This window comes from Mesorhizobium sp. M0615, assembly GCF_040320805.1.
Lineage (GTDB): Bacteria > Pseudomonadota > Alphaproteobacteria > Rhizobiales > Rhizobiaceae > Mesorhizobium.
The window spans coordinates 307,844-362,024 of record NZ_JAMYQI010000008.1 but is presented as its reverse complement, the minus strand read 5'-3'; the positions used below and the strand labels follow the sequence as shown (position 1 = coordinate 362,024).

The 54,181-nt window shown below is 64.0% G+C and carries 62 protein-coding genes (2 of these 62 cut by a window edge); 29 read left to right on the top strand and 33 right to left on the bottom strand.

All coding sequences use genetic code 11. The features are described from left to right. The 3 genes from NKI46_RS16920 to NKI46_RS16910 all read right to left on the bottom strand — a co-directional run. Positions 1-1,100, bottom strand: partial view of a tripartite tricarboxylate transporter permease gene (locus tag NKI46_RS16920; RefSeq protein ID WP_023686551.1) — the 5' portion only. The gene continues 424 nt to the left of window position 1, outside the view; only the first 1,100 of its 1,524 coding nucleotides appear in the window; its start codon is at positions 1,098-1,100; its stop codon lies beyond the left edge, outside the window. 4 nt (positions 1,101-1,104) lie between these two features. Continuing rightward, entirely contained in the window at positions 1,105-1,641 is a 537-nt protein-coding gene (locus NKI46_RS16915) for a tripartite tricarboxylate transporter TctB family protein (RefSeq protein WP_023683087.1), read from the bottom strand. Positions 1,642-1,766: 125 nt separating this feature from the next. Beyond that, positions 1,767-2,744, bottom strand: a complete 978-nt coding sequence (locus tag NKI46_RS16910) for a Bug family tripartite tricarboxylate transporter substrate binding protein (RefSeq protein ID WP_023726470.1) — start codon at positions 2,742-2,744, stop codon at positions 1,767-1,769. Positions 2,745-2,950: 206 nt separating this feature from the next. Between NKI46_RS16910 and NKI46_RS16905 the strand changes: the two genes are divergently transcribed. Beyond that, complete coding sequence (locus tag NKI46_RS16905; protein ID WP_023686553.1) at positions 2,951-3,724, top strand: IclR family transcriptional regulator; 774 nt, start codon at positions 2,951-2,953, stop codon at positions 3,722-3,724. Here the strand turns inward: NKI46_RS16905 and NKI46_RS16900 are convergent. The 3 genes from NKI46_RS16900 to NKI46_RS16890 form a co-directional block, all read right to left on the bottom strand. Further along, positions 3,711-4,811: an OmpA family protein gene (locus NKI46_RS16900; RefSeq protein ID WP_352747042.1), complete on the bottom strand. Its 1,101-nt coding sequence runs from the start codon at positions 4,809-4,811 to the stop codon at positions 3,711-3,713. The genes NKI46_RS16905 and NKI46_RS16900 overlap by 14 nt on opposite strands. A 120-nt stretch (positions 4,812-4,931) precedes the next feature. Then, a complete protein-coding gene (locus NKI46_RS16895; protein WP_023726468.1) occupies positions 4,932-5,471 on the bottom strand; it encodes a GNAT family N-acetyltransferase in 540 nt (179 codons plus the stop codon). Between the two features lie 142 nt (positions 5,472-5,613). Next, on the bottom strand, positions 5,614-5,844 hold the full coding sequence (locus tag NKI46_RS16890) for a YdeI/OmpD-associated family protein (RefSeq protein ID WP_023669726.1): 231 nt from the start codon (positions 5,842-5,844) through the stop codon (positions 5,614-5,616). 141 nt (positions 5,845-5,985) lie between these two features. Here NKI46_RS16890 and NKI46_RS16885 point away from each other — a divergent pair, with 141 nt between their 5' ends. From NKI46_RS16885 to NKI46_RS16870, 4 genes are all read left to right on the top strand, one after another. Further along, positions 5,986-6,441, top strand: coding sequence for a DUF2214 family protein (locus NKI46_RS16885; RefSeq protein ID WP_352747039.1), 456 nt, complete (start codon positions 5,986-5,988; stop codon positions 6,439-6,441). A 178-nt stretch (positions 6,442-6,619) separates the two neighbouring features. Beyond that, a complete protein-coding gene (locus NKI46_RS16880) occupies positions 6,620-7,597 on the top strand; it encodes a tripartite tricarboxylate transporter substrate-binding protein (protein WP_023683081.1) in 978 nt (325 codons plus the stop codon). A gap of 98 nt (positions 7,598-7,695) precedes the next feature. Next, positions 7,696-8,169, top strand: a complete 474-nt coding sequence (locus tag NKI46_RS16875) for a tripartite tricarboxylate transporter TctB family protein (RefSeq protein WP_023683080.1) — start codon at positions 7,696-7,698, stop codon at positions 8,167-8,169. 9 nt (positions 8,170-8,178) lie between these two features. Continuing rightward, entirely contained in the window at positions 8,179-9,687 is a 1,509-nt protein-coding gene (locus NKI46_RS16870; RefSeq protein WP_023683079.1) for a tripartite tricarboxylate transporter permease, read from the top strand. On the opposite strand, the gene nth is transcribed toward NKI46_RS16870, so the two are convergent. Continuing rightward, positions 9,647-10,480, bottom strand: coding sequence for an endonuclease III (gene nth / locus NKI46_RS16865; RefSeq protein ID WP_023683078.1), 834 nt, complete (start codon positions 10,478-10,480; stop codon positions 9,647-9,649). The two genes, NKI46_RS16870 and nth, sit on opposite strands and share 41 nt — an antisense overlap. A gap of 22 nt (positions 10,481-10,502) precedes the next feature. On the opposite strand from nth, the gene NKI46_RS16860 reads away from it, so the two are divergent. Continuing rightward, positions 10,503-10,997 carry a DUF2244 domain-containing protein gene (locus NKI46_RS16860; RefSeq protein ID WP_023669732.1) on the top strand — a complete coding sequence of 165 codons (495 nt, stop codon included), beginning with the start codon at positions 10,503-10,505 and terminating at the stop codon, positions 10,995-10,997. Positions 10,998-11,007: 10 nt separating this feature from the next. Here the strand turns inward: NKI46_RS16860 and NKI46_RS16855 are convergent, their stop codons facing one another. Continuing rightward, positions 11,008-11,823: a class I SAM-dependent methyltransferase gene (locus tag NKI46_RS16855; protein ID WP_023737543.1), complete on the bottom strand. Its 816-nt coding sequence runs from the start codon at positions 11,821-11,823 to the stop codon at positions 11,008-11,010. Between the two features lie 115 nt (positions 11,824-11,938). Between NKI46_RS16855 and NKI46_RS16850 the strand changes: the two genes are divergently transcribed. The 5 genes from NKI46_RS16850 (at position 11,939) to NKI46_RS16830 (ending at position 16,483) form a co-directional block, all read left to right on the top strand. Then, positions 11,939-12,844, top strand: a complete 906-nt coding sequence (locus NKI46_RS16850) for a methylated-DNA--[protein]-cysteine S-methyltransferase (protein ID WP_031244703.1) — start codon at positions 11,939-11,941, stop codon at positions 12,842-12,844. Positions 12,845-12,985: 141 nt separating this feature from the next. Further along, positions 12,986-13,894, top strand: a complete 909-nt coding sequence (locus tag NKI46_RS16845) for a ribokinase (RefSeq protein ID WP_023714115.1) — start codon at positions 12,986-12,988, stop codon at positions 13,892-13,894. Then, the gene (locus NKI46_RS16840) at positions 13,891-15,351 is read left to right on the top strand and encodes an amidase (RefSeq protein WP_352747036.1); all 1,461 of its coding nucleotides are present in this window, start codon (positions 13,891-13,893) and stop codon (positions 15,349-15,351) included. Before NKI46_RS16845 ends, NKI46_RS16840 begins: the two co-directional genes overlap by 4 nt. A 96-nt stretch (positions 15,352-15,447) precedes the next feature. Then, a complete protein-coding gene (locus tag NKI46_RS16835) occupies positions 15,448-16,062 on the top strand; it encodes a LysE family translocator (RefSeq protein ID WP_023728526.1) in 615 nt (204 codons plus the stop codon). A 148-nt stretch (positions 16,063-16,210) separates the two neighbouring features. After that, complete coding sequence (locus tag NKI46_RS16830; protein WP_245261353.1) at positions 16,211-16,483, top strand: hypothetical protein; 273 nt, start codon at positions 16,211-16,213, stop codon at positions 16,481-16,483. A 209-nt stretch (positions 16,484-16,692) separates the two neighbouring features. Here the strand turns inward: NKI46_RS16830 and NKI46_RS16825 are convergent, their stop codons facing one another. Then, a complete protein-coding gene (locus NKI46_RS16825) occupies positions 16,693-17,634 on the bottom strand; it encodes a nucleoside hydrolase (protein WP_023698210.1) in 942 nt (313 codons plus the stop codon). 144 nt (positions 17,635-17,778) lie between these two features. On the opposite strand from NKI46_RS16825, the gene NKI46_RS16820 reads away from it, so the two are divergent. Together NKI46_RS16820 and NKI46_RS16815 are read left to right on the top strand one after the other, a co-directional pair. Beyond that, positions 17,779-18,204, top strand: coding sequence for an Hsp20 family protein (locus NKI46_RS16820; RefSeq protein WP_023669741.1), 426 nt, complete (start codon positions 17,779-17,781; stop codon positions 18,202-18,204). A gap of 64 nt (positions 18,205-18,268) precedes the next feature. Then, a complete protein-coding gene (locus tag NKI46_RS16815; RefSeq protein WP_023683072.1) occupies positions 18,269-18,526 on the top strand; it encodes a BQ00720 family protein in 258 nt (85 codons plus the stop codon). 71 nt (positions 18,527-18,597) lie between these two features. Here NKI46_RS16815 and ptsN read toward each other — a convergent pair whose 3' ends face one another. From ptsN to lptC, 6 genes are all read right to left on the bottom strand, one after another. Then, positions 18,598-19,062 carry a PTS IIA-like nitrogen regulatory protein PtsN gene (gene ptsN, locus NKI46_RS16810; RefSeq protein WP_023669743.1) on the bottom strand — a complete coding sequence of 155 codons (465 nt, stop codon included), beginning with the start codon at positions 19,060-19,062 and terminating at the stop codon, positions 18,598-18,600. A 108-nt stretch (positions 19,063-19,170) separates the two neighbouring features. Next, positions 19,171-19,755: a ribosome hibernation-promoting factor, HPF/YfiA family gene (hpf, locus tag NKI46_RS16805; protein WP_023751408.1), complete on the bottom strand. Its 585-nt coding sequence runs from the start codon at positions 19,753-19,755 to the stop codon at positions 19,171-19,173. Between the two features lie 397 nt (positions 19,756-20,152). After that, positions 20,153-21,679, bottom strand: a complete 1,527-nt coding sequence (gene rpoN / locus NKI46_RS16800; protein ID WP_023683070.1) for an RNA polymerase factor sigma-54 — start codon at positions 21,677-21,679, stop codon at positions 20,153-20,155. Between the two features lie 214 nt (positions 21,680-21,893). Beyond that, positions 21,894-22,712, bottom strand: a complete 819-nt coding sequence (gene lptB / locus NKI46_RS16795) for an LPS export ABC transporter ATP-binding protein (RefSeq protein WP_023669746.1) — start codon at positions 22,710-22,712, stop codon at positions 21,894-21,896. After that, entirely contained in the window at positions 22,709-23,293 is a 585-nt protein-coding gene (locus NKI46_RS16790; RefSeq protein ID WP_023683069.1) for an LptA/OstA family protein, read from the bottom strand. Before NKI46_RS16790 ends, lptB begins: the two co-directional genes overlap by 4 nt. Then, positions 23,280-23,993, bottom strand: a complete 714-nt coding sequence (gene lptC, locus NKI46_RS16785; protein WP_023669748.1) for an LPS export ABC transporter periplasmic protein LptC — start codon at positions 23,991-23,993, stop codon at positions 23,280-23,282. The genes NKI46_RS16790 and lptC overlap by 14 nt, the downstream gene beginning before the upstream one ends. 295 nt (positions 23,994-24,288) lie before the next feature. Between lptC and sppA the strand changes: the two genes are divergently transcribed. The 4 genes from sppA (at position 24,289) to lhpI (ending at position 27,004) form a co-directional block, all read left to right on the top strand. Then, positions 24,289-25,245 (top strand): signal peptide peptidase SppA, encoded by a 957-nt coding sequence (gene sppA, locus NKI46_RS16780; RefSeq protein ID WP_023686570.1) that lies wholly within the window; start codon positions 24,289-24,291, stop codon positions 25,243-25,245. Between the two features lie 80 nt (positions 25,246-25,325). Beyond that, on the top strand, positions 25,326-25,610 hold the full coding sequence (locus NKI46_RS16775; RefSeq protein ID WP_006200394.1) for an integration host factor subunit beta: 285 nt from the start codon (positions 25,326-25,328) through the stop codon (positions 25,608-25,610). A 53-nt stretch (positions 25,611-25,663) separates the two neighbouring features. Next, entirely contained in the window at positions 25,664-26,008 is a 345-nt protein-coding gene (locus tag NKI46_RS16770; protein ID WP_023669750.1) for a lipopolysaccharide assembly protein LapA domain-containing protein, read from the top strand. 30 nt (positions 26,009-26,038) lie between these two features. Then, positions 26,039-27,004 (top strand): bifunctional Delta(1)-pyrroline-2-carboxylate/Delta(1)-piperideine-2-carboxylate reductase, encoded by a 966-nt coding sequence (lhpI, locus tag NKI46_RS16765; protein ID WP_023683067.1) that lies wholly within the window; start codon positions 26,039-26,041, stop codon positions 27,002-27,004. Here lhpI and NKI46_RS16760 read toward each other — a convergent pair. After that, entirely contained in the window at positions 26,994-27,416 is a 423-nt protein-coding gene (locus NKI46_RS16760) for a VOC family protein (protein ID WP_023714120.1), read from the bottom strand. The two genes, lhpI and NKI46_RS16760, sit on opposite strands and share 11 nt — an antisense overlap. 1 nt (position 27,417) lies before the next feature. After that, positions 27,418-28,161: a helix-turn-helix transcriptional regulator gene (locus tag NKI46_RS16755; protein WP_023737537.1), complete on the bottom strand. Its 744-nt coding sequence runs from the start codon at positions 28,159-28,161 to the stop codon at positions 27,418-27,420. Positions 28,162-28,288: 127 nt separating this feature from the next. Here NKI46_RS16755 and NKI46_RS16750 point away from each other — a divergent pair, with 127 nt between their 5' ends. From NKI46_RS16750 to olsB, 6 genes are all read left to right on the top strand, one after another. Beyond that, positions 28,289-29,371, top strand: a complete 1,083-nt coding sequence (locus tag NKI46_RS16750; protein ID WP_352747033.1) for an RsmD family RNA methyltransferase — start codon at positions 28,289-28,291, stop codon at positions 29,369-29,371. Between the two features lie 34 nt (positions 29,372-29,405). Next, on the top strand, positions 29,406-30,263 hold the full coding sequence (locus NKI46_RS16745; protein ID WP_023683061.1) for a TrmH family RNA methyltransferase: 858 nt from the start codon (positions 29,406-29,408) through the stop codon (positions 30,261-30,263). Next, positions 30,260-30,748 carry a signal peptidase II gene (lspA, locus tag NKI46_RS16740; RefSeq protein WP_023669760.1) on the top strand — a complete coding sequence of 163 codons (489 nt, stop codon included), beginning with the start codon at positions 30,260-30,262 and terminating at the stop codon, positions 30,746-30,748. The genes NKI46_RS16745 and lspA overlap by 4 nt, the downstream gene beginning before the upstream one ends. Before the next feature lie 105 nt (positions 30,749-30,853). Continuing rightward, positions 30,854-31,843 (top strand): acrylyl-CoA reductase (NADPH), encoded by a 990-nt coding sequence (gene acuI / locus NKI46_RS16735; RefSeq protein ID WP_023737536.1) that lies wholly within the window; start codon positions 30,854-30,856, stop codon positions 31,841-31,843. Between the two features lie 142 nt (positions 31,844-31,985). Then, the gene (locus tag NKI46_RS16730) at positions 31,986-34,274 is read left to right on the top strand and encodes a response regulator (protein WP_352747029.1); all 2,289 of its coding nucleotides are present in this window, start codon (positions 31,986-31,988) and stop codon (positions 34,272-34,274) included. Positions 34,275-34,547: 273 nt separating this feature from the next. After that, on the top strand, positions 34,548-35,423 hold the full coding sequence (olsB, locus tag NKI46_RS16725) for a l-ornithine N(alpha)-acyltransferase (protein WP_023683057.1): 876 nt from the start codon (positions 34,548-34,550) through the stop codon (positions 35,421-35,423). An 86-nt stretch (positions 35,424-35,509) separates the two neighbouring features. Here the strand turns inward: olsB and NKI46_RS16720 are convergent, their stop codons facing one another. Then, positions 35,510-36,142, bottom strand: a complete 633-nt coding sequence (locus NKI46_RS16720) for a trimeric intracellular cation channel family protein (protein WP_023683056.1) — start codon at positions 36,140-36,142, stop codon at positions 35,510-35,512. A 110-nt stretch (positions 36,143-36,252) separates the two neighbouring features. After that, positions 36,253-36,882, bottom strand: coding sequence for a nucleotide exchange factor GrpE (gene grpE / locus NKI46_RS16715; protein WP_023691975.1), 630 nt, complete (start codon positions 36,880-36,882; stop codon positions 36,253-36,255). A 259-nt stretch (positions 36,883-37,141) separates the two neighbouring features. Here grpE and NKI46_RS16710 point away from each other — a divergent pair, with 259 nt between their 5' ends. Further along, positions 37,142-37,342 carry a hypothetical protein gene (locus NKI46_RS16710; RefSeq protein ID WP_023669766.1) on the top strand — a complete coding sequence of 67 codons (201 nt, stop codon included), beginning with the start codon at positions 37,142-37,144 and terminating at the stop codon, positions 37,340-37,342. An 84-nt stretch (positions 37,343-37,426) separates the two neighbouring features. After that, positions 37,427-38,449, top strand: a complete 1,023-nt coding sequence (locus tag NKI46_RS16705; protein WP_352747022.1) for a fatty acid desaturase — start codon at positions 37,427-37,429, stop codon at positions 38,447-38,449. A 150-nt stretch (positions 38,450-38,599) separates the two neighbouring features. Here NKI46_RS16705 and NKI46_RS16700 read toward each other — a convergent pair whose 3' ends face one another. The 6 genes from NKI46_RS16700 to cysG all read right to left on the bottom strand — a co-directional run bounded on the left by NKI46_RS16700 (position 38,600) and on the right by cysG (position 43,600). Beyond that, a complete protein-coding gene (locus NKI46_RS16700; RefSeq protein ID WP_352747071.1) occupies positions 38,600-38,722 on the bottom strand; it encodes a hypothetical protein in 123 nt (40 codons plus the stop codon). A 42-nt stretch (positions 38,723-38,764) separates the two neighbouring features. Next, positions 38,765-39,298, bottom strand: coding sequence for a DUF934 domain-containing protein (locus tag NKI46_RS16695; protein WP_352747019.1), 534 nt, complete (start codon positions 39,296-39,298; stop codon positions 38,765-38,767). A 115-nt stretch (positions 39,299-39,413) separates the two neighbouring features. Further along, a complete protein-coding gene (locus NKI46_RS16690) occupies positions 39,414-40,178 on the bottom strand; it encodes a phosphoadenylyl-sulfate reductase (RefSeq protein ID WP_023698193.1) in 765 nt (254 codons plus the stop codon). Next, the gene (locus NKI46_RS16685; RefSeq protein ID WP_023747039.1) at positions 40,153-41,823 is read right to left on the bottom strand and encodes a nitrite/sulfite reductase; all 1,671 of its coding nucleotides are present in this window, start codon (positions 41,821-41,823) and stop codon (positions 40,153-40,155) included. The genes NKI46_RS16690 and NKI46_RS16685 overlap by 26 nt, the downstream gene beginning before the upstream one ends. Positions 41,824-41,858: 35 nt before the next feature. Continuing rightward, positions 41,859-42,152: a DUF2849 domain-containing protein gene (locus NKI46_RS16680; RefSeq protein WP_023691980.1), complete on the bottom strand. Its 294-nt coding sequence runs from the start codon at positions 42,150-42,152 to the stop codon at positions 41,859-41,861. Next, the gene (cysG, locus tag NKI46_RS16675; protein ID WP_352460461.1) at positions 42,149-43,600 is read right to left on the bottom strand and encodes a siroheme synthase CysG; all 1,452 of its coding nucleotides are present in this window, start codon (positions 43,598-43,600) and stop codon (positions 42,149-42,151) included. The genes NKI46_RS16680 and cysG overlap by 4 nt, the downstream gene beginning before the upstream one ends. A 418-nt stretch (positions 43,601-44,018) precedes the next feature. Between cysG and NKI46_RS16670 the strand changes: the two genes are divergently transcribed. From NKI46_RS16670 to NKI46_RS16660, 3 genes are read left to right on the top strand one after another with little or no spacing between them, the layout of a single operon-like run. Further along, a complete protein-coding gene (locus tag NKI46_RS16670; protein ID WP_023669773.1) occupies positions 44,019-44,468 on the top strand; it encodes a baeRF12 domain-containing protein in 450 nt (149 codons plus the stop codon). Further along, positions 44,465-44,668: a hypothetical protein gene (locus NKI46_RS16665; protein ID WP_352460460.1), complete on the top strand. Its 204-nt coding sequence runs from the start codon at positions 44,465-44,467 to the stop codon at positions 44,666-44,668. Before NKI46_RS16670 ends, NKI46_RS16665 begins: the two co-directional genes overlap by 4 nt. Next, positions 44,658-46,448: a cation:proton antiporter domain-containing protein gene (locus tag NKI46_RS16660; RefSeq protein WP_352562661.1), complete on the top strand. Its 1,791-nt coding sequence runs from the start codon at positions 44,658-44,660 to the stop codon at positions 46,446-46,448. Before NKI46_RS16665 ends, NKI46_RS16660 begins: the two co-directional genes overlap by 11 nt. A 21-nt stretch (positions 46,449-46,469) precedes the next feature. Here NKI46_RS16660 and NKI46_RS16655 read toward each other — a convergent pair whose 3' ends face one another. After that, complete coding sequence (locus NKI46_RS16655) at positions 46,470-47,279, bottom strand: AraC family transcriptional regulator (protein ID WP_352460458.1); 810 nt, start codon at positions 47,277-47,279, stop codon at positions 46,470-46,472. A 111-nt stretch (positions 47,280-47,390) separates the two neighbouring features. Between NKI46_RS16655 and NKI46_RS16650 the strand changes: the two genes are divergently transcribed. Beyond that, positions 47,391-48,311 carry a zinc-binding dehydrogenase gene (locus NKI46_RS16650; RefSeq protein WP_352460457.1) on the top strand — a complete coding sequence of 307 codons (921 nt, stop codon included), beginning with the start codon at positions 47,391-47,393 and terminating at the stop codon, positions 48,309-48,311. A gap of 15 nt (positions 48,312-48,326) precedes the next feature. Here NKI46_RS16650 and NKI46_RS16645 read toward each other — a convergent pair whose 3' ends face one another. The 7 genes from NKI46_RS16645 to NKI46_RS16615 all read right to left on the bottom strand — a co-directional run. Beyond that, the gene (locus NKI46_RS16645; protein WP_023669777.1) at positions 48,327-49,079 is read right to left on the bottom strand and encodes an SDR family NAD(P)-dependent oxidoreductase; all 753 of its coding nucleotides are present in this window, start codon (positions 49,077-49,079) and stop codon (positions 48,327-48,329) included. Between the two features lie 130 nt (positions 49,080-49,209). Beyond that, on the bottom strand, positions 49,210-51,486 hold the full coding sequence (locus NKI46_RS16640) for a transglycosylase domain-containing protein (protein ID WP_352747012.1): 2,277 nt from the start codon (positions 51,484-51,486) through the stop codon (positions 49,210-49,212). Between the two features lie 204 nt (positions 51,487-51,690). Continuing rightward, positions 51,691-51,837: a hypothetical protein gene (locus NKI46_RS16635; protein WP_023686592.1), complete on the bottom strand. Its 147-nt coding sequence runs from the start codon at positions 51,835-51,837 to the stop codon at positions 51,691-51,693. Between the two features lie 78 nt (positions 51,838-51,915). Next, positions 51,916-52,170, bottom strand: a complete 255-nt coding sequence (locus NKI46_RS16630) for a GlsB/YeaQ/YmgE family stress response membrane protein (RefSeq protein ID WP_023683047.1) — start codon at positions 52,168-52,170, stop codon at positions 51,916-51,918. Positions 52,171-52,275: 105 nt separating this feature from the next. After that, the gene (locus tag NKI46_RS16625; protein ID WP_023683046.1) at positions 52,276-52,482 is read right to left on the bottom strand and encodes a hypothetical protein; all 207 of its coding nucleotides are present in this window, start codon (positions 52,480-52,482) and stop codon (positions 52,276-52,278) included. Between the two features lie 80 nt (positions 52,483-52,562). Next, positions 52,563-53,183 (bottom strand): ribonuclease D, encoded by a 621-nt coding sequence (locus tag NKI46_RS16620; protein ID WP_023698188.1) that lies wholly within the window; start codon positions 53,181-53,183, stop codon positions 52,563-52,565. A gap of 77 nt (positions 53,184-53,260) precedes the next feature. Beyond that, positions 53,261-54,181: the 3' portion of a M20/M25/M40 family metallo-hydrolase gene (locus NKI46_RS16615; RefSeq protein ID WP_023686593.1), read on the bottom strand. 465 nt of this gene lie beyond the right edge of the window; only the last 921 of its 1,386 coding nucleotides appear in the window; the start codon falls outside the window, past its right edge; the stop codon is at positions 53,261-53,263.

The following is a 54,181-nucleotide window of genomic DNA, read 5'->3' as shown; positions in this document are numbered from 1 at the left end:
GCGATGAACAGGCTGGCGATCAGGCCCCAGACCAGATCGGCCTGCGTCGTCAACAGCAGCGGTCCCGGATTGATGCCGTAGCTCTGGAAGGCCGACAGCATGATTGCGGCGGTCGCCGAGGTCGGCAGGCCAAGGGTGAGCATCGGCACCAGCACGCCGGCGGCAGACGCATTGTTGGCGGCTTCCGGTCCGGCAACGCCCTCGATGGCGCCGACCGTGCCGAACTCCTCCTTGTGCTTCGACAGCTTCTTTTCGATGGCATAGGACAGGAAGGTCGGGATCTCGGCGCCGCCGGCAGGCATGGCGCCGATCGGGAAGCCGATAAAAGCGCCGCGCAGCCATGGCTTCCACGATCGTCCCCATTCGGCCGCTGTCATGTAGAGCGAGCCCTTGAGCGGCACGATCTCGTCCTTGCCGGCATAGCGGCGCGAGGCCATGTAGAGCGTCTCGCCGACGGCAAACAGGCCGACCGCCGCAATGATGACATCGACGCCATCGAGCAGTTCGTTCATGCCGAAGGTGAAGCGCGGCTGTCCCGTCTGCAGGTCGACGCCGATCATGCCGATGACGAAGCCGATGAACAGGCTGGTGAGGCCGCGCACGGAGGACGAGCCGAGCACCGCCGAAACCGTGATGAAGGCGAGCACCATCAGCGAGAAATATTCGGCCGGACCAAAGGCCAGCGCGAACTTCACCACCACCGGCGCCAGGAAGGCGACGCCCATCGTGCCGATGGTGCCGGCGACGAAGGAGCCGATCGCCGAGGTCGCCAGTGCCGCGCCGCCGCGACCCGAGCGGGCCATTCTGTTGCCTTCCAGCGCGGTGACGATGGTGGCGCTTTCGCCCGGCGTGTTGAGCAGGATCGAGGTCGTCGAGCCGCCATACATGGCGCCGTAATAGATGCCGGCAAACAGGATGAAGGACGCCTCCGGCGCCACCTGGTAGGTGATCGGCAGCAGCAGCGCGATGGTCAGCGCCGGCCCGAGGCCGGGCAGCACGCCGATGGCCGTGCCGAGCGTGGTGCCGACCAGGCACCACAGCAGGTTCATCGGCGAGAAAGCGACGGAAAATCCGTGGGCGAGATGGCCGAGCGTCTCCATGGCGTCAGCCCCTCGCAGTGGCGATGATCGCGTCGATCACCGTGTTCAGCTGGTTTTCGATGAAGCCGGCGCCAATGTTGACGCCGAGCGCCCTGGCAAAGCCGAAATAGGCGGCAAGCGCCAGGATCAGGCCGGTCAGCGCATCGCGCAGCGTGTGCTTGCTGCCGAAGCCATAACAGACGAGCACGAACATGATGACCGAGGCGGCGGTGAAGCCGAGCGGCTGGATCAGCACCAGATTGGCGACCAGGCCGGCAACGACGATGCCCATGGCCTTCCAGTCGGTCGGCGTTTCCTTTTCCTCCTGCGGCTGCCAGCCGCCGCGCAGCGCGGCGACGATGAGCAGCAGCGAAAGCACGATCATGCCGGTCATGGTGATGTAGGGAAAGACGGTCGGCCCGACCTTGGAATAGAGCGGCGAAACCGGGATCGCCAGGGTCTGCCACGCCACGGCCGCAGCACAGGCGAGAAGCCCGATGCCGATCAACAATTCGGGCATGGCAAGGCGCGGGGGCGCCGGCTGCTGGTCGCTGGTGCTCATCGATGTCCTCCCGAGATGGCCGGCATCCTCCCGCCGGCCGCATCCGCAGTTTCACTCCCAGCGCATGATATGTCCATGCCGCAGGCTAATGTCGGAAGGGGCGGCCGTGGCCGCCCCTGAAGACATCAGGCGAGGCCGAGATCCTTGAGGATCGCGGTGATGCGGGCGGTGTCGTCGACGAGGAATTTCGCATAATCGTCGCCGGTCAGAAGGATGGGGGTCCAGTTGCGGTTCTTGCATTCGGCTGCCCAGGCATCGCTCTTGGCCATGGTCTCGATCATCGTGACCATCGCCGCCTTGTCGGCGTCGGAGACGCCTGGCGGTGCGAATACGCCGCGCCAGTTGAACAGTTCGACGTCGATGCCGGCTTCCTTCATCGTCGGTGCGTCGATGCCGTCCTGGCGCTTGTCGGCGGAGATCGCCAACAGCCGAAGCGCGCCCGCCTTGACCTGCTCGGAGAACTCGCCGAAGCCGGAAATGCCGGCCGCCACCTGGTTGCCGAGCAGCGCCGACAGCGCCTCGCCGCCGCCGGCGAAAGGCACATAGGAGAGGTTGGTTGCCGGAACGCCGACCGTCTTGGCGATCAGCCCGAACAGGATGTGGTCGGAGCCACCGGCCGAGCCGCCGGCCACCGGAACCTTGGTCGGATCCGCTTTGAGCGCGGCGACGAAATCGCCGGCCGTCTTGAACGGCGAATCCGCCGGCACCACCAGCGCCTCGAACTCGCCGGTGAGGCGAGCGATGGGCGTCACTTCGGAGAGGTTGTTGGCCGATTTGTTGGCGATGATGGCGCCGACCATGACCATGCCGGCCACCATCAGCGAATTGCCCTTGCCCTTCCACTGGCTGATGAACTGCGGCAGGCCGACAGTACCGCCGGCGCCGCCGACATTGGTGATCTGCGAGCCGGAGATCAGTTTTTCACTGCGCAGCACCTGGTCGATGGTGCGCCCCGTCTGGTCCCAGCCGCCGCCGGGCGCGGCCGGCACGAAGATCTGGATCTGCGGTGCATCCTGACCGAGGGCGGGCGTCAAATGCGTTGCAACGAATCCGGCAGCGCCTGCGGCCGCGGTGCTCATCAAAAATCTGCGTCTGTTCAGCATGGGATTCCTCCAAATCACGACACCTCCTCCGGTGCCTGCCAGAAACGTAGCCTGAAAACAGACCCGCTCGGCAAAAATTCATGCCGATTTCGGTACGTTCTGTCAACAGGAACGCTGTTCTACTAGACAGAACCATGGATGTGCGGCACAATCGCTTCGGCCGGCCTTTGTCCGAGCAGGTAAACTGGAATGAAACTGTTCGTGAGATGACCGAAGCGCGATCCCAGCCGTTGCCGGCCGATGGTGTTGCCGCGCTCGACCGCGCGATCGCCATTCTCGACGCGTTCGCGACCGCCGACCGCTCGCTCAGCCTGGCCGAGATCGCGGCGCGCACCGGGCTCTACAAAAGCACCATTTTGAGGCTGGCGAACTCATTGCTGCGCGGGCAGTTGCTGGAGCGGCTCGACGATGGCCGCTACCGCATCGGACCCGCCACCTTTCGGCTTGGCGCGCTTTACCAGCGCTCGGTCGTGGCGGTCGACATCCTGCTGCCGATCATGCGTGATCTTGCCGAACGCAGCTGGGAAAGCGTGGCGTTCTATGTCCGCTCGGGCGACGCCCGCACCTGTCTCTACCGCGTCGAATCCAAGCATCCTATCCGCTACACGATCCGGGAAGGCGACCTGCTGCCGTTGCTCACCGGCTCGGGCGGCCGCGTGCTGGCAGCGTTTTCAGGCCAGCCGGGCGAACCATACGAGACCATCCGCAACGCCTGCCACTATCTGTCGATCGGCGACCGCGACCCTGAGACGGCGGGCGTCTCGGTGCCGGTGTTCGGACCGGGCCGCGTTCTGCTCGGCGCCTTGACGCTCGCCGGCCCGTCGACACGCGTCGATACGGCGTTCCTGCGCCGCATGACACCGGACCTGCTGGAGGCCGCCGCTCGCGCCACCCGCGCCTTCGGCGAGGATGCCTCGATGCTGGAGCAGGCAGCGCGCCTAGCCGGCGCTGAAACCGTGATCGGCCTCAGTTCGCCTTGACCAGCACCACGCGGCGGTTCTTGGCGCGGCCGGTTTCGCCGTCATTGCTGGCGACGGGCGCCATCATGCCGGCGCCGGCGGCGGTCAGCCGGCCGCCATCGATGCCGTATTTCGAGACCAGCGCCGCCTTCACCGACTGCGCCCGCCGCGACGACAGATCGATATTGTAGTCGAAGGCGCCCTGGTTGTCGGTATGACCGACGACGATCACCGCCATACCGGGCTCGTTGGTCAGAAGCGTCGAGATCTCCTTCAGCGTCGGTTCCGATTCCGGCTTGATGTCGGCCTTGTCGGTGTCGAAGAAGATGCCGTAGAGCGAGATGGAGCCGGTGGCCGACAGCGAATCCGCCATCTTGGCCGCTTCGACCACCACCATCTTCTTGTCGCGCGCCTTGGGCTCCAGCACCTGAACGACGGCGATGGTGCGGCCGTTGAGTTCCTTGCAGTAGAGGTCGTCGATCAGCGAATAGGCCTGAACAGTGACATAGGCGTCGCCGCCATCCTGCGGCACCTTGGCAGCGAAGAAGCGCTGGTCGTTGATACCGGTGGTTACCGCACAGGCGCCATTGGAAAAGGCCGCGTCCTTGACGTCGCTTTCATGGAAGAAATACATCATCAGGCTCATGTCGCCGCCGCCACCGCTCGACGACCGGTCGGCGGCGCCGCCGCACTCTTCCTTCTTGCATTCGAACAGGACTTCGCCGCCGGCGGCCGCGATCACATCCTGGTAGTTGCGCAGCACTTCGAGCGGGGAGCGCTCGGCCGGCAGCACATAGGCGATGCGGGTCAGCGCGCCTTCGACCTCGGCCTTCATGTCCGGCGCGAACACACGGTTGTTCATCGTGTCACGGGCATCCGGATCGGCGCTCGGCTTCAGCGGCGACAGCGGCACTGTAAAATCGGTATAGGCGAATTTTTCGTAGGAGACGATGAACGACCCCTCGTAGCGCTTGGCCAGATGATTGTCGGCACCGCCCTCGATGTCGGCGGTCGGCACCGTCGCATCGGCGCCCGCCAGTTGCACGGCCGCCAGGAGCAGCAGCCCCGCCCAGAAAAGCTTCAGAGATATCGCATTGATCGCACGCATGGTCGGCTCCCCCAAAGAGCAATTCCAGGAAAAGTGTGAGCGGTTTTCCCACAGGAATTGCGTAGCTAGATTAGAATAGCCAACCCTAGCAGAACGTGGAAATTGCGTCGATGAAGCGCTTCACACCCGCCGTTCGAGCAGGATCGTCGGCCCATCGTGATAGGTGGTTTCCAGGACCTTGGTGTAGCCGCACTTTGCCGCAACGTTCAACGAACCGGTGTTTTCCGGATCGATGATGCAGACGGTTCTCGCGCCGGCAAAGGTTTCGTCGCCCCAGGCCAGGGCCCTTCTGACGACTTCGCTGGCAAGACCCTTGCCATGCGCTTGCGGCGCCAGCGCCCAGCCGGCTTCCGGAATGCCCTCGAGCGACGGCTCGATGTCGCGCTTCAGATCGTGGAATCCGGCCTCGCCGATGAAGCGACCGCTGGCCTTGTCCTCGACCGCCCAGAAGCCGTAGCCAAGCAGCGACCACAGGCCGGCATGCCGCAGGAACCGCATCCAGCTTTCCTCCCGCGTCCGCGGCTTGCCGCCGATGAAACGGGTGGTGACGGGGTCGGCCCACATGACAGCATAGTTGTCGAAGTCTTCGATCCGGTGCGCCCGCATGATGGTCCGTTCCGTTTCGAGAACCGGGACGCCGGCTGTTTTTGGACTGCCCATGAAACTCTGCCTCCGTTGACGGTCAGCGCTTAGCAAACCAGCGCGCCCGGACAAGGGCCAAGCCGGATCATCATTCAGCCAGGGAAGCTTCCGAACGGCCTGGCGCGACCAGGCGGTCGAAGCGAACAGCGTCGGCTTACTTTCAGCCGTGCCAGACCATCTTCATGTAGAGCCCACCGCGCCGCAATTCGTCCAGCATCTGGTCGAGCCGCTTCTGCCTGGTGTCGCTGCGTTTGGCGCGGGCGACCCAGCCGAGATAATCGTTCTTCTGGTAGTCCGGCCGCGCCTCGTAGGCCGCTGTCAGTCCTTTTTCGGTCAGGGCGATGCGGATGTCGTCCGGCATCGGGTACAGGGCGCGCTTCAGTCCGGTCATTTCAGAAAACCCCAGCTGTCAGGATGGCGACGCCGATGGTCCAACCCAGATCCGCCTCTGGGAATTCTGCCGAACGATGCTACCTTTCGCAACCGGTCCGGCAAGGGCCGGTCTCGATACCGCCAATGGGAGGAGAACGCCATGGACACCACCGATCTCGTGCTTGCCATTTTCCATCATCTGCTGGTGTTCTCGCTGGCCGGCATCATTGGCGCCGAATTTGTCCTGATCCGCGGCGACCTCTCCGCCGCCACGCTGAAGCGGCTTGCCGGCATCGACCGCCACTACGGCATCCTCGCGATGTCGATCATCATCGTCGGCATCGGCCGCGTCGTCTACGGCCTGAAGGGCTGGGAGTTCTACGTCTACAACTGGGTGTTCTGGGCCAAGATGGCGGCATTCGGCATCGTTGGCCTGCTGTCGATCATCCCGACCATCCGCTTCATCTCCTGGAACCGGCAAGCCAGTGCAAATCCCGGCTTTCAGGTGCCGGTTGCGGAACTCGCCTCGGTGAAGACCTATGTGCGCGCCGAAGCCTTCATCTTCCTGCTGATCCCGATCTTCGCGGCGGCGATGGCGCGCGGCTACGATTATTGAAGCAACGCCAACACCAAACCCATCTCCTCCGGGCATACTCCCCACTGATCGCCATGGTTGCGCACGACTGTATTTTGCAGTTTGCGTCAGGCGACAATCTGTTAGCTTGCCTTTGTTGCACCCTCGCTGCCTGACCTGCACAGCGATCGGAGATTGATATCCTGGGAGGAGAATTACGATGAGGAAAATTGTAGCCGCCCTGGCCGCCGCCGCGGCCGTCACGCTTTATTCGTTCACCGCCAGCGCACAGACCTATCCCGAGCGCACCATCACCGTCGTCGTGCCGTTTGCGGCCGGCGGTCCGACCGACACGGTTACGCGGCTCGTCGCCGAAGCCATGTCGAAGGATCTCGGCCAGCAGATCATCGTCGAAAATGTCGGCGGCGCCGGCGGCACGCTGGGCGCCGGCCGCGTCGCCAACGCCGACCCGGATGGCTACACGCTGCTCCTCCATCACATCGGCATGGCGACCAGCGCGACCCTCTACAGAAAACTCGCCTACGACACGCTGAACGCCTTCGAGTATGTCGGCCTCGTCACCGAGGTGCCGATGGCCATCGTCGCCCGCAAGGACCTGGAGCCGGCCGACCTGAAAGGGCTGGTCGAATACGCCAAGACCAACAAGGACACCATCACCGTCGCCAATGCCGGCATCGGCGCTGCCTCGCATCTGTGCGGCATGCTGTTCATGAGCGCCATCGGCACGCCGCTGGTCACCGTGCCCTACAAGGGCACCGGTCCGGCCATGACCGACCTTCTCGGCGGCCAGGTCGACATTATGTGCGACCAGACCACCAACACCACCAAGCAGATCCAGGGCGGCACGATCAAGGCCTATGCCGTCACCACGCCGGAGCGCCTCGACGTGCTGAAGGACGTGCCGACGACCATCGAAGCCGGCCTGCCCGCGGTGCAGGTCGGCATCTGGCACGGCCTCTATGCGCCGAAGGGCACGCCGGCCGAGATCACCGGCCGACTGTCGAAATCGCTCCAGGTCGCGCTGAAGGACCCCAACGTCATCGCCCGCTTCGCCGAACTCGGCACCAAGCCGTCGTCCGAGGCCGACGCGACGCCGGCAGCGCTGAAGGCCAAGCTGGAAGGCGAGATCATGCGCTGGAAGCCGATCATCGAAGCCGCCGGCCAATACGCCGACTGAGGCTTGAACGGGGCGCTGCCGGCGCCCCGTTTTCGCTTCGACGTCCGTTTTCACATTTGCAACGGCAAGCCCGTTGCAAGGGTCAGGGGAGGACCGCCATGAAACCTTTCGCCATCGACAGGGCAAACGGCCTGTGCGCCGCGCTGTTCATCTTTTTCGGCGCCTTTTTCGCGATACAATCGCTCGGCCTCGAAATCGGCACCGCCTTCCGCATGGGACCGGGCTATTTCCCGCTGGTGCTGGCGATCGTGCTGATCGTGCTCGGCGCCATCATCCTCGTCCAGGCGGTGCGCGTCGAGGGCGAGCCGATCGGCCCCATTGCGTGGCGCGGCATGCTGTTCATCCTGCCGGCGCCGATCTTTTTCGGCATGACCGTGCGCGGCCTCGGCTTCGTCCCGTCGATCTTCCTGACGGCGCTGATCGCCTCTTTTGCCAGCGCCCGCATGAAGCCGCTGACGGCACTTCTGCTGTCGGCCGGCCTGACGCTGTTTTCGGTGCTGGTCTTCAGCTACGCGCTCGGGCTGCCATTCCAGCGCTTCGGCCCCTGGTTGCCCCAATGGCTGGCATTGTGAGGCGCTGAGATGGACCTCCTCAGGAACCTCGAACTCGGCTTTTCGACGGCCACCACGCCGGCCAATCTGGGTTTTTGCCTCATCGGCGTTCTGCTCGGCACGCTGATCGGCGTCCTGCCCGGCATCGGCGCCACCGCAACCATCGCCATGCTGCTGCCGATCACCTTCCAGATCGGCGACCCGGTCTCGTCCCTCATCATGCTGGCCGGCATCTACTACGGCGCCCAGTATGGCGGTTCGACCACCGCCATTCTCATCAACATGCCCGGCGAATCCTCCTCGGCCGTGACCGCCATCGACGGCTACCAGATGGCCAGGAACGGTCGCGCCGGGGCGGCTCTGGCGATCGCCGCGATCGGCTCGTTCTTCGCCGGCACGGTGTCGACCTTTCTCGTCGCCGTCTTTGCCCCGCCGCTGACGGCAATAGCCCTGCAATTCGGCGCGGCCGAATATTTTTCGCTGATGATCGTCGGCCTCGTCTCGTCCATCGCGCTCGCCCACGGCTCGATCGTCAAGGCGCTGGCGATGGTCGTGCTCGGCCTGCTGCTCGGCATTGTCGGCACCGACATCTACACCGGCACGCCGCGCTTCACGCTCGGCATCCGCGAATATGCCGACGGGCTGAACTTCGTCGCGGTGGCGGTCGGCGTCTTCGGCGTTGCCGAGATCCTGCGCAATCTCGAAAACGAGCACGAGCGCTCGGTGATGATCAAAAAGGTCTCCGGCCTGATGCCGACCCGCGACGACTTCAAGGCGATGGCCGCGCCCATCGTGCGCGGCACGATCATCGGTTCGGCGCTCGGCATCCTGCCCGGCGGCGGCGCGGTGCTTGCGGCCTTTGCCTCCTACACGGTCGAAAAGCGCGTGTCGAAACACCCGGAGGAGTTCGGCAAGGGCGCCATCGCCGGCGTCGCCGGACCGGAATCGGCCAACAATGCCGGCGCCCAGACCTCCTTCATTCCGATGCTGACGCTGGGCATTCCGGCCAATCCGGTCATGGCGCTGATGATCGGCGCCATGATCATCCAGGGCATCGTGCCCGGCCCCAATGTCGCGATCGAGCAGCCGGCGCTGTTCTGGGGCATCATCGCCTCGATGTGGATCGGCAATCTGATGCTGATCGTGCTGAACCTGCCGCTGATCGGGCTGTGGGTGAAGCTGCTGACGATCCCCTATTATGTGCTCTTCCCGATCATCATGGCGTTCTGCTCGATCGGCGTTTACAGCGTCAACACCAACGCCTTCGATCTCTACGCAGTCGCCTTCTTCGGCCTGCTCGGCTACATCCTGACCAAGCTGCGCTGCGAACCCGCACCCCTGCTGCTCGGCTTCGTGCTCGGCCCGCTGCTCGAGGAAAACCTGCGCCGCGCCATGATCCTGTCGCGCGGCGACCCCTCGACCTTCGTGACGCGGCCGATCAGCGCCGGCCTGCTGCTCGTCGCACTGGCCGTGCTCGTCGTCGTCTTCCTGCCGTCGGTCAAGAAGAAGCGCGAAGAGGTGTTCGTGGAGGAAAGCTAGTTGTCGGGACGCCGGGCGCCGCGATTTCCACGAGCGGCGCCGGCACGTCTGTCGTCTTCACCTCGGCCTTGCAGAGATCGGCGATGACGCAGGCCGGGCAATCGGGCTTGCGCGCCTTGCAGACATAGCGGCCATGCAGGATCAGCCAGTGATGCGCATGGCGCATATACTCGTCCGGGATGATCCGCAGCAGCCCTTGCTCGACCTGTTCGGGCGTCTTGCCTGGCGCCAGGCCGAGGCGGTTGCCGATGCGGAAAATATGGGTGTCGACCGCCATCGTGTGCTGGCCGAACGCCATGTTGAGCACGACATTGGCGGTCTTGCGCCCGACCCCCGGCAGCTTGACCAACTCATCGCGCTCGCTGGGCACCTCGCCGCCGTAATCGCGTATCAGCGCCTCCGAGAGCGCCACGACATTCTTGGCCTTGTTGCGCCAGAGTCCGATGGTGCGGATGTACTCGCCGACCCTGGCTCCGCCCAGCGCCAGCATCTTTTCAGGTGTGTCGGCGACCTTGAACAACGCCCGCGTCGCCTTGTTGACGCCGGCATCGGTCGCCTGCGCCGACAGCACCACGGCCACCAGCAGCGTGAAGGCGTTGACGTGCTCGAGCTCGCCCTTCGGCTCGGGCCGCTGCACCGAAAACCGCCGGAAGATCTCATGCACCTCGGCGGCGCTGTAGAGCGAACGGAGCCGCGCCGGCCGCGGTCGCGGCTTGGCATTCGAGCCGTCGCGCCGCCCGGGCGGCAGTTCACTTTTGGATAGGGAAAGATTTTTGGACTTGGGGCTGGCCATTTCCCTCCTATAATATCCTGGGATGAGCGACACAAACGCCTCGTTTCAGGCCGACGAGCCATTCTTCCAGGCGCTGCTGACACCGCACCGCTCGCTGGGCCGCACCGGCTTTGCCGTGCTGATGGGCGCGCTGCTGTTCGGCTGGGTGGTGACCGGGGCGTTTTTCCTGTCGCGCGGCGCCTGGCCGGTGTTCGGCTTCTTCGGCCTCGACGTCATCGCCGTCTACATCGCCTTCCGCGCCAACTATCGTGCCGCCCGTGCCCGCGAGGAAGTGTCGGTGTCGCGCACCAGCCTCGACATCCGCAAGACGGCGCCCTCGGGAAAGTCGGAAGCGCATCGCTTCAACCCGTTCTGGGCGCGCTTTTCCGTCGCTCGCCATGCCGAGATCGGCATCACCAGGATGACGGTGGAAGCACAAGGACAGAATGTGCCGATCGGGTCATTCCTGGACCCTGACTCCCGCGAGAGTTTTGCCACTGCATTTTCACGTGCTCTGACAAAAGCCAGGACGCGTTAGAGTCGGCGCGTCAGAACCGGTAGCGTAAAATCCTGCCGACCTTGCGCAATGCGGGAATGTGTCTCCAGAGCCCGATGAACAGTTTTGCGGACCAGCTCATATGCGCTGTGCGTTCCGCGCTGTAGGCCGAGATATCGTCGACAAAGCGCAGCTTCGGAACGGCACGCTCCAGTACCTGCGGGTCGTCGATCGCCCAGTGAACCTCGGCGCCCGTCGCCCTGATGGTCGGATTGAGGCGCAGCATCTTCAGGCCGAAGTGGCTGTAGGCGTCGAACATCAGCTCGCCGCCGGCAAGATGCGCGACAAGGCGTGACAGCAGCCGTGGCCCCTCCTCTACCGGGAGATAAGGCGTCAACCCCTCCATCACCACGACGGCCGGACGATTGCTCGGCACTTCTGCCAGCCAGTCTGGGTCGGTTACCGAAGAGCCGACGAGGTGGTAATGGTCCCGGGACGGGTAAAGCTTGCGCCGGAGCGCGATGACATCCGGAAAATCGACATCGAACCACTCCACGCCTTCGGGTGGATCGACACGGAAAATGCGCGTATCGAGCCCGCAGCCGAGATGCAGCACGATGGCGCCGGGATTTCTGGCGATGAAGTCCTGAACGCGGACATCATACGTCTTGGCCCGGATCGCCAGGCCGATGCCGAGATTGGTGTCGACCTTGAGGCGCGAGAAATCATAGTCGATCTTGCGCACGGCCTCGTCGGCGAAGCGATCCCCGAGCAGCGAATGCGGCAGCCGGCTTTCCAGTGCCTTGCCATAAAGCGTCATCAGCAAGGTCTCCCTTGCTCCGCTCAGATTCACCCTTTCGCCGGCCATTGGCATCTCCCGGGGCGCAATCCAGTATTTATCTGGGAACAGGCGGCAACAAGGCAAGTTTCGGGTGGTTGCAAGGGGCGGAAAGACCGATATTCGCGGTCAAGGAGATATTGCCATGAACGCCCAGATGACCATGAATACGCAGATGAAACCGACAGCGATCCTGCAGCACGACATCACCCCCAAGGGCAGCGACTACGAGGTCGTGCGCCGCGCCATCGAGAAGATCAGCCTCGACTATCGCGACCAGCCCTCGCTGGAAGCCCTGGCAGCCGATGTCGGCGAGACACCCACGGGCCTGCAAAAACTGTTCACCCGCTGGGCCGGCCTGTCGCCAAAAGCCTTCCTGCAGGCGGTCACCCTCGACCATGCCCGCAAACTGCTCGATTCCGGCATGCCGCTCCTCGAAACATCGTTCGAACTCGGCATGTCCGGCCCCGGCCGGCTGCACGATTTGTTCGTCACCCACGAGGCGATGTCGCCGGGCGACTACAAGACGCGCGGCGCCGGCCTGACCATCCGCTACGGCTACCACATCTCGCCCTTCGGCATCGCCCTGATCATGGTCACCGACCGTGGCCTTGCGGGGCTCGCCTTCAACGATCCGGGCGGCGAGCGGGCGGCTTTCGCCGACATGTCGGGCCGCTGGCCGAACGCCACCTATGTCGAGGACATGAGCGCCACCCAGCCCTATGCGGCGCGCATCTTCGATCCGACATTGTGGCGCGCCGACCAGCCGCTGCGCGTGGTGATGATCGGCTCCGACTTCCAGCTGCGCGTCTGGGACGCGCTGCTCAGGATCCCGATGGGCAAGGCCTGCACTTATTCCTCGATCGCCTCCAGGATCGGCGCGCCAAACGCCAGCCGGGCGGTGGGGGCGGCGGTCGGCGCCAACCCATTGTCCTTCGTCGTCCCTTGCCATCGGGCGCTGGGCAAGTCCGGCGCACTCACCGGCTACCACTGGGGCCTGACCCGCAAACGCGCCATCCTCGGTTGGGAAGCGGGCCAGACCGCGTCCTGAAGCTGCCCGCATCAAACAACACCGGCGAAATCCCTTCGCCGGTGTTTTTCTTTTTGCGAGCTCCCGGCGCAAAACATCCGCACGCTCTGGCAAGCCGCCGGCTTACAGGTTAGCTTCCCGCGCATTCCGCAGGAGGCTTTCTTGATCATCGTTGTCGGCTCGATCAACCTCGACCTTATCGCCAATGTCGACCGCCTGCCTTCGCCGGGCGAGACGGTCCGCGGCTCCGGCTTCACCACCGCGCCCGGCGGCAAGGGCGCCAACCAGGCGCTGGCTGCGGCGCGCGCCGGCGCCAAGGTGCGCATGGTCGGCGCCGTCGGCAAGGACAATTTCGCCACTGAGGCGCTGGCTTTGCTGGTGGCCGGCAAGGTCGATCTCTCCGGCGTCGGCCAGAGCTTCGCCTCCACCGGCACGGCGCTGATCCTCGTCGGCGCCGATGGCGAGAATGTCATCGCCGTCGTGCCGGGCGCCAATGATTCGGTGCTGCCCGGCGATCTCGCCAAGGCTTTCCTTGCGAAGGGCGACGTCGTCCTGCTGCAGCACGAGATCCCGTTGCAGACTGTCGATGCAGCGCTTGACGCCGCACGCGCCGCCGCCGCGGTCACCGTGCTCAACACCGCGCCGTTCCGTAGCGAGGCGGCAGCGTTGCTCGGCAAGGCCGACTACGCCGTCGCCAACGAAACCGAATTCGACCTTTACGGCGAGGCGCTGTCGCTGAAAGGCCGAGACCGCCCGGCGCGCATGCGCGACTTCGCCGGCAAAACCGGCCGCACCATCGTCGTCACGCTCGGCGGCGACGGCGTGCTGGCGGCGACCCCGGAGGATTTCCTGACCGTGCCGGCGCTGAAGATCACGCCGGTCGACACCGTCGGGGCCGGCGATACTTTTTGCGGTTATCTCGCCGCCGGGCTGGCGTCCAACCTGCCGCTGGAGCAGGCTCTCACCCGCGCCGCAGCCGCCGGCTCGCTCGCCTGCCTGAAGCCCGGCGCCCAGCCGGCCATCCCGCTGGCCGCGGATGTGGACACCGCCCTGCGCAACAACGCCGGATGACAGCCCTGCGCCCCGCAACGAAGCACGCCGTGCCCCCCGCCGGCGACATCTGCCGGATGTCCGCTGTCGACCTGGCCGAGGCGATCCGGCTGCGCCGCCTGTCCGTGCGCGAGTTGGTCGCCGCATTCCTCGACCGCATCGACGCGGTAAACCCGCTGGTCAACGCCATCGTCTCGTTGCGCGAGCGCTCCGACATCCTGCGCGAGGCCGACGCGGCGGACGCGCATCTAGCGCAAGGCGGGCCGGCCGGCTCGCTGTTCGGCCTGCCGATGGCGATAAAAGACCTCGCCATGACGAGCGGCTTGAGGACCAGTTTCGGCTCGCCGATCTTCGCCGATTTCGTGCCGCAGGAGGATGATTTCTTCGTCGAGCGCATCCGCAAGGCCGGCGCCATCATCATCGGCAAGACCAATGTTCCCGAATTCGGGCTGGGATCCAACACCTACAACAACGTGTTCGGCCCGACGCTGAACGCCTTCGATCCGGCGCTCACCGCAGGCGGGTCGAGCGGCGGCGCTGCGGTCGCCCTTGCGCTCGACATGGTTCCGGTCGCCGACGGCAGCGATTTCGGCGGCTCGCTGCGCAATCCGGCGGCGTGGAACAATGTCTATGGCTTCCGCCCGTCGCAGGGCCTTGTCCCCGGAGGGCCGGACCTGGAAGTCTTTCATGCTCAGATGGGCATAGACGGGCCGATGGGCCGCAGCATCAGCGACATGGCGCTGCTGCTCGACGTGCAGGCGGGCTACCATCCGCATGCGCCCTTGTCCTGGGAAAAGCCTGGTTCATTCCTCGAAGGGCTGGCAACGCCGGCAAGCGGCGGCCGCGTCGGCTGGCTCGGTGATCTCGGCGGTCACCTGCCGGTGGAGCCTGGCATCCTCGATCTGTGCGAGGCCGCACTCGGCCGCTTCGCGGAGGCATCCTTCCTGACCGAGCCCTTGCTGCCGGATTTCGATTTCGAGGCACTGTGGCAAGCCTTCGTGACGCTGCGGCAGGCGAGCAGCGGCTCGGCGCTGAAAGTCCATTATGACGACCCGCACAAGCGCGCCCTGCTGAAGCCGGAAGCCGTCTGGGAGGTGGAGAACGCCATGCGGCTGACGGCGCCGCAGATCCGCGCGGCCTCGGTCATCCGCACCGCCTGGCACCGGACGCTGCTGTCGCTGTTCGAGCACTTCGATCTCATCGCGCTGCCGACGGCGCAGGTCTTTCCTTTCGACGTCGGCACGCATTGGCCAAGTGAGGTCGCCGGACGGACGATGGACAGCTACCATCGCTGGATGCAGGTTTCGGCCTTCGCCACGCTCGGCGGCTGTCCGGCGCTCAACGTGCCCGTCGGCTTCGACGACAAAGGCCGTCCCATGGGCATGCAGCTGATCGGACGCCCGCGCGGCGACCTCGCCGTGCTCAGGGCCGGCGCGGCCTATGAGGCGACCTTGCCTTGGCAGGCGGGGGCGTCCTGACGCGAGGGGCGGCACGGTCTGCGACGGCTTGCACCAGCCCCGCCGCCATGCATTGATTGCAGCCAGCCGCCTAAGCGCATCCTCGAGGAAATCCCCATGTCGCTGGAACTCTACGCCGCCTATGTCCTTGCCTGCATCGTCATCATCCTGGTGCCCGGTCCGACGGTGACGCTGATCATCGCCAACAGCATCCGCCACGGCGCGCGCGCCGGGCTTGCCAATGTCGCCGGCACGCAGGCCGGGCTTGCCATCATGATCGCCATCGTCGGCATCGGCCTCAACACGCTGATCGCGGGCATGGGCCACTGGTTCGAATGGGTGCGTCTGATCGGCGCCGCCTATCTGATCTGGATGGGCGTGCAGATGTTCCGCGCCAAGGGCACGCTGAACGCCGACGGCACGGCGAGAAAGCCGCGTGGCGGCTTCTTCCTGCAGGGTCTGCTGGTGGCGCTCAGCAACCCCAAGACCCTGGTGTTCTTCGGCGCCTTCTTCCCGCAATTCATCGCCCCGCAGGGCAATTACACCCTGCAGATCGTCGTCATGGGCCTCACCGCCATGATCTTCGCCGCCGTCTCGGATTCCACCTATGCTCTCGCCGCCAGCCGCGCCGGCCGCCTGCTCTCGGCCAGCCGCATCAAGCTGATGTCCAGGATCAGCGGCAGCTTTCTGGTCGGCGGCGGCCTGTGGCTAGCTTTTTCGAAGGCGAAGTAACAACCGTGGACGGTCGTTTCCAACGGCAGAATGAGCCCGTACGTGAAGGCTGATTGAAAGTCAGTCTCCACGCCACCACATGACTTTGTGCTGGGGATTCTTTCAAATGTCATGGACTTATAGGGATTTGAAAAGGAACGCGCCCGGCGTGGTCCTGATCGTCGCCATGTTCGCGATGATGGTTCCTTCGGCGCTCTACAAATGGACGAATGATGCAAGCCCCATCCGGTCAGTCGAGCCAATCCACGCAACGGTCAAAAGCGCCCAATCGGACCACGACCACACCCTTTATCTGGTTTCGCTCGAAAGCGGTTCGTCCATTCTTGTCGATGACGACCGGCCGCATCTGATCGGCGCGACGGCAAACATGGAGCGCGTCACGCGCGAGAATGGAATGGTCTTCTATCGATTTGCAAAGTGAACGGCGGCGGCGCCTTCCTTCTCCCCTGTGGGAGAAGGTGGATCGGCGCGATAGCGCCGAGACGGATGAGGGGTGTTCCAGCGGAGTGAGACGTGGGCGTTCCCTGGAACACCCCACATCCGTCGCCTTCGGCGACACCGCCCGGGGGCGAGCCACTTGTCTCGCCCCGTCCCTTCGGAACCCACAATGGGGAGAAAGGAAAGACAGAGCTAAAGCCGAGCCAACCGCTCCACCAGAAGCGCGAAAAAGGCGTCATGGTCGATGTCGCGCATCACCATGGCGTTCTTCGGCCGCTTGGTCACGCCCCACCAGTCGATCACGGTCATGCCCATGGTGAGTTCGGAGGTGGTTTCGACGGTGACGTTGCAGTTGCGGCCCTTGAACAGCTCCGGCTTCAACAGATACGCGATGACGCAGGGGTCGTGCAGCGGGCCGCCATCGGTGCCGTATTTCTCCTCGTCGAAGCGCTCGAAGAACTCCAGCATCTCGGCCGTCGCGGTGCCGACCCGGGTGCCGAGCTGGCGGATGGCCTGCGTGCGCTTGGCCGTGGTCAGCGCCTTGTGGGTGACGTCGAGCGGCATCATGACGATCGGAATGCCGGATTTGAACACCAGGTCGGCGGCTTGCGGATCGACATAGATGTTGAATTCTGCGGTCGGCGTGACATTGCCGCCTTCGAAGAAACCGCCGCCCATCAGTACGATTTCCTTGATGCGCGGCGCGATCTTCGGCTCACGGATCAGCGCCAGCGCGACATTGGTGAGCGGGCCGAGCGCGCACAGCGTGATCGTGCCGGCCTCTTCCTTCATCAGCGTCTCGACGATGAAGTCGACCGCATACTGGCCCTGCAGCTTCATCTTCGGATCGGGCAGTTGCGGGCCGTTGAGGCCGGTCTTGCCATGCACTTCCTCGGCGGTGACCAGCTCGCGCGCCAACGGGCGGATGGCGCCTGCATAGACCTTGATGTCGGGCCGGCCGGCCAGTTCGCAGATTTTCCTGGCGTTCTTTTCGGTCAATTTCAGCGGCACGTTGCCGGCAACAGCAGAGATGCCGACGATCTCCAGCTCGGCGCTGCCGAGCGCCAGCAATATGGCGACGGCATCGTCCTGGCCGGGATCCGTGTCGATGATGATCTTGCGGGTCTGGGGCATTTCATTTCCTTATGCGGGGGAGTCTTTTTGGCGGGGGTGTTCGGCGGCTTGAACTTGGCCGCGGCGCGGACCATATCAAGACCATCGGGAAAAATGCCATCCGGGTTTTTCCAGTTTATGTCGCTCCAAAGAGGACAGTGTAACATGAGCCGAATGACGCCCTTCTCCAGCCCGCTTCTCCTTGGTTTCGATGCCATGGAAAAGACCCTGGAACGACTGGCGAAATCCGGTGACAGTTATCCTCCCTACAACATCGAGCGCCTCAGCGGTGCTGACGGCAAGGCCGAAAGGCTGCGCATTACGCTGGCTGTCGCGGGTTTCGCCGAAAGCGATCTCGATGTCACCACGGAGGAAAACCAGTTGGTCGTGCGCGGCCGTCAAACCGACGACACCGAGCGCGAATTCCTCCACCGCGGCATCGCCGCGCGCCAGTTCCAGCGCTGTTTCGTGCTGGCCGACGGCATGCGGGTGATCGCAGCGGAACTGAAGAACGGCCTTTTGTCGATCGATCTCGATCGGCCGGATACCGAACGGCTGGTACGGAAAATAAATATATCGGTGAAAGACTGATCTTTACCGATGGCTCTCATGCGGGATGGCCTTGAGCGGCGTCCTCGCGCCAAGGAGGCTTGAAATGACCAGAACTGACGAAACCATCACCATGACCAGCGGCGAATTCGCCCATCTCGGCGAAGGCTCGGTCGCTTATCTCCGCAAGGTCTCGAGCGACGAGCTGCTCGGGCGCTTCCCCAACCTCGGCGAAATAGCGCCTGGTATGGTCCTGTGGGCCCTGTTTGCCGCCAACGGCCAGCCAATCCTGCTTTCGGATGCGAAAGACCGGGCTTTGGCCGGCGCCATGGAAAACGACCTGACCACTGTCGCCATTCACTAAGGCGACTGCTGGCGGTTGAAATGGAGAGGGCCGCCTTCGGCGGCCCCTGGAAGACTTAAATCCGAAGAACTTCAGGCGGCGTGCGAGGCCTGCGTGTCCGAAAGCAGTGCGTGGATGGCGACCGCGTCGCGCGTGCCTCTGATCTTGGCCACCGTGTCGGCGTCGCGCAAAACCCTGGCGATGCGCGACAGTGCCTTGAGGTGATCGGCGCCGGCGCCTTCCGGGGCCAGCAGCAAAAACACCAGATCGACCGGCTGGTCATCCAAGGCCTCGAAATCGACCGGCGTCTCCAGCCGGGCAAAGACGCCGGCGATGCGCTTCACCCCGGCGAGCTTGCCGTGCGGAATGGCGATGCCGTTGCCGACGCCGGTGGAGCCCAGCCGTTCGCGCTGCAGGATGGTGTCGAACACTTCGCGCTCCGGAATGCCGGAAATCGCCGCCGCTCTCTCGGACAGCAACTGCAGAAGCTGCTTTTTGGAGTTCGCCTTCAACGCCGGCAAGATCGCCGGAACGTTGAGAAGATCGCTCAGATCCATATTTGAAATCCCTTATTCGCCTGCCGTCACCAGTCCTCGCCCCTCGCGCGGCTGGCTATCATCTCTGTGCGACCATTGTCGTCACCTGTGCGACCATTGTCGTTGTCGTCACGCCTGTGCGACTTTGGTCGTCGACGGGTCGATCCAGCCGATATTTCCGTCCGGCCGCCGATAGACGATGTTGAGGTGGTCGTTTCCGGCGTTGCGGAAGACGAAAACCGGGCTGTCCTTGGTGTCGAGTTCGATGACCGCCGACGCCACCGACATGGTCTGCAGCGTCATGGTTGATTCGGCGACGATGGCCGGGGCGTAGTCCTCCGGAATGTCCTCATCGTCATCAGTCAGCGGCGCCATTACCGTATAGGCGATGTCGGTGATTTCGCCATTTCCATTGCCTGAATTGTGCGATTTCAGACGGCGTTTGTAGCGCCGCAGCCTGGTTTCGAGGCGGTCCGCGGCCGCCTCGAAGGCAAGTGTCGGATCCTGGGAATCGCCGGTTGCCTGCAGCGAAGCGCCGGAATCCAGCCTGATCATGCAATCGGCCGAGTAACGCGACCCCGATTTGATGACCGTGACGTGCCCTGAAAAACCGCGATCGAAATATTTTCCAATCGCCTCGCCGACACGATCGGTAATGCGCGTACGCAACGCATCGCCGATATCCATGTGTTTACCCGATATGCGCAATTTCATCTGAAAACTGACCTTCCTTGCTCAGGCTTCAAACTGGCCAGAGTTTATACTCGTGATCCGTGCGCACAAGCTTTGCGGCGTCAACTCGCGCCGATTTTAGATCCGAACTTTCCGGTTGATCACAATCCGCCTTCTTGGCCGTCCCGTGGCCTTCATCGTGACGGACCATCCGCATGCGGGCCGCGAGCCCGTCTCATGCGGGCGGGCTTCTAGACACTTCATTGCAGCTTGTCAATTAATGCATGTCGCCCAGAAGTGCGCTGCGGTTCTGGGACAACGACATGCATCAAAACAAAGACTTAAAGCGCGTCGTATGAATCCGTTTCAGCGCGATGCGCTTTAAGGTCGGAAAGTTGTGGAATCCAGCCATAGCAAAAGCCTTGCCGGGCAAGCAGACCTAGCGCCCCGCGCTCGCCAGAGCGCGCTTTTCACGCCGCCGCTGCACCGACGAGGGAATATTCATACCCTCCCGGTACTTGGCCACCGTGCGCCGGGCAATATCGACGCCGCTTTCCTTCAACATATCGACGATTGCGTCGTCGGACAGCACATCGGCGGGCTTTTCCTCGTCGATCAGCTGCTTGATGCGGTCGCGCACCGCTTCCGAGGAATGCGCATCACCGCCGCCCGACGCCGCGATCGAAGCCGTGAAGAAATAACGCAGCTCGAACACGCCACGCGGCGTCAGCATGTATTTGTTGGCCGTCACCCGGCTGACGGTCGATTCATGCATGCCGATGGCATCGGCCACCGTGCGCAGGTTGAGCGGCCTGAGCTGACGCACGCCATGGACGAGAAAAGCGTCCTGCTGGCGCACGATTTCCGACGCCACTTTCAGGATCGTCTTTGCCCGCTGGTCGAGACTGCGCGTCAGCCAGTTGGCATTCTGCAGGCACTCGGCCAGGAAATCCTTCTCCGCCTGATTCTTCGCATGCGGCGAGACCTGGGCGAAATAGATGTGATCGACAAGCACGCGCGGCAGCGTCTCGGCATTGAGCTCGACCGTCCAGCTGCCGTCATTGGCGGCGCGGACTTCGACATCGGCGACGATGGCGTCGCTGGCGCCGCCCGAAAACGCCATGCCCGGGCGCGGGTCGAGCGCGCGGATTTCGGCCAGCATGTCGAGGAGATCCTCCTCGTCGACCCCGCAAAGCCGCTTCAGCGTCTGGAAATCGCGCCGCGCCAACAGTTCTAGGTTGCCGATCAGCGTCTTCATCGCCGGATCGAGACGATCGCGCATGGCAAGCTGCAGCGACAGGCATTCGGCAAGGTCGCGCGCAAACAGGCCGACCGGCTCGAATGTGTGGCAGGCTGCCAGCACATTGGCCACCATCGCCTGATCGGCGCCGAGCCGTTTGGCGATCTCGGCGGGATCGGCGCGCAGGTAGCCGGCCTCGTCCAGGCCGTCGGCCAGTTCGGCTGCGATCAGCCTTGCGGCCGGATCGGCAAAGGCAAGCGCGATCTGCTCGCCAACATGCTGGCGCAGCGTGATCGCCGCGGCTGCCATGTCGCCGACGTCGAAGCCTTCGGAAGAACCGGACGAACTATTGCCGGTGGCCGACTTCCACTGCGCCGTCAGGTCCGGGCCGAGCCGCTCGCTGGTGCCGGGATCGTCGGGGAACAGATTTTCCAGCGAGCTGTCGAGCTTGTCGGAGATCGCTTCGGCGCTCCACGCCGTCTCGTTTTCGAACCAGTCGCCATCGGCGGCAGGCTCAGGAGCGGCATCGCCCTTCTGCACCTGGTCGCTTGCGGCGTCATCCTGGGGCTCGGCGCGCTCCAGCAGCGGATTGCGCTCGATCTCGTCGTCGATGAAGTGGTCGAGCTCGACATGGGTGAGCTGCAACAGCCTGATCGACTGCATCAGCTGCGGCGTCATCACCAGCGACTGGGATTGTCGTAGCTGTAGTTTCGCCGCCAACGCCATGGTTCGGTTTCAAACGCCCTTCTGCACCCGGAAGCCTACACATCAGAAGCTGCCGGAAAATGAATTTTTCCGACCTTCCATAGAAACTGGCCCGGCTTTTGCTTGTCAAGGCGAACGATGGCAAAAGGCCCCTACCGAAGCATTATCTCACGCAAAATCGGAGAAAAAAGCCCGGCGGGGCGGCAAAAATCACGTCAGGAAACAAATTTCACGCTCAGAGCGTGAAACCTTCGCCGAGGTAGAGCCGGCGCACATCGGGGTTCGCCACCACCTCGTCGGCACGGCCATGAGTCAGCACCTGGCCGGCATGGATGATGTAGGCGCGGTCGATGAGGCCGAGCGTTTCGCGCACATTGTGGTCGGTAATCAGCACGCCGATGCCGCGCGCCGTTAGATGACGAACCAGCTGCTGGATGTCGGCGACGGCAATCGGGTCGATGCCGGCGAACGGCTCGTCGAGCAGCATGTAGGCCGGGCGCGTCGCCAAAGCTCGGGCGATCTCAAGACGCCGCCGCTCGCCACCCGACAGCGACATGGACGGCGACTTCCGCAGATGGCTGATGTGAAATTCCTCGAGCAGTTCGTCGAGATTGCGCTCGCGCACCTTGCGGTCCTTCTCAACCACTTCGAGCACGGCGCGGATGTTCTGCTCGACATTCAGGCCGCGGAAGATCGAGGCTTCCTGCGGCAAATAGCCGATGCCGAGGCGGGCGCGGCGGTACATCGGCATCGAGGTGACGTCGAAACCGTCGATCTCGATCGTGCCCTCATCGACCGGCACCAAGCCGGTGACCATGTAGAAACAGGTGGTCTTGCCGGCGCCGTTTGGCCCGAGCAGCCCGACAGCCTCGCCGGCGCGCACGCCGATGGTGACACCGCTGACCACCTTGCGGCCCTTGTAGCTCTTGGTCAGACCCTTGGCGATCAGGGTGCCCTTGAACTTCGAGGAATCAACGGTGACTGTGGCCGGTGCTGCAAGTTTACTGGCCGCCCGTCCCGGAAGGCGGGTCAGCAGCGAAGACACGCCAGTCATTCGGGCTTCGGGGCCTCGGATTTCGGTGGCGGCGTCATCGACATGATGACGCGCCCGCCGCAGCCATCGACCTGAGCAAGGCCGCTTTTCATCTGCACGGTGAGCTTGCAGCCCTTGAGGACGTTGGGTCCTTGGGACAAGACGACCTCCTTGCCCGACAGAACTAGCACCTGCGTCTTCATGTCGAACGTGGCGTTGTCGCCGGTGGCGATCTGGTCATTCGACTTGATGTAGACTTTGTTCTTGACCACCAGATGGTCGATATTGGCCGAACCGGTCATCGCCGAAGCGCCGGCGGCAGCACCTTTGGCGGCGTTGGGGTCCTTGACGTAGTAGACCTCCATGCTGCCGGCCTTGAGCAGCGTTGGCCCTTGCGTGACGGTGACGTTGCCGCTGAACAGCGCCATGCTGTCGGCCTGGCGGACCTCAAGTTTGTCGCTCTCGATCTGGATCGGCTGGTCGCCCGACAGTTTGAGCCCGGACTGGCTGCTGGCGCTGGACTGAGCCCAGGACGGCGCCATACCCAGCAACAGCAAGGCCGAAGCTGCGGCGACAAGCCGTGCCGAATTACTGGGACGCATTCGTTTCTCCGCTCTTTGCCTCTGCCGCCTTCATAGTGGCCGGATCGATGTGAACGCTTACCTTGTTCTCGAAAACGATGACCTTGCCATTGTCTTCGACCGACATTGAACCCGCGGTGATCCGCGAGCCGTTACGGCTGACATCGACCGCATCACCTGTCTTCATAGAGCCTTTGCCCATATCGAGGAAGACCGATTTGAAGATGGCAGCGACGCCGTCGGTGGTGGTGACGGTAACGTCGCTGGTCATGTCCATAGTGTTGGCGTTTCTGTTGTAGATCCCGCGCTTGGCGTCGACGGTCGCCACATTGTCGGCCGTCAGCGGCAATTTGGCATGGATGCCTTCGAGTTCGATGATGTCCTGCTTGCCGACATCCTGGATGGCGCGCAAGGCCGTCAGCGAATAGGGCAGCTTGTCCTTGGTGAAGCCGTTGAGCTTCGGATTGGCCATCACCAGCTTGCCATCCGCGAAAGCGGTGCCGTCTGCCTGTATCGAAATGTTGATCGGCGCCGCCAGATAGGAATAGACCGGAAACGCAACCGCGATCCCGGCGGCAAGCACCGGCACGGCAAACTTAAGCACGCGCACGCGGCGCGAGTGGCGCTGGGCGCGGTCGAAGGCGTCGCCGCGCGTGCCCGCTGGCGCCGTGGGCGCCAAGGCCGCATCGGCATTGGTCGGTTCGTTCGATCGCGCAAGCATGACTGACTTCTAATAAACCCTTGTCCGCCAAAACACCTGCTATAGGTGGGTTGCCGGCCCCCGCAAGCAAGCACAAGCGGAGGAAAACCGCAAAAATGTGACGGCCGCTGTTTTACAGACGGAACTCAGGCGACACAATTTCGTCACTTCATAGCAGAAACGAACGCGCCGCGTCATTTTTTCCTGAAATGCCTCCGTCGTGAAGGTCGCTTCGTCGCAGGCTCTTGACGAAGAGGTAGCCGGGCGCGGACGCTTGCTTTAAAAGCATCGCTTCCCACCGACTGTGAGGCAGACCATGGCACTGAGAGCCGACGACCTGATCGACCGCCGCCGCTTGCGGCGCAAGCTGACCTTCTGGCGCGGCGCCGCCATTGCCATCGTGGCCCTTGGGGTGATTGCGCTTGCAAGCTGGTTCTATGGGGGCGACCTCGGCGGTTCTTCCGTCGACCACATCGCCAAGGTCAGGATCGAAGGCACCATCACCGAGGACGAGGAACTGATCAAGCGGCTGGAAACCATCCGCACATCCCCGCAGGTCAAGGGCGTCATCCTGGCGATCGATTCGCCCGGAGGCACCACGGTCGGCGGCGAATCGATCTACGAGGAGGTGCGCAAGCTTGCCGCCGACAAGCCGGTGGTGGCCGAGGTCGGCACGCTGGCCGCATCGGCCGGCTACATGATCGCCAGTGCCAGCGACCATATCGTTGCCCGCAAGACGTCGATCGTCGGCTCGATCGGTGTGCTCATCCAGTATCCCGATGTCAGCGGTCTGATGGACAAGGTCGGCATCAAGCTCGAGGAAGTGAAATCCTCGCCGCTGAAGGCATCGCCCTCGCCCTTCAAGCCGACCAATGAAGACGAGCGAGCCATGGTCCGCAAGCTCATCCTCGACAGCTATGACTGGTTCGTCGGCATCGTCGCCGAGCGCCGCAAAATGACCCGCGATCAGGCACTGGCCCTTGCCGACGGCTCGATCTTCACCGGCCGCCAGGGCCTTGCCAACGGTCTGATCGACGCTGTCGGCGGCGAGAGCGTGGCGATCGACTGGCTGGCGACCAAGGGTGTCGACGCCAAGCTCAAGGTGGTGGAATGGAAGGACACCGAGCGGCGTGGCGGCTTCCTGTTCTCGAAAGCAATAGCGCGCAGCGTCGGCAGCGCGCTCGGCCTGTCGGAGGCCGGCAGCGACGTGCTTCACGAAATTGGCGCGGATCGCTTGTTTCTTGACGGTCTCGTTTCCGTCTGGCACCCTTGATCTGCCGGTTGGGGCGAGTAAAAAAGCAAATAAAATCATCCTGATAATTTGACCGCAGCGCTTTCACGGGGACCTTTCTGATGATCAAATCCGAGCTTGTGCAGATCATTGCCACGCGCAACCCGCATCTTTTCCTGCGCGACGTCGAAAACATCGTGGGAGCGATCTTCGACGAGATCACCGATGCCCTGGCGGAAGGCAATCGGGTCGAGTTGCGTGGCTTCGGCGCTTTTTCGGTGAAGAATCGCCCTGCCCGCACCGGCCGCAACCCGCGCACCGGCGAATCCGTCGAGGTCGAGGAGAAGTGGGTGCCGTTCTTCAAGACCGGCAAGGAATTGCGTGAAAGGCTGAATGGCGGCAAGTAGGCGCGGACCAACGCGCCGGCGTTATCAAGGCCTGCCTTCTCCAGGGAATTTCTATGTTGAACCGCTTCATACTTATCGTGGTCTTCGTGCCGCTCGCCGTCATCCTGATCGCGCTGGCCGTCGCCAACCGCGAGCTGGTCGCCTTCACGCTCGACCCGTTCAACCCCGGCAATCCGAAACTGACGCTGACCTTGCCGCTGTTCATCTTCCTGTTCGTGGCGCTCGCCATCGGCATGGTCGTCGGCAGCCTGGCGACCTGGGTCAAGCAGGGCCGCTACCGCAAGCTGGCGCGCCAGCGCGGGGTCGAGGCCGAGAATTTGCGCCAGGCGGTCAGCCGTATACCCGCCGTGCAGCAGGGCGCGGCCGCCGGGCCGGCGCTGCCGAAGCCAACGGCCTGAAGCCGGCGCTTTTATCTTCGCGGAGTTTGCATGCTGACCATTTCGGCCGACGCTGTCGACCAGGCGCTGACCTTTCCCGGGCTGGTCGAGACATTGCGCGCGGCCTTCCGCGAGGGTGCTGTGCAACCCGTCCGCCATCATCACGGGGTCGAGCGGCCCGACGGTGCCACATCCACGCTGCTTTTGATGCCGGCGTGGACCGACTTCCATGCGGCCGGCACGTCGGTCGGGGGTCATATCGGCGTCAAGATCGTCACCGTATCGCCCGACAACAACGCCATCGGCAAACCGGCGGTGATGGGGCTCTACCTCCTGCTCAACGGCGCCACCGGCGAGCCCGAAGCGCTGATCGACGGCCAACGGCTGACACAGTGGCGCACCGCTTGCGCCTCGGCGGTGGCGGCCTCCTATCTCGCCCGCGAGGACGCATCGCGGCTTCTGGTGGTCGGCGCCGGCGCGCTGTCGCCGTTCCTCGCCAAGGCGCACTCCGCGGTGCGGCCGATCAAGACCATCCGCATCTGGAACCGCACGCCCGCCAATGCCGAAAAGGTCGCGGCTGATTTGCGCGCGGACGGTTTCAACGCCGAGGCCGCAAGCGATCTCGACGCCGAACTCGCCGAGGCCGACATCGTCTCATCGGCGACGATCACGACGACGCCGCTGGTCAAGGGTGCGCTGCTCAAGCCGGGCGCGCATGTCGATCTGGTCGGCGGCTTCACGCCGACCATGCGCGAGAGCGACGACGACGCGATCGCGCGCGCCCGCGTCTATGTCGACACCCGCGCCGGCGCCACCAAGGAAGCCGGCGACATCGTCCAGCCGCTCGCCTCCGGCGTGCTGAAGCCGGAAGCCATCGTCGCCGATCTGCATGAGCTGGCGCGCGGGGAAAAACAGGGCCGGCAGAGCCCCACTGAGGTCACGCTGTTCAAGTCGGTCGGCGCCGCGCTTGAGGACCTTGCCGCCGGCATTGCCGTCTACAACGCGCTCAAGCAGTAGCGTCTGCGCCGGTTCTGCGATCGAACTTCCTGATCGCTTCCGCGCTGACCGGGGTGAAGAAGTTCACCAGATTGCCATCGGGATCGCGCAGCAGCAGCGACCGGTTACCCCATGGCATCGTCGTCGGCGTCTGTACGAAATCGCCGATAATTTTCGCCAGCCTGCTGTACTCAGCATCAACATCAGCGACGCGAAACTCGATGATCGCTGAGCGATTGGCGGCCGGCTGCGCCACATCAGTTCCGAACAGGGCCAGCGTGCGGGTGCTGCCGATCGCCAGTGTGCAGGACGGCGTTGCCAGTTCGGCGAAATCGTCTGTGAACCAGGTTGCGGTAAGCCCGGTGATGGTGTCGTAGAATGCCACCAAGGGCTTGATCTGATCGGTAATGATGCGGATCGAGACGAAGTCCATCTTATTCTCCTGGGGCAAGCGCGACGCTATCTGAAGACAATCGCTTGTCGCACAAGGCTGCTGACAACTTGGTGTCCAGCGTCGCGCGCCATTCCTTCAGCAGCGCCTGCCGACGACGCGGATAGCGGATATACGTGGTGTTGAGCCCCGACATCCGGTCGGCGCGAAAATGTCTGAAATCCTGCCGCGTCTCGCACCAGGCCACCACCACCCGCACCTTGTCGAAAAAGCCGAGCGCGAATGGCCAGATCAAGCGCTCGGAGGCGGCGCCGCCGGCGTCGCGGTAAAGAAAGCCGAGTTTTCTCTCGTTGCGGATCGCCTGGCGCACCAGGCCAAGGTCGATGCTTTCGACAGCATCGCCGTGCGGCCCGACCAAAAGCGCGGTCGCATCGAGGTCCTCGCGCAGATCATCCGGCAGCACAGCGGCGATCTTGGCCAGCGCGTCGGTGGCGGCGGCCGACAGCCGCTTGTCCGGTTGTCTGGCAACCCAACGCGATCCCAGAACGATGGCCTCGATCTCCTCGTCGGTGAACATCAGTGGCGGCAGCATGAAGCCGGGTTTCAGCACATAGCCCAGCCCAGCCTCGCCCTCGATCGGCGCGCCTTGCCCCTGCAGCGTGGCAATGTCGCGGTAGAGCGTTCGGATCGAAACGTCCATCTCGCCGGCAAGCGTGCGACCGCTCACCGGCCGGCGATGCCGGCGCAGGATCTGGATCAGGTCGAGCAGGCGTTCGGAACGGGACATGATTCGAGATTTGCCTGTTTCCTCAGCGAGGTCCACCACCTCAGACATTCGCACGCTGGACCATTTTGTTTGCGCAGCCGGTGACCCTATGCCAAAAGCGGCCTGCCGCCTCCGGAGACGCTCCTGCTTGAAGTCATTTCGCGACAAACGCCGCGACAACCGTCCGCCCGCAAAAGGCAGGACCGAACATGCGCGGCCGCAGCCGGAGACCGTACCAATCCGACCCGAAGCCAGACAGCAACGCCACGAAACAAAACCGGACGACCGGTCTGATCCGAAGCCCGCCCCCCGTATCCTGGCGCGTCGCGAAGGCATCCTGCCCACTGAGCGCCTGCCGGTGATCCTCGAAGTGGCGCCCAATCAGGATTATGCACTGCTCGACAGCGGTGCCGGCGAGAAGCTCGAACAATACGGCCCCTACCGCATCGTGCGGCCCGAGGGACAGGCGATCTGGCAAAAGGCCTTGCCCGCCAGGGACTGGGACCGAGCCGACGCCATCTTCACCGGCGACACCGACGAGGAAGGCATCGGCCGCTGGCGGTTCCCGAAGGTACCGCTGGGCGAGACCTGGCCGATGAAGCATGACGGCATCGACTATCTCGGCCGCTTCACCTCGTTTCGCCATGTCGGCGTCTTCCCCGAGCAGGCTTCGCACTGGGACCATATGGCCAGCCTGATCGCGGCGGCCAACCGCCCGGTCAAGGTGCTGAACCTGTTCGGCTATACCGGGCTCGCGTCTCTCGTAGCCGCCCGCGCCGGTGCCGAGGTCACCCATGTCGATGCCTCCAAGAAGGCGGTCGGCTGGGCGCGCGAAAACCAGGAAATGGCCGGTCTCGGCAGCAAGCCGATCCGCTGGATCGTCGACGATGCTGTGAAATTCGCCGAGCGCGAAGAGCGCCGCGGCAGCCGCTACGACATCATCCTGTTCGACCCGCCCGCCTATGGCCGCGGCCCCAAGGGCGAGGTCTGGCAGTTGTTCGAGGACCTGCCCGGCCTGACCGATCTTTGCCGCGCGATCCTGACGCCGAAACCGCTCACCGTGGTGCTGACCGCCTATTCCATCCGCGCCTCCTTCTTCGCCATCCATGCCTTGATGCGCGACACCTTTGCCGGCATGGGCGGCACCGTTGAATCAGGCGAACTGATGATCCGCGAGCAATCCGCCGGCCGGGCGCTGTCGACATCGCTGTTTTCGCGCTGGGTGGCCTGAATGCCCGGGAGACCTGAATGCCCGGGAGTCCCGAATGAATGAGCGGCACGCAGGTGCGCCCGGGCAGGTCAAGGAAGTCACCAGCCTTGCCAATCCGCTGATCAAGGACATCAAGGCGCTCGCCCAGAAGAAATTCCGCGACCAGCAGAACGCCTTCATGGCCGAAGGGCTGAAGCTGGTCATCGACGCCCTCGACCTCGGCTGGTCGATCAGGACGCTGGTTTTCGCCAAGGCCGGACGCGGCAATGCGGCGGTCGAAAAGGTGGCGGCGCGCACGGTTGCCGCCGGCGGCACCGTGCTCGAAGTGTCCGAAAAAGTGCTGGTCGCCATCACCCGCCGTGACAATCCGCAAATGGTGGTCGGCGTCTTCCGGCAAAAACTGCTGCCGCTAAGAGACATCCGCGCTCACGACGGCGACGTCTGGGTGGCGCTCGACCGGGTGCGCGATCCCGGCAATCTCGGCACCGTCATCCGCACCGTCGATGCCGTCGGCGCCAAGGGCGTCATCCTGGTCGGCGAGACTACCGATCCTTTTTCTGTCGAGACCGTGCGCGCCACCATGGGCTCGATCTTCGCCGTGCCGGTGACCAAGGCGACGCCGGAAGCATTTCTGGCTTGGCGAAACAGCTTCTCGGGCCTGGTGGTCGGCACCCATCTGAAGGGTGCGGTCGACTACCGCTCGGTCGATTTCTCCCGAGGACCGGTGCTCTTGATGATGGGCAATGAGCAGCAGGGCCTGCCCGACAATCTGGCGGAAAGCTGCGACCGGCTGCTGCGGATTCCGCAGGCCGGCCGCGCCGATTCACTCAATTTGGCGGTCGCCACCGGAATCATGCTGTTCGAGATCCGGCGCGGCGCGCTGAAACTTGCCCCCGAGGACGCCACATCGTGAAATCATGGTCTCCCTATGCGCTGCTGGTGGTGGTGGCAATCGCGCTCGACCAGTGGATAAAGCATCTGATCGAGACCGGCCTCGTCTTCCAGGAAAAGCTCGACCTGGTGCCATTCCTGGCGCTGTTTCGCACCTACAATACCGGCATCGCCTTCTCGATGTTCTCGTCCTTCGGCGACACCGGCCTGGTCGTCATCGCGGTCGTGGTCGTTGCCTTCGTGCTTTATCTGGCGACGCGCACGCCCTCCGGCCATGTGCTGGCCCGCATCGGCTTTGCCCTGATCATCGGCGGCGCGATCGGCAATCTGATCGACCGCGCCGTCTACGGCCACGTCATCGACTATATATTGTTCCACACGCCGGTATGGTCCTTCGCCGTCTTCAACCTTGCCGATGCCTTCATTTCGGTCGGCGCGGCGCTGGTCGTCTTCGACGAGTTCATCGGCTGGCGGCGCGAGGCCAAGCCGCAAGGCCCAGAAGCCTGACGGCCCGACTCTTTTGACCAATTGACCTCGCCGGACGGTCGCCGCACAGTTCGGCCAGAGCCAGCCAATGCCGACCGCCAGCCTTTGCGAAGCCGAGGAGAAGAGATGCCTGAAACCTTCAAAGCCATCCTCGTTTCGCGCGACGCCGAAAAGAAGCAATCGGTCGAGATCGTCGATTTCGGCGAAGCCGATCTGATGGAAGGCGACGTAACTGTCGCGGTCGAGGCGACGACGGTCAACTACAAGGACGGGCTGGCCATCACTGGGAAAGCGCCAGTGATCCGCCGCTGGCCGCTGGTGCCGGGCATCGATTTCGCCGGAACCGTCCTCTCCTCATCGCATGCCGACTGGCGCAAGGGCGACAAGGTCATCCTCAATGGCTGGGGCGTCGGCGAGACGCATTTCGGCGCCTATGCCGGGCGCGCGCGCGTCAACGGCGACTGGCTGGTGCCGTTGCCCGACGGCATCAGCGCGCACGATGCGATGGCGGTCGGCACCGCCGGCTATACGGCCATGCTTAGCGTCATGGCGCTGGAGCGGCACGGCATCCTGCCGGATCGCGGCCCGGTGGTGGTGACGGGTGCAGCCGGCGGCGTTGGGTCGGTCGCGGTCTCGATCCTGTCCAGCCTTGGCTATCACGTCATCGCCTCGACCGGCCGCAACGCCGAAAGCTCCTATCTGATCGACCTCGGTGCCGCCGAAGTGATTTCGCGCGAGGAACTCTCCCAGCCGGCCAAGCCGCTGGCCAAGGAGCGCTGGGCCGGCGGCATCGATGCCGTCGGCAGCCACACGCTGGCCAATGTGCTGTCGATGACCGCCTATGGCGGCGCGGTCGCCGCCTGCGGCCTGGCGAGTGGCATGGATCTGCCGTCGAGCGTCGCCCCTTTCATCCTGCGCGGCGTCTCGCTGCTCGGCATCGATTCAGTGACGGCGCCAAAGGCTGTGCGGCTGGAAGCCTGGCGCCGCATCGGCAGCGATCTTGATCTCAAGAAGCTCGCCGGCCTGTCGACGACCATCGGCTTCGACGGCATCATCACCGCCGCCCATGACATCGTCGAGGGCAAGATCAGGGGCCGCGTGGTTGTCGATATGTGAGGCTCCCGAAGCATGATCCCGAAAGGGAATCAGGTTTCGGAAAAGATCAGGCGATGCGGAAAACCGCCAAAAATGCATGACCGCTAAAATTCGAACGATCCGCCGCGCTTTTCCATAATCTCTATCTGGCAAGGAGTTCCGCATGATCGCGGAGTCCGCCAGGAAAGAGAAGAGCCGTGCCGAAAGCGTCGACGGGCCGAGTCCGGCGACGGCGAAGCGGCAGCGTGTTGCGCCGCCGCCTCTGGCGCCGGATTTGCCGCGCGCCACGTCCGAGGGCCTGCCGTTCCTGACGGTGGTCGCCAGTGTCGTGCTGGCGGGCCTCTCCCACCTCACCGGCGCTCCGATCTTCATCACCCTTGGCTTGCTGGCGACAGGCCTTGCCGGCGTCGCCATGCACCTGCGCAGCCGGCGCACCGTCCGCCGCGCGGCGGCCTTGCTCGACGAAACCGCGGCCCGCAGCCGCGCCGAGATCGAGACGCTGGCCGACCGCATGTGGGAGATGCAGGAGAGCGAGGAGCGTTTTCGCGGGCTGATCGATGCGCTCGGCGATCTCGTCGTCCACCGCGACCGCGACGGCCACATCGTCTACGCCAACAAGGTTTTCGCCAGCCTCGTCGGAACCGACCAACGCGACCTTGCCGGGAGGACCCTCGCCGAACACGGCATCGATGTCGGCATCGTCCCCGACGCCGCCTTTTCCGATCATGAATGCCTGAGTTCCACCGACGTCTCCATACGCACCCCGAACGGTCCGCGCTGGTTCTCGTGGATCGAACTGTCGGTACGCGACAAGGATAGCGGCGCCGTCTCGCACCGGGCGATTGCCCGCGACATCACCGCGCGCAAACGCGCCGAATCCTCGCTGATCACCGCGCGCGAGCGCGCCGAATATGCCAGCCAGGCCAAGTCGCGCTTCCTCGCCACCGTCAGCCATGAGATCCGCACGCCGATGAACGGCATCATGGGCATGGCCAAGCTTCTGGCTGACACCAATCTGTCGCCCGAGCAGCGCACCTATGTCGGCGCCATCTCGACCTCGGCCAGCGCGCTTTTGGCGCTCATCGAAGACCTGCTCGACTATTCCAAGATCGAGGCCGGCCGCTTCGACCCGGAACCGCAGCCGACATCGTTGCGTGAAATTGCCGACAACATCATCGAACTGATGGCGGCGAAAGCCTTCGCCAAGAACATCGGCCTCGGCTGTCATGTCGAGCCCGACGTGCCACAGATGATCATGGCCGATCCGGGAAGAGTCAGGCAGGTGCTGCTCAACCTGATCGGCAATGCGATCAAGTTCACCGACACCGGCGGCGTGCTGGTTTCGGTTGCACGGGCCTGCACCGAGACCAGCGACCGCATCTGCTTCACCGTCGCCGACACCGGCCCTGGCCTGCGCGAAGAGGATATGGAGCGCATCTTCGAGGAGTTCGAACAGTCCGACGGCACCTCGACCCGCACCCATGGCGGCGCCGGCCTCGGTCTGGCCATATCGAGGCGCCTGGTCGCCGCCATGGGCGGTGCCATTTCGGTGTCGAGCCGGCTTGGCGAGGGATCGGAATTCGTCTTCGAGATCCCGGCCGCAGGAGCAACCGAAGCACCGCAGAACCGGCAGAACATCCTGGCCGGCCGGCGCGCCGTGATCGTGTCGAAGAACGCCGTCGAGGCCGACGCCATCGCCCGCACCATCCGCGCCCATGGCGGCGCCGTCGAGGTCGCCGCAACCGCTTCCCAGGCGACGCCCTTCGCCGAACATTGCGATGTGCTGTTGATCGACGCGGCCCTGGAGGACGGCGACGGCAGACTGCTCAAGCGCCTGCGCCAGAGTGGCTTTGCCGATTGCGAGACGATCACGCTGATCGCGCCGACCGACCGCGGCATGCTTGGCGAATTCCGCACCAACGGCTACGCCACCTTCCTGGCGAGGCCGGTGCGCGGCGAAACCCTCCTGCGCGTGCTGCTGACCAGTCATGCCCCTGCCTTGCCGCCGCCCAAGCCGGAAAAGACCGGCGCGTCCTCGCTTCGTGCCCATGGCGGGCGCCAGCAAGGTTTGTCGGTGCTGATCGCCGAAGACAACGACATCAACGCCATGCTTGCCCGCGCCACGCTTTTGAAGGCGGGACATCGCGTGAAAGTGGTCGGCAATGGCAAGGCCGCGGTCGAGGCGGTGACCGAAGCCGGGCTGAAAAATCGCTTCGATGTGGTGCTGATGGATTTGCACATGCCGGTCATGGACGGGCTGGACGCGATCGCCGCCATCCGCCGCCACGAGGAGGAAATGGCTGTGCCGCCGGTTCCGATCATGGTGCTTTCGGCCGACAGCCAGGAAAAGACCCGCCACACCGTGCTCGCCCATGGCGCCAGCGGCTTTGTCACCAAGCCGCTCGATCCCGACGCGCTGGTCCATGCCGTCGAGGGCCAGGTGGCCGCCTGAATTCATGTCGCTCAAAAGTGGCCCCGGTTTGAGAAGACGACATGCAAAACAAAGACTTGAAGCGCGTCGCGTGAATCGTCCCAGCGCGACGCGCTTCAAGGCGACGCTGGCGCAATCCTCGCGTCACGTAGGTAGCCGAATGAGGGTTTTCGCCAGCCGACGAAGTATTGCCCGTCGCGCCGTATCACGGTACTGTCACAATCCTGTTGCACCTACACCGTATCCCCGTGCCAAGAGGGATGGCTCGAAGGAGAATCACTCGTGCATACAGTTATGCCGGAATGTGACACTCGGCCCAGCGCAGGCGGCGCTTTGCTCGCCGCGCGGAACGCCGATGCCGTCGCAACAGGCGCACCGCTGGGCCGTATCGGCAATCTCGAAGTGCGGCTTGCCCGCAATGAGGCCGAGATCGCCGCCGCGCAGGAAGTGCGCTACCGGGTGTTTTATGACGAGCTTGGCGCCAGGAAGGACCTGTTCCAGGCGCAGGACCGGCGCGACGCCGACCGCTTCGACCCGCTGTGCGACCATCTGCTGGTGCTTGACACCTCGATCTCCGGCCCCGAGCATCGCCGCATCGTCGGCACTTACCGCCTGCTGCGGCAAGAGATTGCCGCGACCGCCGGCGGCTTCTATTCCGAAGGCGAGTTCGAACTGACCAAGCTGATCGCCCGCCATCCTGGCCAGCGCTTCCTTGAGCTCGGCCGCTCCTGCGTGCTGCCGGAATACCGCTCGAAGCGCACCATCGAGGCGCTGTGGCAAGGCATCTGGGCCTACATCAACCACTATGAGATCGGCGTGATGACCGGTTGTGCCTCGTTCCCTGGCACGGTGCCGGCTGCGCATGCCGAGGCGCTCACCTACCTTGCCCATCACTGCCGGACCAACTCCGCCTGGGATGTGCGGGCGGTCTCCGGGCGCTATTGCTCGATGGACCTGATGCCGATCGAGGCGGTCAACGCCAAGGCGGCGATTGCGGCCATGCCGCCGTTGGTCAAGGGCTATCTGCGCGTCGGCGCCCGCATCGGCGACGGCTGCGTCATCGACCGTGAGTTCTCCACCGTCGATGTGTTCGTGGTGATGCCGGTCAAGGAAATCGGCGCCCGCTACGTCAACTATTATGGCGGGGAAGCGCAGCGCTTTGCGGCGTGAGGCAGTAGGCAGTAGGCAGTAGGCAGTAGTGAAGGCTGCCGCGAATTGCTGACTACCGACTATTCCCTATTCCCTAATCCCTCTCCCTACGGAATATCCTCCGGTCGCCGTCCCGGGCGGCTCTTGTAGGACGGAAAGGTCCAGCCGAATTTCAGCGCGCCGCCGCGCACCAGGAAAGCCGCGACGAAGCCGGCGATATCCGAGGCGAGCGGCGGCAGGCCGGCAAGATCGCCAAGTGTGTAGAGGCCGGCGCCCGCGAGTGCGGCGGTGACGTAGATTTCGGGCCTGAGCAGCACCGATGGCTCGCCGGCCAGCAGATCGCGCAGGATGCCGCCAAATGTGGCGGTCAACACGCCCATAACAACGGAGACGACCGGCGAGCCGGTGATGGCCAGCCCCTTGGCCGCGCCCATTACGGAAAAGGCCGCCAATCCGATGGCGTCGAGCCAGAGCAGCCATTTCCAGCGGGATTCGACGCGGTGGGCGATGAAGAAGACCAGCACCGCAACCGCCGCGCAAACCAGCACATAGCCGGAGTTGGCGACCCAAAAGACGGGCAGGTTGAGGATGACGTCGCGAAGCGTGCCGCCGCCAATGCCGGTGACGCTGGCCAGAAACAGGAAGCCGATAATGTCGAGCTGCTTGCGCGAAGCCGCCAACGCCCCGGTCGCGGCAAAGACGGCGACGCCGGCATAGTCGAGGAGGTCGATGGGTGTCAGGGACATGAGGTAGTAGGGATTGGGAATTAGGGAAAGTATGAATAACACGAAGCCGCGCGATTGATACGCCTGCCTATTCCCTATTCCCTATTCCCTACTGCCTACCCTACTCACGCATCCTTCTCGGCCTGCTCGTTCACCGGCCCCGGCTCGACCGGCGCTTCGGTGGCCGCGATCTTGGGGCCGCCCTTGGCGACCCCGACCATGGCCGGCCGCAGCACGCGCTCGCCGATCGAATAGCCCGGCTGCACGACCTGGACGACGGTGTTGGCCGGCACATCGGGATTGGGCACTTCGAACATCGCCTGGTGGAAATTCGGGTCGAACTTCTCACCTTCCGGTTCGAGCTTCTTCACCCCATGCCGTTCCAGCGTCGACAGCATGGCGCGCTCGGTGATCTCGACGCCGTCGATCAGCGCCTTGAAGCCGGCATCTCCGGCCGCTTTCGCCTCGGCGGGGATAGCATCGAGCGCGCGGCGCAGATTGTCCGACACCGACAGCATGTCGCGGGCGAAATTGGCCACCGCATAGGCGCGCGCATCATGCACGTCGCGGGCGGTGCGGCGGCGCAGATTCTCCATCTCGGCTGCGACGCGCAGCGCGCGGTCCTTCAGCTCCTCGTTTTCCTTCAGCAGCCGCACCAGCGCTTCATAGTCGCCGTCGATGCCGCCTTGCGTGCGCTCGGCCTCGGCCGTTTCGATATCCTCGGGCGCGCGTTCGTCTTTTGTCTGGTCGCTCATCGCCATTTCCCGTCATTCGAATGGTTTGGATTTGCGCCCGATATCGAGGTTTGGCGGCCAAAAATCAAGGGGCAAACCCAGGAGGACGCCCCACAGCAGGCAATGTTGCGGGCTGCCCGTCGGACTTGCTGCGCGGCGCAAGGACGTTCAAAATTAATTCAAACTTTACCGTAACGGCAGCCTTTGCTTGCCAATACCCCGCTATGGGGAACCATTCAAAGCTTGGAGGAGTTTTGAAACCGACACAGGATTTGAGACAATGGACCGCAATACTGGCAACAGAAGCGAAGAGCTCGCCGCCGACATCAGGCGCCAGTTCGGCACCGAGGCGACGACGCGCTTCTTGCGCACCTTGCCGGCCTTCCGCACCGAGGCCGACATTCCCGCCCGTTTCCGGGACCTGCTCGACCGGCTGGACGGCATAGAAGCCAGCATGGCCGGCGGCCAACGCCGTCAATAGCGATGCTATCGCGCGACAATTACGCGCAGTAATTTTGCGTGAGCTTTTCCTTGCGGCAGCGGGACGCCCCGCCTATGCTTCCTGATGAACATGATTTCCCCCGAGACGGCCGCCAACAGCAAGCGCGCCTGGTTGAAGATCCTGGCGCGCTACAAGAAGCCTGACCGGCGACGCAGCACCCTTGAACTCGCCATCACCCTCATTCCTTTCGTTACGCTGTGGGCGCTGTCTTCGGCTGCCTATTCCTATGGCCACTGGTGGGGCTTGATCCTCATCCTTCCCGCCGCCGGTTTTCTGGTGCGGATCTTCATGATCCAGCACGATTGCGGCCACGGCTCCTTCTTCGCCAACCGCACCGCCGACGACTGGATCGGCCGTGCGCTGGGCGTGCTGACGCTGACGCCATACGATTGCTGGCGGCGCGCGCACGCCACCCATCACGCCAGCGCTGGCAACCTCGACGAACGCGGCATGGGCGACATCAGAACGTTGACGGTTGCTGAATACCGGCAGCTGTCTTGGCGGGGACGCCTTGCCTATCGTCTCTACCGCCATCCCCTGGTGATGTTCGGCCTTGGCCCGATCTGGCTGTTCATCTTCGAGCAGCGGCTGCCGATCGGCATGATGCGCGGCGGCCTGACGCCCTGGGTGTCGTCGATGACCACCAATCTCGCCATTGCGATTGCCGCGGCCCTGCTCATCTGGTGGATCGGCCCCGGCGCTTTCCTGGTCGTCCATCTGCCGATCGTCATCCTCGCCGGATCGGCCGGCATCTGGCTGTTCTACGTCCAGCACCAGTTCGAGGAGACGGAATGGGCGAAGGACGAAGAGTGGGAATTCCAGCGTGCCGCCCTGCACGGCTCGTCCTATTACGATTTGCCGCCGGTGCTGAACTGGTTCACCGGCAATATCGGCGTCCATCACGTGCACCATCTCTCCGCCAAGGTGCCGGGCTACCGGCTGCAGGAAGTGCTGCGCGACTATCCGGAACTGCGCGGCATCGGCCGCGTCACGCTTCTCGACAGCCTGCGCTGCGTCAAGCTGGCGCTATGGGACGAGAATCGCCGCAAGCTGGTCTCGTTTCGCGAAGCGCGGGCCTTGGCCTGAAAGCATTCCAGCAAAGTGAAGCGGTTTTCCCGGGAAGACCGCGCAGCGCTTTCCCTCGGGATCGCATAAAACAAAAAATAAACCGCCGCACCAAAGGCGCGGCTGCATCTCCCAGAAGATCTGCTCAGGTGGCCTTGCGCTCCTCGCGCATCAGGACCTTGCAGCCCTGATCACGTCAGCCGCCTTTTCGGCGATCATGATGGTCGCTGCATTGGTGTTGCCGCCGATCAGCGCGGCTTCCCGCCTGGCGGATACTTCCGTCCGGACAGCCAAGAGATCACAGTCTTTGTAAAGACAGGCGAAATTACCGCTGCGTCAGCTGGTGCGAACGCGCCGCCAGGAGTATTTCGGCCCCTTCGGCTCCGACGCTTCGGTCGGCTGATAGTAAAGGCCCAGCCCGCCTGTGCGGCCTTCTTCGAGGCGCTTCAGCAGAACCGGGTTGGAGATTTCGAACTCGTCGAAGCCGAGGCGCAGCATATGCGGCAGCTGGTCGACGAGCACCTGGCCAGTGGCGCGGACCGCGCCCTCGAAATGGTAGCGGCTGCGCAGCAATTCGCCCTTGGAAAACGAGCGGCCGTCGCTGAAGGCCGGGAAGGCCAGCGCCACCAGCGACAGCTGGTCGAGCAGATCCACAATCTTTTCCAGCTGGTCGCCGGGCTGCAGCGCGACGCCAAGCCGCTCCTTGGCCGAGCGCCGCACTTCGGCATCGAGGCCGAGAAATGCCTGCAACGGCAGGATGAAGCGGCCATTGCCCGCCAGTGCATCCGCACTTTCGGCATGTGTCCACTCGTCCTCGCGAAAACCCGTCCGGGTCCAGAGGCGGGTCTCCGCTGTCGTCGGTTCAGTCATCGAAAATTCCTAAAAGCCCCAAAATCGAAGTCCGCGAAGCCGGTCCACACGAAACCGGCGGCCTCCGAGCGGAAGCCGCCGTTGCAGGCCAATCTCACCTGAATATCACCATAGCTTAAAGGGATGCGTCGGTCAGCGACACTTCCAGTCCCGACAGATGGATGCCGCACTCGGTCTTGGCATGACCGGCCCAGCGTCCGCTTCGCGCATCCTCGCCCGGCTGCACCGGCTGCGTGCATGGGAAGCAGCCGATCGACAGATAGCCGTACGCAACCAGCGGATTTTCGCGCAGCGCATGCGCGCGCATGTAGTCAGCCTGGTCGGATGTCGTCCAGTGCGCCAGCGGATTGACGCGTACGCGCGGGCCGACCGCCTCGAACACCGGCAGCGCGGCTCGCGTCGCCGCCTGGAAGCGCTTCCGGCCGGTCAGCCAGGCGCGGAAGGGGGCGACGCCGCGCGCCAGCGGCTCGACCTTGCGCACGTCGCAGCAGGCATCGGTATTGCTCTGGTGCAGATTGCCGGTCGGATCGACCCGCTCGAGCGCCGCGTCTTCGGGCTTGATCACCCTGATGTTGGTCAGCCCGAAATCGGCGACCAGCGCATCGCGATAGCCCAGCGTCTCTTCGAAATGCTTGCCGGTGTCCAGAAAGATGACCGGCAGCGTGCGGTCGACCTTGGCGATCATATGCAGCAGGACGGCGGAATCCGCGCCGAAGGACGACACGGCGGCGATCTCGTCATGAAACAATTCGCTCGCCGCGCGTTCGATGATGTCGAGCGGGCTCAGATGTCCATACAGCGCGTCGAAGCCCGCCGCTTTGGCGGCGATGCTGTCGTCGACGTCGACGATGCGGTCAAGCGGCCTTGGTTTCGCCAGCATAGAGCGCCTCCTTGAACGGCGCGGGACCGACACGGCGGTAGGCGTCGATAAAACGTTCACTGGGACCGAGCCGAAGGCCGAGATAGGTGTCGACGATCTGCTCGATGGCGTCCGTGATCTCTTCCGAAGAGAAGCCGCGGCCGATGATTTCGCCAACCGAGGTGTTCTCGTCGGCCGATCCGCCAAGCGTCACCTGGTACAGTTCGGAGCCTTTCTTCTCGACGCCGAGGATACCGATATGGCCGACATGGTGATGGCCGCAGGCATTGATGCAGCCGGAAATCTTGAGCTTCAATTCGCCGATCTCGCGCTGCCGCTCGAGCGAGGCGAAGCGAAGCGAAATCTCCTGCGCGATCGGGATCGAGCGCGCCGTCGCCAGCGCGCAATAGTCGAGGCCAGGGCACGCGATAATATCGCTGATCAGGTTGGAATTGGCCGTCGCGAGGCCAATGTCGACCAAAGCGTCGTAGACCGCTTTCAAATCGGCGCGCGCCACATGCGGCAGGATCAGGTTCTGCTCATGGCTGACGCGCAATTCGTCGAAAGCGTATTTCTCGGCGATGTCGGCGACCGCTTCCATCTGGCTGTCGGTGGCATCGCCCGGCACCTCGCCGATGCCTTTCAGCGAAATCGTCACCGCGGCATAGTCGGGATGGCGATGGGTCACGACATTCTGGTCGAGCCAATCCGAGAAGCTTTTGGAATCGAGCCGCGCCAGCTTGATCGCCGCGTCGCCTTCCGGCCGGGCGGTCAGTGCCGGCGGCGCGAAATAGGCGTCGATGGCACGGATGTCGGCTTCCGGCAGCTTCAGCTCGGCGTCCTTCAGCTCCTGCCATTCGGCCTCGACCTGCCGGGTGATTTCCCCGACGCCGGTCTCGTGGACGAGGATCTTGATGCGCGCCTTGTACTTGTTGTCGCGGCGGCCATAGAGGTTGTACACGCGCAGGATCGCCGTGCAGTAGGACAGCAGGTCGGCTTCCGGCAGGAAGTCGCGGATCTTGCGCGCCACCATCGGCGTGCGGCCCTGGCCGCCACCGACATAGACGGCAAAGCCGAGCTCGCCGGCGGCGTTCTTCTTCAGATGCAGACCGATATCATGCGTCTGGATGGCGGCGCGGTCGCGCTCGGCCCCGGTCACCGCGATCTTGAACTTGCGCGGCAGGAACGAGAATTCCGGATGCACAGACGACCATTGCCGCAGGATCTCGGCATAGGGGCGCGGATCAGCGACCTCGTCGGCGGCGGCGCCGGCAAAGTGATCGGCGGTGACGTTGCGGATGCAATTGCCGCTGGTCTGGATGGCATGCATCTCGACGCTGGCGAGATCGGCCAGGATCGCCGGAATGTCGGACAGCGCCGGCCAGTTGAACTGGATGTTCTGGCGCGTGGTGAAGTGGCCGTAGCCCTTGTCGTATTTGCGCGCGATGTGGCCGAGCATGCGCAGTTGCGCGCTGTTCAGCGTGCCATAGGGCACCGCGATGCGCAGCATGTAGGCGTGCAGCTGCAGGTAGACGCCGTTCATCAGCCGCAGCGGCCGGAACTGATCCTCGGTGATCTCGCCGGACAGCCGGCGTTCGACCTGGTCGCTGAACTCGGCGACGCGGGCCTGGACAAAATCGTGGTCGAACTCATCGTAGCGGTACATGTTTCGTCTTTCAGGGCGCGTCCGCCCGTATTTTGTTAAGCTGCCCGCGCAGCCTGCTTGCCCAGATCTTCCCGGATGGTCGGGCCGGCGGCGCGGATCTTTTCGCGCAGCCGCACCGGCACGACGATGCCATTGACGACTTCAGCGTCGATCAGATTGACGTCGACAACCTGATTGTTGGCGTTGGCCTTGGCGCCGATTGCTTCCAGCCTGTCCTCTGCCGCTTGGTCATGGGCAAGGTCGGCATGGTCGACCGTCTCGGCCCAGCCACCATCGGCGTACCAGACGGCGATGCCGTCGGAGAGGCGGTTTGCGGTCAGTATCTTCATGGCTCGACCTCTGCGTCGGCCGCATTGGCGGCGCTCTCATGACTATGTGCCGCGAGCGGCTCGGAACGTTCAAAGTTGGCGCCGGCAACCGCGTCGCCGATGATGGTCATCACCGGACCAGTCAGATCGGCGCGCGCTTCCAGCGACGGCAAATCGGCCAGCGTGCCGTGGAAACGGCGGCGGTTCTGCAAGCTGGCATTCTCGACCACGGCAACCGCCGTGTCCGGCGACAGGCCGGCCTCGATCAGCCGTCCGGCGACTTCGGCGGCGACCGAGCGGCCCATATAGACGGCGACGGTGGCGCCGGAAATGGCGAGCTTGGCCCAATCCGGCAGCGAATTGCCCTTCAGATCATGGCCGGTGGTGAACACCATCGACGAGGAGACGCCGCGCAGCGTCAGCGGCAGCTCGAAATCGGCGGCGGCGGCAAAGGCGGCGGTGACGCCGGGGACGACATCATAGGCGATGCCGGCATCGCGCAGTGCGGCCATCTCCTCGCCGGCGCGGCCGAACACCAGCGGGTCGCCCGACTTCAGCCGCACGACGCGCTTGCCCTGCCTGCCAAGCTCGACCAGCAGCGCATTGATCTCGGCCTGGCTCTTGGTGTGGCATCCCTTGCGTTTTCCGACCGGCAGCCGCTCGGCGTCGCGGCGGCCCATGGCGACGATCGCCTCCGGCACCAACGCGTCATAGACGATGACGTCGGCTTCCATCAAAAGCCGATGCGCGCGCAGCGTCAGAAGATCCTCAGCACCTGGCCCGGCGCCGACCAGGGCGATATGGCCCGAAGCCGGAGCCTTCGACAGCAACAGATCGGTGGCGGCGTCATGCGCCTGCGAAAGCTCGCCGGCTTCGACGGCGCGCGCCGGTGCACCCTGGAAGAAACTGCTCCAGAACTGGCGGCGGGCGTTGCCTTTCGGCAGCAGCTTTTCGGCGGCACCCCGGAACGACGCGGCAAGCGCTGCCAGTGGCCCGAGCGACGGCGACAGCATGCGGTCGATGCGGCTGCGCAGCATCTGCGCCAGCACCGGACCCGCGCCTTCCGTGCCGATGGCGATGGCGACAGGGGCGCGGTTGACCAGCGCCGGGGTGAAGAAATCGCACAGCTCCGGCCGGTCGACGGCATTGACCGGAATGCCAAGGCGGCGCGCATCGTCGGCGACGCGGCGGTCGAGCGTCTCGTCGCCGCTGGCGGCAAACACCAAGACCGCGCCTTCGAGATGCGCGGCGTCGTAGGGGGCGTCGATACGGATGGCGCCGGTCGCGGCGATGAAGCTCAGCAATTCGGCGTCGGCAACATCGGCGATGATGCGAAGCACAGCACTTGACTGACCAAGCAGCCGCGCCTTGGCCAATGCTTCGCCTCCGCCGCCGACGATGGCCACGGCTTCGCCTTCGACCCGCATGAAGACCGGGAACGCGGTGAGCTTGGGATTGGCGTGCGGCATGACGAACAGATTCCGGAACAATTCGGCAGTTTTAGGCGCGGACGCGAAAAAGCTGAAGGAACCCACTCGCGCATCCCCTTGCGGGAGGCAATCGCTTTTCCGCAAGCCAAAGGGCCAAGAGAAAAATATTCCACATCCGCATACCAGGCGGATTCAAGCTGCTACCGCAGGCCTCGTTCTGCGGCTCTTTTATCCGGGAGCCGGCCAAGCTGCAAAATTATTTTTTCTGAATTCTACCAATCTAGTAGATTAAAGCCGTCACCTCGGACATTGCTCCGATGGACGATAGATCGGGCTTGATATGGCTGCGTGCGATCTCGGCGAACGAAGTGGAACGTTCCCGCTTCGCCACGCGTTCTGCCCCTGCCGTAACAGACAATCGTCGGCTGGATTTGAACCTTCAAACAGGAGCCCGCAAATGAGCAAGATCAACCTGAAACATGGCCTTCTGGTCATGGTGGCCGATGGCGAGAAAGCGCTGTTCCTGAAGAACGAGGGCGACAATCTCTATCCGAACCTGCAGCTCTTCCAGGAGATGAAACAGGACAATCCGGCAACGCGCGAACAAGGCAGCGACAGTCCCGGCCGCTACAATGACGGCCCCTCCGTGCATCGCAGCGCGGTTGAGGAAACCGACTGGCACCGGCAGGGCAAGGAACGCTTTGCCGAAGAGATCGCGGACCGGCTCTACAAGCTCGCCCATCACGGCATCTTCGACGACATCGTGCTGGTCGCGCCACCGCTGGTGCTCGGCACCATGCGCAAGAAATTGCACAAGGAAGTCACCGACAAGGTGCAGGCGGAGATCCCAAAGACACTGACCAACCGCCCGCTGATCGACATCGAGGCCATGCTGCAGGCGGCGTGACGCTCATCGATCATTCGCTATTGGCGCGCGCGGCGGTTTCGCTGCGCGCGCCTTTCGTTTTTTCAGCCCCTCGCGCCACCAATTTACGTCTTGCGGGTTGCGTCGCCCGCACCCCCTCCACCATATTGAAAAAGGCGGCGGCTTCGGGCGGCGCACACCCGACATTTCCCGAAAGGCGCTCCATAGACAATGCCGCATGACACGCCCCTTATCGCCACCATCGTCGCCGGTCTGGGGCTGGCATTCATCTTCGGGGCGCTCGCCAACCGCTTTCGCATCCCACCGCTGGTTGGCTACCTCGTCGCCGGCGTGCTGGTTGGGCCGAACACGCCCGGCTTCGTCGCCGATGCCGGCCTTGCCAATGAGTTGGCCGAAATCGGCGTCATCCTGCTCATGTTCGGCGTCGGCCTGCATTTCTCGCTGAAGGATCTTCTCTCCGTCCGCGCCATCGCCGTACCCGGCGCCATCGTCCAGATCGGCTTTGCCACCGCGCTGGGCGCCGGCCTTGCCTGGATGCTCGGCTGGTCGATGGGCGCCGGCCTGGTCTTCGGCCTGGCGCTTTCCGTCGCGTCCACAGTGGTGCTGTTGCGCGCGTTGCAGGAGCGACGGCTGATCGAGACCGAGCGCGGCCGCATCGCCGTCGGCTGGCTGATCGTCGAGGACCTCGCCATGGTGCTGGCGCTGGTGCTTTTGCCGGCGTTGGCCGGCGTGCTCGGCGGCCAGCCGCAGGTCGATGACCATGCGAGCCTTTTGTCGCTGCCGGCCAGCTACGGCATCTGGGGCGTCGTCGGCCTCACGCTGGCCAAGGTCGCCGCCTTCGTCATCGTCATGCTGGTGGTCGGCCGCCGGGTCATTCCGTGGATCCTGCATTACGTCGCCCATACCGGCTCGCGCGAGCTGTTCCGGCTGGCGGTTCTGGCGATCGCGCTCGGCGTCGCCTTCGGCGCCGCCAAACTGTTCGGCGTCTCGCTGGCGCTCGGCGCCTTCTTCGCCGGCATGATCATGAGCGAATCCGAGCTCAGCCACCGCGCCGCGGAGGAATCACTGCCGCTGCGCGACGCCTTCTCGGTGCTGTTCTTCGTCTCGGTCGGCATGCTGTTCGATCCGTTCAGCCTGATGAGCAATGGCTGGCCGATCCTGGCGACGCTGGCCATCATCGTGATCGGCAAGTCGCTGGCCGCCTTCGTCATCGTCATCGCCTTCCGCTATCCGCTGGGAACCGCCTTGATGATCTCGGCCAGCCTCGCGCAGATCGGGGAGTTTTCCTTCATCCTGGCCGAGCTCGGCGTCGGGCTGAAACTGTTGCCCGAACAGGGACGCGACCTGATCTTGGCAGGCGCCATCCTGTCGATCCTGGTCAATCCGCTGATGTTCCTTGCCCTCGACTGGATGAAGCCGTGGCTGGACGCGCGCGCCGCCAAGGCAGCACCACCGGAAGAGGCCAAGCCAGTCGGCCCGGCGACGCAGCCCGGACAAGTGGCCTCGGTGGCCGCTGCTGCCAAAGAGGACGGCCCGCCGCCACGCACAACGCTTTCGGGCCACACCATCCTGATCGGCTACGGCCGCGTCGGCAGCCTGGTCGGCGCGGCGCTGAAACAGGCATCGCTGCCCTTCCTGGTCATCGAGGACGCCGACAAGACGCTGGCGAGGCTCAGAGACGACGGCGTCGAAATCGTCTCCGGCAATGCGGCCAATGGGGGCGTGTTTGCCGCCGCCAATCCGCAGGGGGCCAAACGCTTGATCCTTGCCATCCCCAACGCGTTCGAGGCCGGGCAGATCGTGCTCAGGGCACGCGCCGCGAATCCCGGCATCAACGTCATAGCGCGGGCCCATTCCGATGCCGAGGTCGAGCACCTGATGGGGCTCGGCGCCGACACCGTCATCATGGGCGAACGCGAGATCGCCCGCGGCATCGTGCAAGAAGTGCTGGAGCAAAAGCCGATGCCGCGCCCCGAAGCCATTGAGCCCTCCCCGGCCTGAGGCTTGCCACAGGCGCATCGATCATCCAACGAAGGCGGAGCCGCCATTGTGCGCGACGCTGGCGAGATACTTTGCCGGCGGCTTGCCAAGCGCCTTCTTGAACATGGTGATGAAGGCGGTGACGGAGCCATAGCCAAGATCGCCTGAAACCTGCTGCACGCTGGCACCCGAGGCCAGCTCCCTTATGGCGACGATCAGATGCAATTGCTGGCGCCAGCGGCCGAAGCTCAGTCCGGTCTGCTTCACCACAAGACGGGCGAGACTGCTTTCTGAGAGCGCGACGCGGTTGGCCCACTCTGCAAGCGTGCTGCGGTCGGCAGGGTCTTGCGCCAACGCATCGGCGATCCGCCGCAAGCGCGGCTCGGCGGAGATCGGCAGATGCAGCTGCTGGACCGGCATGCGCGGCAGTTCGGAGAGCAGGATCGTGGTCAGGAGCCCGTCCCTCGCCTCATCCTCCTCCACGCGATCGGCCAGCTCGATGATCAGTTCGCGCAACAATGGCGAGATCGACAGCGTGCAGCACCGGTCCGGCAGATCGGCGGCTCCCGGCTCGATATAGACGAAGAAAATCCGCGCATTGGCCGTCGCGATATTGCTGTGTTCCATGCCACCGGGAATCCACACCCCGCAATGCGGCGGCACCATCCACAGACCGCTGGGCACGCGGCAGGTGACGCCACCGCCGAGCGCGAAGACGAGCTGGCCCTTCCGATGCCAATGGGCAGCCACTTCCGCTTTGGTTTCGGTAACGTCAACGCGCACGGCAATCGCAGGTGCCTGCACATCATCGACATCGAAATTGACCCAAGGGTAGCGGAGAGGCTGTCTCACAATTGACCGCTTTTAGCGACTATTCGCCATGATAGCTAAATTTTTTGATGCGGGAAGTCGATAGGCTCCGGTTCGTGGCTGGCATGTCACAAATCGTCAGGAAGGCTTCCCATGCGCGCGCTTGTCATCTCTCCCGACAGCACTACCCGGATCAGTCTTGCCGAGGTCGAGGACCCTCGGCCCCTCCCCAACGAAGCGCTTGTCTCAGTCCACGCTACCTCGTTGAACCGCGGTGAACTGCGCCTGCTCACCATACGCCCGGAAGGCTGGATACCTGGCCAGGACGTGGTTGGAGTGATCAAGCGGGCGGCAGCCGATGGCTCCGGGCCTGCCGTCGGCGCCCGGGTTGTGGCTTTGGTCGACGAGGCCGGCTGGGCCGAACGGGTCGCCCTTCCGACCGACCGTCTCGCCGTCGTCCCGGACGAGGTCAGCTTCGGGTCCGCCGCCACGCTTCCGGTCGCGGGCACGACGGCGCTCAGGGTCTTGCGCCATGGCGGCGACCTCGCGGGACAGCAGGTGTTGATCACCGGCGCCAGCGGCGCGGTCGGCCGTTTCCAGATCCAGATCGCCCGCGAGCAAGGCGCCGCGGTGACTGCAATCGCCGCCGCCCGGCACGCCGAGGATCTCCGCGGTCTTGGTGCTCACGAACTCGCCGAGTCGATCGAACTGGCCGAAGGGCCATTCTCTCTGATCACCGAGTCGGTCGGCGGCCAAAGCCTCGCCCATGCCATCGAACGCGTCGCCCCCGGCGGCACCATCGTCATGTTCGGTTCGAGCAGCGGCGAACTCACGCCGGTTAGCTTCAGACAGTTCGTTCCGGGCCATGAGGGAGCGAGGCTTCAGACTTTCGCCTACTACACATCCGGTCCAGCAATTGGCGCGGACATCGCCTCGCTGCTCGCTCTGGTCGCGGCTGGCCGGCTGGAAACCCGTGTGTCCATGACCGTGCCGTGGACAGACATCACCCAGGCCCTGGAGGCCCTGCGCCAGCGCAGCTTCAGCGGCAAGGCTGTTCTCACCATCGCCGAATGAGCAGTCTTTCAGTGCTCAGACGTGCTGGCCGCCATTGATGTGGATTTCCGAGCCCGTCACATAGGACGCCTGCTGCGAGCACAGGAAGAAGATGATGTCGGCGACTTCCGAGGTGGCGCCAAGGCGCCTGAGTGGGATCGTCTCGACGATCTTGTCGGTGCCCGGCGACAGGATCGCGGTGTCGATCTCGCCCGGCGCAATCGCATTGACGCGGATACCGTGCGGGCCGAAATCATGCGCCATCTCGCGCGTCAGCGAACCGAGCGCCGCCTTCGAGGTCGCATAGGCGGTGCCGGCGAAAGGATGCACGCGCGTGCCGGCGATCGAGGTGACGTTGACGATCGAACCTTTTGCTGCCGCAAGCTCCTTGAAGAGACCACGCGCGAGCATGATCGGCGCGAAGAAATTCACCTGGAACACATCGCGCCAGACATGCATCGGCGTGTCGATCGAATCCATGCGGCTGTTGCCGTCCTTGAGCTTCGGCGAAATGCCGGCATTGTTGACCAGCGCGTGCAATTGCCCGCCATGCGCTTCCAGCCGGTGACGGATCTCCGAGACGGCGATGCCGACATCCTCCTGGTCGGCGAGATCGACCTTGATGTGGTCCTCTGGGCCGGCTGGCCACGGGCAATCCTCGGCAAAAGCCTGGCGCGAACAGGTGATGACCCGCCAGCCCTCACGCGAAAAGCGCTTGACCGTAGCATGGCCGATGCCGCGGCTGGCTCCGGTCAGCACGATGGTTTTTCTGGTGTCGGTCTCAGCCATGTCTGTCACTCCGGCCGGAGATGTAGCCGAATGCCGCGGAGGTGGCGAGAGGCCGAATTGTCACCGCAGCTCTCATATGAGGAACGGATTGCCAGCTCGCCATTGGTTTGAAGCCAGAATGACGAGTCGCTCAGCCGCCGCCGAGAATATCCAGGATTGAGGTTTTCCGCTTCTTGGTGGGGCCGCCGACGCTGCCCGGCGGTACCGGATGCTTGATCGAGGCCGTGGTGCCGCCGTCGCCCGGCATGTTGAAACCGTCGGCATCGACGGTTTCGGCCGGACGGCGGACCGGTGCTTGTGCGGGTACAGCAGCAGGTGCCGGCGCGGCGGCAGGCTCAGAACGGCTGACGGCCACGGCAGGCAACGGCGCCGCCTGATTGTTATCGACTGACGGAATATCGTCGGGCACGATGGTGTCGGGCGGCGTCGACTTCCAGGTGCCGGGCAGCGGCCGGACCGGCACACCTTCATGCGCGGCCACCATGAACTCGTGCCAGGCCTGTGCCGGCAGCGCGCCACCGGTGACCTTCTTCATCGGCGTGCCGTCATCATTGCCGAACCACACGCCGGTGGTGAGGTTTGCGGTGTAGCCGACGAACCAGGCGTCGCGCGAATTCTGGCTGGTTCCGGTCTTGCCGGCCGACGGCCAGGCGAAGGCCGCCTTCCTGGCCGTGCCGATCTCGACCGTGCCGGTCATCATCGAGTTCATCATGCCGACAATGTTCTGCTTGACGACGCGCGGCGCGCTGCCGCCATTGTCGTCATAGAGCACCTTGCCTTCGGTCGTGGTGATGCGGCGGATGAAATGGATGTCGGGCTTGTAGCCGCCATTGGCGAACGGCACATAGGCCGATGTCAGCTCCAGCGGCGTCACTTCCGAAGTGCCGAGCGCGATCGAAGTGTTGGCGATCAGATCGGATTGGATGCCCATGCGGTGCGCCGCCTCGACCACCGCGTCGGGGCCGACCTCCATGGTCAGCTGTGCCGCGACGGAATTCAGCGACTTCGCCAAAGCGGTCGCCAACGTCACCTTGCCGAAATACTTGCCGCCGTAATTGTCCGGTGTCCACTTGCCGATCTTGATCGGTGCGTCGTTGCGCACGCTGTCGGGCGTGCGGCCGGCTTCCAGCGCGGCCATATAGACGAACGGCTTGAACGCCGAGCCCGGCTGGCGGCGTGCTTCGGAGGCGCGGTCGAACTGGCTGGTCGAATAGTCGTAGCCGCCGACCATGGCGCGCACGGCGCCGGAATTGTCGATCGAGACCAGCGCGCCTTGGCTGACATTGAGCTTCTTGCCGCTCTCGTCGATCAGCCGGCGGATCGACTGTTCGGCGAGCTTCTGCAGGTTGAGGTCGACGGTGGTGTCGACGACGATGTCGCTGCGCACGTCACCAATCAAATCGGGCAATTCTTCCATGATGGTGTCGGCGACATAGTTTTCCGAGCCGGTCCAATAGGATGGCGCGCGCGTTGCCGGCGCGCTCATCGCCGAGGCCAGTTCCTTGGCGCTGATCTTGCCTTCGTCGCGCATGGCGGCCAGCACCAGTTGCGAGCGCTCCTCCGCCGCCTTCGGATCCCGCGCCGGCGACAGTCGCGACGGCGCCTTCAAGAGGCCGGCGAGAAGGGCCGCCTCCGACAGAGTGACATCGCGTGCGCTCTTGCCGAAATAGCGACGCGAGGCCGCCTCGACGCCATAGGCGCCGGAGCCGAAATAAACCCGGTTGAGGTACATTTCGAGGATCTGGTCCTTGTTATGCTTGTGCTCCAGCCAGAGCGACAGCAGCACTTCCTGCACCTTGCGCTCCAGCGTGCGGTCGGGCTTCAGGAACAGGTTCTTGGCCAGCTGCTGGGTCAGCGTCGAGCCGCCCTGCGAGAAACGCCGGCCCAGAACATTGGTCACCATGGCGCGCGACAGGCCGATCGGGTCGATGCCGAAATGCGAATAGAAGCGGCGGTCCTCGATGGCGATGACGGCTTCGGAAATATAAGGCGACATTTCGTGCAGGCCGACCGCCTCCCCGCCGCTCATGCCACGGTTGGCAAGCAGTTGCCCGTCGACCGAGACGATCTTGATGTTGGGGGCACGGTCGGGGATGGACCAGGTGGTCGCCGCCGGCATCTTGGCGCCGTAATAGACGACAATGCCGGCCACCGCGATGCCGCCCCAGATGCAGAGCACGAAGCACCAGTAGAACATCCGGGCCATCACGCCGAACAGCCCGCGCCGGGGTTTGCCGCGCCGGCCGCGTGAGGATGATTTTGCTCTGGAGGTTTTGCGCGCCGTGGAGGATTTGCGATTGCCCGGCACGACGCGATCCTCCTCGTTCACCGAGAAACCGGCCGCGGATTTCGCCTTTGGCGATCCCTCGAAGCTGGGTTCGATGCGACTATCTCTGCGGTTCGCCATGCGTTGCGCTGTCTTCCCGGTGTCAATGGCGCTCGGGTTGGAGGGTAGATGCGGCGGTTTAAGGGCGCGTTAAAGCAGGGTTTATGCACCCTTTTCAGATTCCTTAAGAATTTCTAAAATCCGCTGCCGCCAACTGGGTCCGAAAGGCGCATCCTCGCGGCCTGTCTGCCGCAAAAGGCAGAGGCCCTGGCTACCCCGAATATTTCAATTCTGCTGGATCGAAATGCCCTTGTCGTCGATCTTCAGTTCGACGCCCTTGGGCTTAGTCTGTTCGTGATAGACATATGCACCGAGCGCGATGACCACGACAACGAGCGCGCCGACAAGGAGATAGAGAGTGTTCTGTTTCACGGCGCGCTCCTTTTGGAGCAATCCCAGGAAAGCGCAGGCTTTCCGCTGAGGAATTGCGTTCAGTAAAAACTTCGAGCGTCACGCTCGCTTCAGAACCTTGACCAGCACCAGCAGGATGACGGCGCCGATCGTTGCGTTGATGATGGCAGCCAGAATGCCGCCTCCGATAGCGAAGCCGAGCCTTGGAAATAGCCAGCCGGCGATGAGGGCGCCGATAATGCCGACGACGATGTTGCCGATCAGGCCGAAGCCGAAGCCCGAGACGATGAGGCCGGCGAGCCAGCCGGCAATGGCGCCGATGATGATGAAGATGAGAAGGCTTTCGATGCCCATGACGCGTTCCTCCAGGAAGAGAGGCTACGGAGCGGAAGACCCCGAATCGGCCTCGATATCAAGGACTTCAGGCTATGCGAAAGCAGTTGCACCCGCCAGCGGCGCTCATTGATCGTCGTCATCGTCGCTGGAGACTGGCCGCCAGCTGGTCGGGTCGACCTTTTTCTGGGTATCGCTGTCGGTGTAGACCCACCAGGCGCCGTCGCGATATTGCCCGACGGATTCGCTGACGACGCCGGCGCCGTCCTTCCACAGAACAGTGACCTTGGATCCATCCGTCGGGGCGGTCGCTATCGGTTTGCGGTCTGCCACGTCATCCCCCTCATTGAGTCGACAGAACGCCACGACGCGTGTCTGGTTGCAAGGCTGCCGGAAGCGTTATCCGAAGGCCATCAGCTGTGGGCAAAAATATCCTCTTCGTCCCAACCCATCAAATCGAGCTTGGCACGCGTCGGCAGGAAGCGGAAGCAGGCGTCGGCTTCCTTGGTGCGCCCGTCCCGCGCCAGGCGTCCAGCCAGCACCTCGCGCAGACGGTGCAGATAGAGAACGTCGGAAGCGGCATATTCGAGCTGTTCGGGCGACAGGGTCTCGGCCGCCCAGTCCGACGATTGCTGCGCCTTCGACAGGCCGACGCCAAGCAGTTCGAAGCAGATGTCCTTCAAGCCGTGCCGGTCGGTATAGGTGCGGGTCAGCCGCGAGGCGATCTTGGTGCAGAACACCGGCTCCGGCATGACGCCGAAGGCATTGTACAGCACGGCGAGGTCGAAACGGCCGTAGTGGAACAGTTTCGATATGCCGCGGTTGCGGAGCAGGCTGACGAGGTTCGGCGCTTTCTTCTGGCCGGGCGCGATCTGGATCACGTCGGCCGAGCCATCGCCGGGCGAGATCTGCACCACGCAAAGCCGGTCGCGGTGCGGGTTCAACCCCAGCGTCTCGGTATCGATGGCCACCGCGTCGACATTGTAGTGGGCGAGGTCGGGCAGATCGTTCTTGTGGAAGCGGATGTCGGGCATAGTTGTCTCCGGATCGCGGCGTAACTCGTCCTCGCCGCGATCCGCTGAAAAATCAACAAGAAAACTTCCCAGCCTCCTCAGCGCGTCAGCGCATCGAGAATGCGCGCCCAGGAGCGCTGGCCCTTGTGGAAGGAGGTCAGCTCGTATTTCTCGTTGGGCGAGTGGATGCGGTCGTCGTCGAGCCCGAACCCGACCAGCAGCGATTCCATGCCGAGATAGGTCTGGAAGTCGCCGACCACCGGTATCGAGCCTCCGCTGCCGGTCGTCACCGCTGGCTTCGGCCATTCATCCGACAGCGCAGTCTTGGCCTTGGCCAGGAATGGCGAGTCGTAGGAAAGCTGAATTGCCGGCCCGCCGCCATGCGGGTGGAATTCGACCGAACAGTCCCTGGGAATGCGCGCCTTGACGAATTCCCGGAACGCGGCGCGGATCTTCTCGGGGTCCTGCTTATGGACGAGGCGGAAGGAGATTTTCGACGACGCTTCCGCCGCGATCACCGTCTTGAACCCCTTGCCGGTGTAGCCGCCGATGATGCCGTTGAACTCGGCCGTCGGCCGCGCCCAGGTCAGTTCCATCACCGAGCGGCCTTTTTCGCCCGACGGGATCGAGAGGCCGATCGGTCCGAGGAAGGTTTCGGCGGTCTCGCCCAGAGTTTCCCATGATTTCAGGATCTGCGACGGCGTTTCCTCGACCCCGTCATAGAAGCCGGGAATGGTGATGTGGCCGTTCTCGTCATGGATGTCGGCGAGGATTTTCGCCAGGATGCGGATCGGGTTGGCGGCGGCGCCGCCATAGAGGCCCGAATGCAGGTCGCGATCGGCGGCCTTGACGGTGACCTCCTCGCCGACCATTCCGCGCAGCGAAACGCAGATCGACGGCGTTTCGCGGTCCCACATGCCGGTGTCGCAGACCAGAGCGAAATCGGCCTTGAGCTCATCGGCATTGGCCTCGAGGAACGGCTTCAGCGACGGCGAACCGGACTCCTCCTCGCCCTCGAA

Excerpts from the sequence above, each read along its gene's own strand:
- NKI46_RS16915 (WP_023683087.1), bottom strand. The coding sequence starts at position 1,641 with ATGAGCACCAGCGACCAGCAGCCGGCGCCCCCGCGCCTTGCCATGCCC.
- NKI46_RS16910 (WP_023726470.1), bottom strand. The coding sequence starts at position 2,744 with ATGCTGAACAGACGCAGATTTTTGATGAGCACCGCGGCCGCAGGCGCT.
- NKI46_RS16905 (WP_023686553.1), top strand. The coding sequence starts at position 2,951 with ATGACCGAAGCGCGATCCCAGCCGTTGCCGGCCGATGGTGTTGCCGCG.
- NKI46_RS16900 (WP_352747042.1), bottom strand. The coding sequence starts at position 4,811 with ATGCGTGCGATCAATGCGATATCTCTGAAGCTTTTCTGGGCGGGGCTG.
- NKI46_RS16895 (WP_023726468.1), bottom strand. The coding sequence starts at position 5,471 with ATGGGCAGTCCAAAAACAGCCGGCGTCCCGGTTCTCGAAACGGAACGG.
- NKI46_RS16890 (WP_023669726.1), bottom strand. The coding sequence starts at position 5,844 with ATGACCGGACTGAAGCGCGCCCTGTACCCGATGCCGGACGACATCCGC.
- NKI46_RS16885 (WP_352747039.1), top strand. The coding sequence starts at position 5,986 with ATGGACACCACCGATCTCGTGCTTGCCATTTTCCATCATCTGCTGGTG.
- NKI46_RS16880 (WP_023683081.1), top strand. The coding sequence starts at position 6,620 with ATGAGGAAAATTGTAGCCGCCCTGGCCGCCGCCGCGGCCGTCACGCTT.
- NKI46_RS16875 (WP_023683080.1), top strand. The coding sequence starts at position 7,696 with ATGAAACCTTTCGCCATCGACAGGGCAAACGGCCTGTGCGCCGCGCTG.
- NKI46_RS16870 (WP_023683079.1), top strand. The coding sequence starts at position 8,179 with ATGGACCTCCTCAGGAACCTCGAACTCGGCTTTTCGACGGCCACCACG.
- nth (WP_023683078.1), bottom strand. The coding sequence starts at position 10,480 with ATGGCCAGCCCCAAGTCCAAAAATCTTTCCCTATCCAAAAGTGAACTG.
- NKI46_RS16860 (WP_023669732.1), top strand. The coding sequence starts at position 10,503 with ATGAGCGACACAAACGCCTCGTTTCAGGCCGACGAGCCATTCTTCCAG.
- NKI46_RS16855 (WP_023737543.1), bottom strand. The coding sequence starts at position 11,823 with ATGGCCGGCGAAAGGGTGAATCTGAGCGGAGCAAGGGAGACCTTGCTG.
- NKI46_RS16850 (WP_031244703.1), top strand. The coding sequence starts at position 11,939 with ATGAACGCCCAGATGACCATGAATACGCAGATGAAACCGACAGCGATC.
- NKI46_RS16840 (WP_352747036.1), top strand. The coding sequence starts at position 13,891 with ATGACAGCCCTGCGCCCCGCAACGAAGCACGCCGTGCCCCCCGCCGGC.
- NKI46_RS16835 (WP_023728526.1), top strand. The coding sequence starts at position 15,448 with ATGTCGCTGGAACTCTACGCCGCCTATGTCCTTGCCTGCATCGTCATC.
- NKI46_RS16825 (WP_023698210.1), bottom strand. The coding sequence starts at position 17,634 with ATGCCCCAGACCCGCAAGATCATCATCGACACGGATCCCGGCCAGGAC.
- NKI46_RS16820 (WP_023669741.1), top strand. The coding sequence starts at position 17,779 with ATGAGCCGAATGACGCCCTTCTCCAGCCCGCTTCTCCTTGGTTTCGAT.
- NKI46_RS16815 (WP_023683072.1), top strand. The coding sequence starts at position 18,269 with ATGACCAGAACTGACGAAACCATCACCATGACCAGCGGCGAATTCGCC.
- ptsN (WP_023669743.1), bottom strand. The coding sequence starts at position 19,062 with ATGGATCTGAGCGATCTTCTCAACGTTCCGGCGATCTTGCCGGCGTTG.
- hpf (WP_023751408.1), bottom strand. The coding sequence starts at position 19,755 with ATGAAATTGCGCATATCGGGTAAACACATGGATATCGGCGATGCGTTG.
- rpoN (WP_023683070.1), bottom strand. The coding sequence starts at position 21,679 with ATGGCGTTGGCGGCGAAACTACAGCTACGACAATCCCAGTCGCTGGTG.
- lptB (WP_023669746.1), bottom strand. The coding sequence starts at position 22,712 with ATGACTGGCGTGTCTTCGCTGCTGACCCGCCTTCCGGGACGGGCGGCC.
- NKI46_RS16790 (WP_023683069.1), bottom strand. The coding sequence starts at position 23,293 with ATGCGTCCCAGTAATTCGGCACGGCTTGTCGCCGCAGCTTCGGCCTTG.
- lptC (WP_023669748.1), bottom strand. The coding sequence starts at position 23,993 with ATGCTTGCGCGATCGAACGAACCGACCAATGCCGATGCGGCCTTGGCG.
- sppA (WP_023686570.1), top strand. The coding sequence starts at position 24,289 with ATGGCACTGAGAGCCGACGACCTGATCGACCGCCGCCGCTTGCGGCGC.
- NKI46_RS16775 (WP_006200394.1), top strand. The coding sequence starts at position 25,326 with ATGATCAAATCCGAGCTTGTGCAGATCATTGCCACGCGCAACCCGCAT.
- NKI46_RS16770 (WP_023669750.1), top strand. The coding sequence starts at position 25,664 with ATGTTGAACCGCTTCATACTTATCGTGGTCTTCGTGCCGCTCGCCGTC.
- lhpI (WP_023683067.1), top strand. The coding sequence starts at position 26,039 with ATGCTGACCATTTCGGCCGACGCTGTCGACCAGGCGCTGACCTTTCCC.
- NKI46_RS16760 (WP_023714120.1), bottom strand. The coding sequence starts at position 27,416 with ATGGACTTCGTCTCGATCCGCATCATTACCGATCAGATCAAGCCCTTG.
- NKI46_RS16755 (WP_023737537.1), bottom strand. The coding sequence starts at position 28,161 with ATGTCCCGTTCCGAACGCCTGCTCGACCTGATCCAGATCCTGCGCCGG.
- NKI46_RS16745 (WP_023683061.1), top strand. The coding sequence starts at position 29,406 with ATGAATGAGCGGCACGCAGGTGCGCCCGGGCAGGTCAAGGAAGTCACC.
- acuI (WP_023737536.1), top strand. The coding sequence starts at position 30,854 with ATGCCTGAAACCTTCAAAGCCATCCTCGTTTCGCGCGACGCCGAAAAG.
- NKI46_RS16730 (WP_352747029.1), top strand. The coding sequence starts at position 31,986 with ATGATCGCGGAGTCCGCCAGGAAAGAGAAGAGCCGTGCCGAAAGCGTC.
- olsB (WP_023683057.1), top strand. The coding sequence starts at position 34,548 with ATGCCGGAATGTGACACTCGGCCCAGCGCAGGCGGCGCTTTGCTCGCC.
- grpE (WP_023691975.1), bottom strand. The coding sequence starts at position 36,882 with ATGAGCGACCAGACAAAAGACGAACGCGCGCCCGAGGATATCGAAACG.
- NKI46_RS16710 (WP_023669766.1), top strand. The coding sequence starts at position 37,142 with ATGGACCGCAATACTGGCAACAGAAGCGAAGAGCTCGCCGCCGACATC.
- NKI46_RS16705 (WP_352747022.1), top strand. The coding sequence starts at position 37,427 with ATGAACATGATTTCCCCCGAGACGGCCGCCAACAGCAAGCGCGCCTGG.
- NKI46_RS16695 (WP_352747019.1), bottom strand. The coding sequence starts at position 39,298 with ATGACTGAACCGACGACAGCGGAGACCCGCCTCTGGACCCGGACGGGT.
- NKI46_RS16690 (WP_023698193.1), bottom strand. The coding sequence starts at position 40,178 with ATGCTGGCGAAACCAAGGCCGCTTGACCGCATCGTCGACGTCGACGAC.
- NKI46_RS16685 (WP_023747039.1), bottom strand. The coding sequence starts at position 41,823 with ATGTACCGCTACGATGAGTTCGACCACGATTTTGTCCAGGCCCGCGTC.
- NKI46_RS16680 (WP_023691980.1), bottom strand. The coding sequence starts at position 42,152 with ATGAAGATACTGACCGCAAACCGCCTCTCCGACGGCATCGCCGTCTGG.
- cysG (WP_352460461.1), bottom strand. The coding sequence starts at position 43,600 with ATGCCGCACGCCAATCCCAAGCTCACCGCGTTCCCGGTCTTCATGCGG.
- NKI46_RS16670 (WP_023669773.1), top strand. The coding sequence starts at position 44,019 with ATGAGCAAGATCAACCTGAAACATGGCCTTCTGGTCATGGTGGCCGAT.
- NKI46_RS16660 (WP_352562661.1), top strand. The coding sequence starts at position 44,658 with ATGCCGCATGACACGCCCCTTATCGCCACCATCGTCGCCGGTCTGGGG.
- NKI46_RS16650 (WP_352460457.1), top strand. The coding sequence starts at position 47,391 with ATGCGCGCGCTTGTCATCTCTCCCGACAGCACTACCCGGATCAGTCTT.
- NKI46_RS16645 (WP_023669777.1), bottom strand. The coding sequence starts at position 49,079 with ATGGCTGAGACCGACACCAGAAAAACCATCGTGCTGACCGGAGCCAGC.
- NKI46_RS16640 (WP_352747012.1), bottom strand. The coding sequence starts at position 51,486 with ATGGCGAACCGCAGAGATAGTCGCATCGAACCCAGCTTCGAGGGATCG.
- NKI46_RS16630 (WP_023683047.1), bottom strand. The coding sequence starts at position 52,170 with ATGGGCATCGAAAGCCTTCTCATCTTCATCATCATCGGCGCCATTGCC.
- NKI46_RS16620 (WP_023698188.1), bottom strand. The coding sequence starts at position 53,183 with ATGCCCGACATCCGCTTCCACAAGAACGATCTGCCCGACCTCGCCCAC.